The following is a 57,671-nucleotide window of genomic DNA, read 5'->3' as shown; positions in this document are numbered from 1 at the left end:
GAACCGGCGGAGCAGGAAAGCATCAGGATGATGCAGCTTCAGGAAGAAGAAAGGGATGCGCTCAGGCAAGAGCGAAGGATGGCGTCAGGAGATGCCCAGGATGTTTCAGGATAGAAACCAGGGACACCTCCAGGACGGAGATTGAGAGCCGGCACAGGACTGTCGGCGGGTCAGGAAGGCTGAGGAACCGCGTCAGGACGATGCTGCAGGATGATGCAAGGATCGCTTGGTCAGGATGGCCGCAGGAAAAGTTTTCAAGGATTGAGCAGGGAGCACGCTGTGTAGCGGGATAGCTATAAAACGAACCGGGGGCACTGTTAACGCAGTGCCCCCAACTTTTGTTCTATTCCGCCGCGCGTGCGGCCCTGCCTTAATCCCTCTTCAGCGTTAACCAATCGCGCCCAGCGTATCGCCTGCGCCCTGTTTTTTCGGCAGCAGGAACAGCGTGGCGTAGATATCCAGCAGGTAAATTGCCGCCAGCAGGCTGATGGCCGCGGTAAACGACACCTGCGTCACCAGCGCACCGATTACCAATGGCCCCAGGCCGCCGACGCCGCGCCCCAGATTGAACAGGATGTTCTGCGCGGTGGCGCGTGCCTGCACCGGGTAGGTATCGGAAATTAACGCGCCGTAGCCGCCGATCATGCCGTTGACGAACATGCCCATCACGGCACCGGCGAACAGCATCAGCGTCGGGTCGCTCAACTGGGCGTAACCGATCACCATCACCACGGCGCCGACCTGATACAGCACGAAGATCTTCCAGCGGGGAAAGCGGTCGGCCAGTACGCCAAACAGCCAGATGCCGAACGTCATGCCGACCACCGTCACCGCCGTCCACAGGCCGGACTTGGTGAGCGAGAAGCCAAAGTTTTTCGCCAGGTAAGTCGGCATCCAGATCATCAGGCCGTAGTAACCGAAGTTCTGCACCGAACAGAGAATGAAGATGCCGATGCTGGCCCTGCTGGTGGCGCGATCCTTGAACAGCAGGCGCAAACGCTGCAGGAAGGAGAGCGATTGCCCAGCGTCTTTCTGCCGTACGAATTCCTCCGGTTCGCCCAGAGTGCGGCGGATCAGGAATGACGCCAGCGCCGGCAGCAGGCCGACCAAAAACATGCCGCGCCAGCCGATGTGTTCCAGCAGCAGCGGCGTCAGGAAGGCGGCCGCCAGCACGCCCAGTTGCCAGCCCATGCCGACGTAAGCCGAAGCGCGGTTGCGCTTCTCCGCCGGCCAGGCTTCGGCGATCAGCGCCATGCCGATGCCGAACTCGCCGCCCAGCCCGATGCCCGCCAGGGTGCGATAGGCCAGCAGATCCCAATATCCTTGCGCCACGGCGCACAGGCCGGTGAACAGGGAAAACATCAGGATGGTGATCGTGAGCACCCGGATTCGGCCGAAGCGATCGCTGAGGTGGCCGAAGATCACGCCGCCCAGCACCGCGCCGATCAGCGTCCAGGTGACCAGCGAACCGGCGGCCGATGAGGTTAATCCTAATTCGCTGCTGATGGCCGGCAGCATAAAGCCGAGGATCAGCAGGTCAAACCCGTCCATGGCGTAACCGGTGACCGAAGCCAGCATGGCCTTACCGGGCGTCGCGTGGTTTTTTCTCTCTGTTATTACGGACATGAATCTTTATCTGTGTGGTGAACTCGGTGGGCCTATTGTGCCGCGCGGCGGCGGACGCCACCAGATAAAAACGGCGGGCTGTCTCAGACGCGCCGAATTTGGGCTATAAAAATGCTATGCTTTGCCGCCTTTCAGCCAGCGCGCTGAATACCATAATGAAAAGAGATCGGGAATGCAGATGAGTATACATAACCAGGTGCGCTGCAGTTTGCAGGCGATTGAACAATCCATGCGCGATCTGGCGCTGTGGCAGGCCGCGCCGCCTGATCATGAGGCTTTCTCCAGCACCGAGCCGTTCTGCATCGACAGCATGTCGGCCGAAGCCTGGCTGCAGTGGGTGTTCTTGCCGCGCATGTATGCGTTGCTGGACGCCGAAGCGCCGCTGCCGACGCGCTTCGCCATCACGCCTTATTTCGAAGAGGCGTTGAAAGATCGTGAACCGAGCAGCCTGCCGCTGCTGGTGCTGCTGCAACAGCTGGATTTGATGTTGAATAAAGCGCCGTAATTCGCCGGCGGCGCGCAGATTTTTGCCGCCCGGCAGTGTAGAGTACTCGCGCGGATGCCGGGCAGGAGAGCCGAAGGCGTCTTTCGGCTCGGTTGAACCGCGGCGGTTGACCGGGGGCTGCATTAGGATGATGAGGTGCTGCAATAATGGATTTATTAAGGTTTATCCTGCGTTTGCCTTTTACCCTGGTTAAGGGCGTTTGCCGCCTGCTGGGCGGGATTTTGTCGCTGTTGGGGCGGTTGCTGAGACCGCTGGTCGGCAACCTCAGCTGGCGTGCGCCGGCCTGGTGGGCTGCGCTGCCGCGCGGTTTTTTGCGGCTCGAAAGCGGCGTAGATAAACACCCGAAAGCGATCGGTTTGGGCTTGCTGCTGCTGGCGGGCGCCACAGGCGGCGCGTTTTACGGCTGGCACTGGTGGCAAAACCGCCCCCAGCCCATCGAACCGGCGCCAATGGCGGTTCAGGAGATCAGCGCCGAGTTGGCCAACCCCGAGCCGATAGACTACGCCGCCGCCCGGCAGGCGCCGCAAACGGTGAGCCTGACCTTCAGCGGCTCGGCCGCGGCAATAAGCGCGGTGGGTAAAACCGTGAGCGCCGGCATCATCCTCAAACCGGCTGCAGAAGGGCAGTGGGCGTGGCGCAATGAGTCGACGCTGGTGTTCACGCCGAAAAAACCGCTGCCGATGGGCGCGAAATATGACGTAACCCTCGAGCCCGCCACCTTGCTGGCGCCGCAGGTCAAGCTCGCCAAAACCCGCTATGCCTTCACCGTGCCCGCGTTCGATTACCGCCTGGGGCAGGCCGAGTATTACCGCGATCCGCAAGATGCGCAGAAACGCAGCGCGATTTTCAATTTGCAGTTCAATGCGCCGGTCGACGTCGCCAGCTTTGAAAAACAGATTTCGCTGGGATTGAAGGAGGGCAGCGCTTCCTCCGAGAAAAAGCTGAACTTCTCCCTGGTCTATGACGAGAAAAAACTGAACGCCTGGGTGCATTCCGAGCCGCTGCAGGCGCTGGATCAGGGCGGTGCTGTGCATCTGACCGTCGGCAAAGGCGTTAAATCGACGGCGGCCGGCAATGCGGTCGCTGAGGCGAAAAGCAACTGGGTCAAAGTACCGACGCTGTACAGCCTGGCGCTGAGCGACGCCAGCGCCCAGGTGGTGGATACCGACGGCGGCCAAGGGCAGCGTGCGCTGGTGGTCGGCTTCAGCGATGCGGTGAAGGATAAAGAGCTGGCGCGGGCCACCAAAGCCTGGCTGCTGCCGCAGCACGATCCGAGCGATGCCGAGACCGCCAACGATGCTGAAGATTTCTATCAATGGACGGTCGACAGCGTCGGTAAAAACGTGCTGGCGCAGGCGACGGCATTGCCATTGACGCTTAACGAGGCGGAAGAGGCCTACCAGCCGCAGTTCAGCTTCCGCTTTGAAGCTCCGGCGCACCGCTTCGTGCTGATCGAGATAGACAACCAGCTGGTCTCCGTCGGCGGTTACAAAATGCCGAAGAAGGTTTATCGAGTGGTCGAAGTGCCGGAGTTCCCGAAATCGCTGCAGTTCATGTCCGCAGGCTCGCTGCTGTCGGTCAACGGCGACAAACAGATCAGCGTGGCGGCGCGCAACGTGGCGGGCCTGCGGCTGGACATCAAGCGGGTGATCCCGAGTCAGCTGCAGCACATCGTCTCCTTCAAAAGCCGGGAATACTCGTCAACGGAATTCAACCGGCTCAACGACGAATATTTCACCGAGCATTTCAAATACCAGACGGCGCTCAACAACGAGCGGCCGGGGGAAGTGAACTATCAGGGCATCGATCTCTCCCGCTATCTCTCCACCAACGCCAGTTCCCATCGCGGAGTATTCCTGCTGACGCTGTCCGAATGGCAGCCGAACCGGAAACCGGCGGCGGAAGAGGCGGGCGCCGAGCCAGAACAGGAACCGGACGAGAGCACCGGGGAAGATCAGCCCGACGTCGGCGATTCGCGCTTTGTGGTGGTGACCGATCTGGGCATCGTCGCCAAGAGCTCGCAGGATAAGACGCGCGACGTCTTTGTGCAGTCGATTCAAAGCGGCGCGCCGGTCAGTGGCGCCAACGTGTCGGTGGTGGCCAAAAATGGCGTGACGCTGCTCAGCCAAACCACCGGGGCCGACGGCCACGTGCGTTTCCCGGCGCTCGACGTGTACACCAACGAGCGCCAGCCGGTGATGTTCCTGGTGGAAAAGGAGGGGGATGTCTCCTTCCTGCCGACCGGCAGCTATAACGATCGCGGGCTGGACTTCTCGCGCTTCGACGTCGCCGGTGAACAAACGCCGACCGATCCGCGCACGCTCAGCAGTTACCTGTTCTCCGATCGCGGCGTTTATCGGCCGGGGGATACCTTTAACATCGGCCTCATCACCCGCGCCGCCGACTGGGGCGTTGGCCTGGCCGGCGTGCCGGTGCGCGCCGAAATCCGCGATCCGCGCGACAAGCTGATGACCACCGTGCCGCTGACGCTGGGCGCCAGCGGTTTCAATGAGCTGAGCTATACCACCGATGAAAACTCGCCTACCGGCGAGTGGAACGTCTATCTGTATCTGATCGGCAAAAACAACGATACCTCCACGCTGCTCGGCCATACCGCGGTCAATGTGAAGGAGTTCGAACCGGATCAGCTGAAAGTGAAGCTGGCGCTGACGCCGAACCGCCAGCAAGGCTGGGTCAAACCGTCCGAGCTGAAGGCCAGCATCGATGTGCAGAACCTGTTCGGCACCCCGGCGCAGGATCGCCGCGTGAGCACCAGGCTGACGCTGCGGCCGATGTATCCGAGCTTCGATCGCTTCCCGGATTATGCGTTCTATGAAAATCGGCAAAACAGCGACGGGTTCGAAACCGAGCTGGAAGATCGCACCACCGATGAGCACGGCGCGGCCGATATCCCGCTCGATCTGAAATCCTACGCCGACGCCACTTATCAGCTGCAGCTGCTGTCGGAGGCGTTCGTCGCCGGCGGCGGGCGCTCGGTGGCGGCGACCGCCCGCACGCTGGTTTCGCCTTACGATTACCTGATCGGGGTGAAGGCGGACGGCGATCTGGGCTACATCAACCGCGACGCGGAGCGGCATCTGAACGTGATCGCCATCGATCCGAATCTGCAACAGATCGCCCTGCCGAATCTGAAGCAGGTATTGATCGAGCAGAAATACATTTCGGTGCTGACCAAACAGGATTCGGGCGTTTACAAATACCAGTCGAAGATGAAGGAAGTGCAGCTGTCGGAACAGCCGCTGGCGCTGAGCGGGCAGGGCGCGGATCTGCGGCTGGCGACCGATAAGCCGGGCGACTTCGTGCTGGTGATTGAAGATGCGCAGGGCAAAACGCTCAACCGCGTCGCCTACAGCGTGGCCGGCAACGCCAACCTGAGCCGTTCGCTGGATCGCAACGCCGAACTGAAGCTGAAACTGAACCAGGCGGAATACCAGCCGGGCGAAGGGATCGAGGTGGCGATCAACGCGCCATATACCGGCAGCGGCTTGATCACCATCGAGAAGGACAGGGTTTACGCCTGGCAGTGGTTCCACACCGACACCACCAGCTCGGTGCAGAAGATCCGCGTGCCGGCCGGCATGGAGGGCAACGGCTACATCAACGTGCAGTTCGTGCGCGATATCAACTCCAGCGAGATCTTCATGAGCCCGCTGAGCTATGGCGTGATGCCGTTCAAGATCAGCACCAAGGCGCGGCAAAACAGCCTCAAGGTGACGGCGCCGGAGGTCATCAAGCCGGGTGAAAACCTGACGATGACCGTCAAGACCGACGCGCCGCAGCAGGTGGCGCTGTTCGCCGTCGATGAGGGCATTCTGCAGGTGGCGCGCTACCGCCTGAAGGATCCGCTGGAGTTCTTCTTCAGCAAGCGCGAACTGAACGTGAGCAGCTCGCAGATCCTCGATCTGATCCTGCCGGAGTTCAGCAAGCTGATGGCGCTGACCGCGGCGCCGGGCGGCGATGCGGGCGAGGGGCTGGATCTCAACCTCAACCCGTTCAAGCGTAAGCGCGATAAGCCGGTGGCCTATTGGTCCGGCATTACCGAGGTCAGCGGCGAGAAGCAGTTCGTTTACCCGGTGCCGGACTACTTCAACGGCAAGATCCGCGTGATGGCGATTTCGGTGACCCCGGAGAAAATCGGCAAGGCGCAAACCGCCGCCACGGTGCGCGACAATTTCATCATGACGCCGAACGTGCCGGCGATGGTGGCGCCGGGTGACGAGTTCGACGTCAGCGTGGGCGTCAGCAACAACCTCGACGGGCTGAACGGTCAGTCGGTGGCTATCAATGTCCTACTGACGCCGCCGCAGCAGTTGGAGGTGGTGGGCAACGCGACGCAAAGCCTGACGCTGGCGGAAAAACGCGAAGGCGTGATCGCTTTCCGCCTGCGCGCCAAAGCCGTGCTGGGCGATGCGCCGCTGGTGTTCGACGCCCGTTACGGCGACCAGGCCAGCCGCCGCACTGTCAGCACCTCGGTGCGGCCGGCGGCGCCGTACCGTACCCAGTCGGTGATGGGGCGCATGAGCGGCGGCAGTCAGAACGTCGATGGCCTGCGCCAGATGTTTGACGCTTTCGCGCAGCGCCGGGCGGCGGTGTCGAATTCGCCGCTGGTGCTGACCAGCGGGCTGGCGCAATACCTGGCGGATTACCCGTATTACTGTTCCGAGCAGATCGTCAGCCGCTCAATTCCGCTGATGCTGCAGAGCCGCCACCCCGAGATGAAAAGCAGCCTGAGCCAGGCGGAAGTCAGCAAGCAGCTGCGCAACCTGCTTGGCGTGCTGCGCGCACGCCAGAACGACAGCGGAGCGATCGGCGCCTGGCGTTCGTCGCCGGATGCCGATCCTTTCGTCACGCCTTATGTGGTGCAGTATTTGCTCGAAGCCAAAGCGGCGGGCTACGCCCTGCCGGAAGGCATGCTGGACGAGGCCAACGGCGCATTGCGCGAGCTGGCGGCCAGCGGATTCGACGATCTGTATCTGCTGCGCCTGCGCAGCTGGGCGGTTTACCTGCTGACGCTGCAGGGTGAAGTGACCACCAACTCGCTGGCGGCGGTGCAGGATACGCTGCAAAAACGCTATGGCGAAGGGTGGAAAACCGATCTGAGCGCGCTGTATCTGGCTTCTTCCTATCGGTTGTTGAAGATGGACGACGAAGCCGCCGCGCTGTTGCAACCGAGCTGGCAGCAGCTGAGCAAGGCGTATGACAGCGCCTGGTGGACGCAGAACTATTTCGATCCGCTGGTGCAGGATGCGACGCGGCTGTATCTGATTACCCGTCACTTCCCGGAGAAGGTGGCGTCGATCCCGCCGCAGGTGCTGGAGAATATGGTCAAGGCGCTGAAAGAAGAGCGTTATACCACCTACTCCTCCGCGATGAGCATTCTGGCGCTGGAAAGCTATTCGGCCCAGGTGGCGGCGCAATCCGCCAATGCGGATGCATTGGGCATCGTGCAGGTAGGCAAAAGCGGCGGCGAGCCGCAGCGCATCAGTGAGCTGCAGGGGTTGTTCGTTCAGGGGCAGTTCAACGCCGATGCCACCGCGGTGCGCTTCACCAACGGCGGCAATGCGCCGGCCTGGTATGTGGTGACGCAGGCCGGTTACGACCTGAATGCGCCGCAAAAAGCGCTGTCGCGCGGCATTGAGATCGTCCGCGATTACACCGACGAACAGGGCAAGCCGGTGACGCAGGTGACGCTGGGGCAGAAGATCAACGTCCATCTGAAGGTGCGCGCCAACTCGAAAGAGGGGCAGAGCAACCTGGCGATCGTCGATCTGCTGCCGGGCGGGTTCGAAGTGGTGCAGCAAACGCCGCCGGAACCGGCCGACGCCGGCGAGGAGAGCGAAGACCGCGGCGGTTGGCAGTCGCCACTGGCCGCCTCTGGCTCCACCTGGGCGCCGGATTACAGCGATATCCGTGAAGATCGGGTGATTATCTACGGCAGCGCCGGCACCGAGGTACAGGAGTTCGTCTATCAGATCAAGGCCACCAATACCGGCAGCTTTATTGTTCCACCGGCCTACGGCGAAGCCATGTACGATCGTGAAGTACAGGCGATGTCGGCCGGCGGCGGCAAGCTGGTGGTGGTGCCGGCGGGCAACGACTAGGCCGGCTCCGGCGCCAGGCCAGCGTCTGGCGCCGGGGTGGTGAGAACGTATGAAGGTCCTGACCGGGCGCGTGCTGCAAAACGGCTTGATGGCGGTGTTTTTACTGGCGCTGCTGCTGGCCGCGATTCGGCTGTGGCCGCATCCGCCCCTGTGGCAGGGGCTGCCGCAGTCTTCCGTCTATTACGACAGGCACGGCGCGCTGCTGCGCATCACCCTGGCCAACGACGACCGCTACCGGCTGTGGACGCCGCTGGAGCAGGTGTCGCCGTTGGCGGTGCGCGGGCTGCTGCTGCACGAAGACCGCTGGTTCTACTACAACCCCGGTTTTAACCCCGTCAGCCTGATGCGCGGCTTCTGGCGCAGCTATGTCGCCGGCGGCAAAATGCAGGGCGGATCGACCATCAGCATGCAGCTGGCGCGCATGCGCTGGCATCTCAACACCCGCACGCCGGGCGGCAAGCTGCTGCAGGTGCTGCGTGCGGTGCAGCTGGAACTGAGCTACTCCAAGCGCGATATCCTGGAAGCCTACCTGAATTACGCCCCTTACGGCCGCAACATCGAAAGCATCGGCGCCGCCAGCCTGATCTATTTCGCCAAGTCGCCGAAGGATTTGACCCTGCCGGAGGCGCTGACGCTGGCGGTGCTGCCGCAGTCGCCCAGCTACCGTCTGGAGCCGAAAACCGGCGTGCTCGGCGCCGCGTTGACCCAGGCGCGCAACCGTCTGTTCCAGCGCTGGCAGCGGGTTTACCCCACCGACGCCAGCCAGCAAACGCTGTTCCGCCTGCCGCTGGCGCTGCGCCAGCCCGAACAAGTGCCCTATATCGCGCCGCACTTTATCGAACAGCTGCGCCAGCAGACGCAGCAACTGGTGCAGCGCGATACCCGCGTCGACACCACGCTGGACGCCGGGTTGCAGCGGCTGGTTGAGCGGCAGGTCAATGCCTTTATCGCCCGCAACCGCAGCCGCGGCATCCAAAACGCCGCGGTGCTGCTGGTGGACAGCCGCGATATGGGGGTGCGCGCGCTGGTGGGATCGGCGGATTATTACAATCGGCCGATCCAGGGGCAGGTGAACGGCACCAACGCCAAACGCTCGCCGGGTTCGACGCTCAAACCGTTCATCTACGCGCTGGGCATGGAGCAGGGCGTGCTGCATCCGATGACCATCCTGAAGGACGTGCCTTCGTCGTTCGGCGCCTATGCGCCGGAAAATTTCGACCGGCGCTTTCTCGGCCCGGTGACCGCCACCGACGCGCTGAATTTCAGCCGCAACATCCCGGCGGTGTATGTTGCCTCGCAGCTGCGCCAGCCGACCTTTTATCAGTTTTTGCGCCTGACCGGCGTCGCCAATATGGCCAACGAAAGCCACTACGGGCTGTCGCTGGTACTGGGCGGCGGCGAGGTGACGGCGCAGGAATTGGCGAAGCTGTATGCGTTGCTGGCGAACCGCGGCGAGCTGCGGCCGCTTCGTATGCAACTGAACGAGGCCGAATCGACGCCGGTGCGGCTGCTGAGCGAGGAGGCCAGTTTCATCACGCTGGATATGCTGCGCCAGCACCGGCGGCCGGGCGATACGCTGGCGCAGCGTTCTTCTTCGCTGCCGGTGTACTGGAAGACCGGCACTTCCTGGGGCTTTCGCGACGCCTGGAGCGTCGGGATTTTCGGCCCTTACGTGCTGGTGGTGTGGGAAGGCAACTTCGATGGGCGCGGCAACAATGCGTTGGTCGGCGCCGAGGCGGCCGCGCCGCTGTTCTTCAACATCATCGACAGCGTCAATGCCAGCTACCCCGGCCTGCGGGAACCGAAGCACCCGTTCCCCCAACGGCTGCGGCGGGTGGATATTTGCCTCGCCAGCGGCGATCTGCCGACGCCGTGGTGCCAGCAGAAGGGCAAGACCTGGTTCATTCCCGGCAAGTCGCCGATCAAGGTCGACAGCGTCTATCGGCCGGTGGTGCTGGATATTCACAGCGGCGAGGTCGTTTGCCCGCCGTATGACGCGGCGCAGACCCGTACCGAAATTTTTGAGTTCTGGCCTTCCGATCTGGCCAACGTGTTCGCCCAGGCCGGGCTGCCGAAGCGGGCGCCGCCGGTCAACCGCTGCAAGGACAACGGCATCGCCGTCGGCGGCAACGCGCCGCGCATCACTTCGCCGCTGAAAAACACCACCTATACCCTGCGCCAGTCGCAGCAGGGGCGAGATAAAATCGCCTTCAACGCGGTGACGGACGCCGACAGCAAGACGGTGTACTGGTTCGTTGACGATATCTATCTCGGCAGCAGCGCCAGCAAAAAGCCGATCGACTGGCGGCCGATCGACAACGGGCGCTACCGCATTCGGGCGGTGGACGATCGCGGCCGCGCCGATATGCGGCTGGTGACCATCGAATGGGTGAACTAGCGCTGAGCCGCACGCCTGTTATACTCGCGCCCGAAACGGCTATTGACCTGGGAAAGCGATGTGATTGAGATTTTGTATCAGGATGAACACCTGGTGGCGGTGAACAAGCCGTCGGGTTGGTTGGTACACCGCAGTTGGCTGGATCGTCATGAGACCCGCTTTATGATGCAGACGGTGCGCGATCAGCTCGGGCAGCACGTCTTTACCGTGCACCGTCTCGATCGCCCGACTTCCGGCGTGCTGCTGATGGCGCTCTCCAGCGAGGTGGCGCGTCTGCTGTCGCTGCAGTTCGAGCAGCATCAGGTGCAGAAAACCTACCATGCGGTGGTGCGCGGCTACGTGCAGGAGGGGGCGACCCTCGACTACCCGCTGACGGCGGAGCTGGACAAAATCGCCGATAAACATGCCGATGCCGATAAAGGGCCGCAGCCGGCGGTGACGCACTACCGGCCGCTGGCGCAGGTAGAGATGCCGGTGGCCGTCGGCCGCTACGACAGCGCGCGCTACAGCCTGGTGGAGCTGCAGCCGGAAACCGGCCGCAAGCACCAGCTGCGGCGCCACATGGCGCATCTTCGCCATCCGATCATCGGCGACAGCAAGCACGGCGATCTGCGGCAGAACCGTGGCATGGCGCAGCATTTCGGCTGCCCGCGCCTGATGTTGCACGCCAGCCATCTGCAGCTGACGCACCCGGTGACCGGTGAGGCGCTGCGGGTGACGGCGCGCTGGGACGAAGACTGGCAAGGGGTGATGACGCAGTTCGGCTGGGCGGGAGTATTCCCTGAACTTGCCGGGGTTGAGTTTAGCGCGGCTAACGGTCAGGATAGCTGACAATTTTTAAAGGTAATGAAGGGAGTAGGAGCCATGGCTCAGGTTGGTATCTTCGTGGGAACGGTCTACGGCAATTCGCTGCTGGTGGCGGAAGAGGCGCAAAACATCCTCAGCGAACAGGGCCATGAGGTCAAACTGTTCGAAGAGGGCACGCTGGAGGCCTGGCAGTATTACCGTCAGCACTACGCGCTGGTGATTACCTCCACCACCGGGCAGGGCGATCTGCCGGACAGCATCGCGCCGCTGTTCCACGCCATTCGCGATCAGGTCGGCTACCAGCCGGAGCTGCGCTATGGGCTGATCGCCCTCGGCGACAGCAGCTATGACAACTTCTGCGGCGCCGGGCGCGCGTTCGACGCGCTGCTGCAGGAGCAGGGCGCCACCCGCGTTGGCGAAGTGCTGGAGATCGATGCGATGGAACAGCCGGAGCCGGAAGTGGCCGCCTGCCCGTGGGTCGAGCAGTGGGGCACGCTGCTGCAATCGTAAAGTAAAAAGGCGCCGCGAAAGGGCGCCTTGGCGATGATGCGGATCAACCGATCCGCATTACTTGCCGCGGGTGAGTTTTTCCAGATCGGCTTCGATCTCGGCAATCTTGTGCGACACCACGCCTTCGAGATGGCGCAGGTCGTCGAGGATTTTACGCTTCAGATCCACTTCCACCTGATCGCGTTGGCACAGCTGATCCAGTTCGTCGATCACGTAACGCAGGTTCGGGTTGATCTCGTGAATTTCCTTGTAGCCCTGGCCGGCGTTGTCCGCCACCACGGTTTTACGCTGGCGCGGGTACTTGAACTTCACGCTTTTAGCGAAGAACTCGCCCTTGTCCTTGCGGAAATAGATCTTGAGGATGTCGTTGTTGGCCTCTTGACGCAGGCTATAGCGATCGACGTCTTCCGGTTGATTGATGCCCAAACTCTTCAAGTTATCGTACATACTGCGCCCTCTTTAGATGTGATCGTTATATTCCACGACTGCGATTATGGCGGAAAGCGAGGTCTGCGACTGTGACTGCCAGCGAAACGCAGACAAAAAAATAGCGGGTGAATCACCCGCTATTTCAATTTAGTCGATAGTGCGCAATAACTCATTAATGCCGACTTTACCGCGCGTTTTGGCGTCGACCTTCTTGACGATCACCGCGCAGTACAGGCTGTAGGAACCGTCTTTCGACGGCAGGTTGCCGGAAACCACCACCGAACCCGCCGGCACGCGGCCGTAATGGATTTCGCCGGTCTCGCGGTCATAAATGCGGGTGCTCTGGCCGAGGTATACGCCCATCGAAATCACCGAGCCTTCTTCCACGATCACGCCTTCCACCACTTCGGAGCGCGCGCCGATGAAGCAGTTGTCTTCGATGATGGTCGGGTTGGCCTGCAGCGGCTCCAGCACGCCGCCGATGCCGACGCCGCCGGACAGGTGAACGTTTTTGCCGATCTGCGCGCAAGAACCGACGGTGGCCCAGGTGTCGACCATGGTGCCTTCGTCGACGTAGGCGCCGATGTTAACGTAAGACGGCATCAGCACGGTGTTGCGCGCGATGAACGCGCCCTGGCGCACGGTGGCCGGCGGCACGACGCGGAAACCTTCCTTCTGGAAGCGCGCTTCGTCGTAGTCGGCGAATTTCATCGGCACCTTGTCGTAGTAGCGGGTTTCCGCGCCGTCCATCACCTTGTTGTCGTTGATGCGGAAAGAGAGCAGCACGGCTTTCTTCAGCCACTGATGGGTGACCCATTGACCGTCGATCTTCTCGGCGACGCGCAGGGCGCCACTGTCCAGCAGGCCGATCACCTGGTTTACCGCTTCGCGCGTTACGGTGTCTACGTTCGCCGGGGTGATGTCCGCACGGCGCTCGAAGGCGCTTTCAATAACGTTCTGTAATTGCTGCATGCTGTTCTCTTTCCTGATGTTGTCGGTAAAAAGTTACTTGTATCACATTTTATCGTTTGGGGTGAGGGCCTCTGTCAACCGTTGCTCCAACTTTCTGCGCGTTTCCTGGTCGAGCGCGCGCCGCTCGCCGTCGGCCAGGATAAACAAATCCTCGACCCGCTCGCCGATGGTGGAAATGCGCGCGCCGTGCAGCGACAGCCCCAGGTCAGCGAACACTTCGCCCACCCGCGCCAGCAGGCCGGGCTGGTCGAGTGCGGTCAGCTCCAGGTAGCTGCGGCGATCGGTATGGGTCGGCAGGAAAGTGGCCTCGGTCGGCACGCTGAAGTGACGCAGCTTGGAAGAGGGCCGGCGCACGCGCGGCGGCTGATACTCCCGCTGGGTGATGGCCTGCAGCAGCGCCTGGCGGATCGCCGCGTGGCGATCCTGCGCCAGCGGGCTGCCGTCCGGCTCCAGCACGATAAAGGTGTCCATTGCCATGCCGTCGCGGTTGGTGAAGATCTGGGCGTCGTGCACGCTCAGATTGCGGCGATCCATCTCGCCTGCGACGGCGGCGAACAGATAAGGGCGGTCCGGGCTCCAGATGAAGATCTCGGTGCCGCCGCGCGTCGCCTGGCGGCTGACCAGCACCAGCGGCTGGGTGGAATCGTGGGCCAGCAGGTGGCGGGCGTGCCAGGCCAGCTGATTCGGCGAGTGGCGCAGGAAATAGTCGGCTCGGCAGCGGCTCCAGATGCGGTGCAGCGCCTCTTCGTCGATGTTGTCCATGCGTAGCAGCGCCAGCGCCTGCAGGCGGTGATGGCGCACGCGTTCGCGCAGATCCGGGCTGTTTTGCATGCCGCGGCGCAGCTGCTTCTCGGTGGCGAAATACAGCTCGCGCAGCAGGCTCTGTTTCCAGCTGTTCCACAGGGTTTCGTTGGTGGCGCAGATGTCGGCCACCGTCAGGCATACCAGATAGCGCAGGCGGGTTTCGCTCTGCACTTCGCTGCTGAACTGCTGGATCACCGTCGGATCCTGGATATCGCGGCGCTGCGCGGTGACCGACATCAGCAGGTGGCAGCGCACCAGCCAGGCCACCAGCTGGGTTTCACGCGAGTTGAGGCCGTGAAGTTCGGCGAACTCCACCACGTCTTCCGCGCCGAGGATCGAGTGGTCGCCGCCGCGCCCTTTGGCGATATCGTGGAACAACGCCGCCAGCAGCAGCAGTTCCGGGTGCGGCAGGCGCGGATACAACTCCACGCACAGCGGATGGCGCGGCCGGGTCTGGTCGTCGGCGAAACTCTCCAGCTTCTGCAGCACGCGGATGGTGTGTTCATCGACGGTATAGGCGTGGAACAGGTCGAACTGCATCTGCCCGACGATCTTGCCCCACTGCGGCATATAGGCCCACAGCACGCTGTGACGGTGCATCGGCACCAGCGCGCGCGACACCGCGCCGGGATGGCGCAGGATGGCCATAAACAGATCGCGCGCTTCCGGAATGGTGCACAGCGGCTGTTTCAGGTGGCGGCGCGCGTGACGCAGTTGGCGCACGGTGGTGGAATAAATGCCCTTGATCTCGCGGTTGCGCACCATCAGGTAGAACATGCGCATGATGGCCTGCGGCTCGCGGATAAACAGCGTTTCGTCGCGCAGGTCGATCAGATCGCCGCGCAGCTGGAAATCGTCGTTCAGCGGGCGCGGCTTCTCGGTGGCGTCCAGCGCCAGAATGGCCTCGTCGAACAGCTGCAGCAGCATGTGGTTCAGTTCGCTGACGCGCCGCGTCATGCGGTAGAAGTCTTTCATCATGCGCTCGACCGGCTCGTTGCCTTCGCCTTCATAGCGCAGCAGCTGCGCCACGCTGAGCTGGCGATCGAACAGCAGGCGGTTGTCGTAACGCGGCAGCACCAGGTGCAGCGCGAAGCGGATGCGCCACAGGAAGCTCTGGCACTCGTTCAGCTCGTTGCGCTCGGCCTGGGTGAGGAAACCGAAGCCGACCATTTCGTCCAGCGAAGTGGCGCCGAAGTGGCGCCGCGCCACCCACAGCAGCGTGTGAATATCGCGCAGGCCGCCGGGGCTGCTTTTGATATCCGGCTCCAGGTTATAGCTGGTGCCGTGGTAGCGCTGATGGCGCTCCTGCTGCTCGTTGATCTTGGCGTGGAAAAACTGCGGCGAAGGCCAGAAGCCGTCGCTGAAGATATGTTTTTGCATCTGCAGGAACAGCGCGACGTCGCCGCAGATCATACGCGATTCGATCAGGTTGGTGGCCACGGTCAGATCCGCCAGCCCTTCCAGCAGGCACTCTTCCAGAGTGCGCACGCTGTGGCCCACTTCCAGCTTGAGATCCCACAGCAGGGTGATGAATTCGCCGACCCGCTGCGACTGCTGTTCCGTCAGCCGGCGCTGGCTGAGCACCAGCACGTCGATGTCCGACAGCGGGTGCAGTTCGCCGCGGCCGTAGCCGCCGACCGCCACCAGCGCCGTTTCCGGGATATCTTCGAAGCCGTAGAACGTCCACAGCCGGCGCAGCAGGCGATCGATAAAGTCGCTGCGCGCCGCCACCAGGCTTTCGGCGCTGGAGCCGGCGTCGAACGCCGCCGCTAGCCACAGCTGGAACTGCTCCAGCCGCTGTTTCAGCATCGGGCAGGTGAGCTCTTCGTCGCCGTAGGTGCTGGGGGAAGCGGGCGGCATCGGCACGGCCGGGGCCGCCTGTTGAAGGAGATTGTCAGACATAGTGCGCAGCCCATAAAAAAGGCCGGCAAAAGCCGGCCTGGTGATATTCTGCACGCGGCGTGCGCCGCGGTGCTTACATCTCGTGCGTAATGATGTTGGGGATGGTGTCATCCTTGCGCAACGTCATTATCTCGCAGCCGTTATCAGTGACCACAATAGTATGCTCATACTGCGCCGACAAGCTGCGATCTTTGGTTTTTACCGTCCAGCCGTCTTTCATGGTGCGGATGCGGTAGTCGCCGGCGTTGACCATCGGTTCGATGGTGAAGGCCATGCCCGCCTGCAGCACCACGCCGCCATCGTCGGCATCATAGTGCAGCACCTGCGGCTCTTCGTGGAACACTTCGCCGATGCCGTGGCCGCAATACTCGCGCACCACGGAGAACTTCTCGGCCTCGACGAATTGCTGGATAGCCTTGCCCAGGGTGCGCAGGCGGATGCCCGGCTTGACCATCTTCAGCGCCAGATACAGGCTTTCCTGAGTGACGCGGCACAGGCGCTCGCCCAGAATGGTTGGTTTGCCGACGATGAACATCTTCGAGGTGTCGCCGTGGAAGCCGTCTTTAATCACGGTCACGTCGATATTGACGATGTCGCCGTCTTTCAGCGTTTTGTCGTCGCTCGGGATGCCGTGGCACACCACTTCGTTCACCGAGATGCACACGGATTTCGGGAAGCCGTGATAGCCGAGGCAGGCGGAAATAGCCTGCTGCTCGTTGGTGATGTACTCGTGACAGATACGGTCCAGCTCGCCGGTGGTCACGCCAGGTTTGACGTGCGGCTCGATGATTTCCAGCACTTCGGCGGCCAGGCGGCCGGCCACGCGCATTTTTTGGATGTCATCAGGTGTTTTAATTGAGATTGCCATGAAATTCGTCCGCAGGTGTCGTTATCGTCGACAATAAGAAGCAGTGACTTATGGTATCAGCCCGGCCGGGGGCTGCCAAATTTCATTTCCCGATGCCCGGCGCAAAGCAACAAAAGTTGGTGTCGGCGGCGGGTTTATGGTATAAAGCGCGCCGGCGATCCGCGACTTGGTTCTTGTGACCTGGCAGGAATTGGCCGAAAATACTTTAACTGCACTCATTTTGTGTAAATAACACACACGTATCGGCACATCCGCCGGGGTGCCCTGAGGTGACTTGTCGCCGCCAGGGTCGGCGTTATGGGATACGTGGAGGCATAACCCCAATTAATCTATAGAGGTTTAATCATGGCAACTGTTTCCATGCGCGACATGCTCAAGGCTGGTGTTCACTTCGGTCACCAGACCCGTTACTGGAACCCGAAAATGAAGCCTTTCATCTTCGGCGCTCGTAACAAGGTTCACATCATCAACCTGGAGCAGACCGTACCAATGTTCAACGCCGCTCTGGCTGAACTGAGCAAGATCTCTTCCCGTAAAGGCAAGATCCTGTTCGTAGGTACCAAGCGCGCAGCAAGCGAAGCGGTAAAAGACGCTGCTAACAGCTGTGACCAGTTCTTCGTGAACCACCGCTGGTTGGGCGGCATGCTGACTAACTGGAAAACCGTTCGTCAGTCCATCAAGCGTTTGAAAGATCTGGAAATCCAGTCTCAAGACGGCACCCTGGACAAGCTGACCAAGAAAGAAGCGCTGATGCGCACTCGTGAACTGGCCAAGCTGGAAAACTCCCTGGGCGGTATCAAAGATATGGGCGGTCTGCCAGACGCACTGTTCGTTATCGATGCCGATCACGAGCACATCGCGATCAAAGAAGCCAACAACCTGGGTATCCCGGTATTCTCTATCGTTGATACCAACTCCAACCCAGACGGCGTTGACTTCATCATCCCTGGTAACGACGACGCAATCCGTGCAGTAAACCTGTACCTGACTGCCGTTGCTGCCGCTGTGCGTGAAGGTCGTTCTCAAGATCTGGCCGTTCAGGCGGAAGAAGGCTTCGTAGAAGCTGAATAATAAGGCAAGCTCGTCACTGAGCCCTTATTAACCAGGTATTGACATATGTTGGTTAGGGGGGCCTGTTAAGGCCCCCTTTGCTTATCTGAATGAGAACTGTCTCCACGCGAGATAACCGAGGAAAAATAAATGGCTGATATTACCGCTGCCCTGGTAAAAGAACTGCGCGAGCGTACCGGCGCTGGCATGATGGATTGCAAGAAGGCGCTGGTTGAATCCAACGGCGACATCGAACTGGCAATCGAAAACATGCGTAAGTCCGGTGCGATCAAAGCCGCTAAAAAAGCAGGCAACGTAGCTGCTGACGGCGTGATCAAAACCAAGATCGAAGGCAACTACGGCATCATTCTGGAAGTTAACTGCCAGACTGACTTCGTAGCGAAAGACGCCGGTTTCCAGGCGTTCGCCGACAAAGTGCTGGATGCGGCCATGGCCGGCAAAATCACTGACGTTGACGTGCTGAAAGCACAGTTCGAAGAAGAGCGCGTAGCGCTGGTGGCAAAAATCGGCGAAAACATCAACATTCGTCGCGTTGCTTCCCTGGAAGGCGAAGTGCTGGGCAGCTACCTGCACGGCGCGCGTATCGGCGTTCTGGTTGCGGCTAAAGGCGCTGACGAAGAGCTGGTTAAGCAAATCGCAATGCACATTGCGGCAAGCAAGCCAGAGTTCGTGAAGCCGGAAGACGTGTCTGCTGAAGTGGTAGAAAAAGAGTACCAGGTTCAGTTGGACATCGCCATGCAGTCCGGCAAGCCGAAAGAAATCGCAGAGAAAATGGTTGAAGGCCGCATGAAGAAATTCACCGGCGAAGTTTCTCTGACCGGTCAGCCTTTCGTTATTGATCCGAGCAAATCCGTTGCTCAGGTGCTGAAAGAGCACAACGCTGACGTGACCAACTTCATTCGCTTCGAAGTGGGCGAAGGCATCGAGAAAGTCGAGACCGACTTCGCTGCTGAAGTTGCCGCGATGAGCAAACAGTCTTAATGACTGTCGATGGAACCGCCGTCTGGCGGTTCCATACTATCCAGCCAGAATTACACCGGTGGCAGGCCCTGCAGCGTGATGCTCACCTCAGGCGCGTTTCATCGGCTGAAATCCCCAATACTAATACTGCTTCTTAGGACAGAACACCATGGCAACCAATGCAAAACCCGTATATCAGCGTATTCTGCTTAAACTGAGTGGCGAAGCCCTGCAAGGTGCAGAAGGTTTTGGTATCGACGCCAGCGTTTTGGATCGCATGGCTCAGGAAGTGAAAGAGCTGGTCGAACTGGGAATTCAGGTCGGTGTAGTTATTGGCGGCGGGAACCTGTTCCGCGGCGCGGGCCTGGCGCAAGCCGGCATGAACCGCGTAGTGGGCGACCACATGGGAATGCTGGCTACCGTGATGAACGGCCTGGCTATGCGTGATGCACTGCACCGTGCCTATGTGAACGCCCGCCTGATGTCGGCGATCCCGCTGAACGGCGTGTGTGACAATTACAGCTGGGCAGAGGCTATCAGCCTGCTGCGCAACAACCGCGTGGTGATCTTCTCCGCCGGTACCGGCAACCCGTTCTTCACCACCGATTCCGCCGCTTGCCTGCGCGGCATCGAGATCGAAGCGGACGTGGTGCTGAAAGCCACCAAAGTGGATGGCGTATACTCCGCCGATCCGGTGAAAAACCCGGATGCGACGCTGTATGAACAATTAACCTATCAGGACGTGCTGGAGCGCGAGCTGAAAGTGATGGATCTGGCGGCGTTTACGCTGGCCCGCGATCACGGTCTGCCGATCCGCGTGTTCAACATGAACAAGCCTGGCGCGCTGCGCCGCGTGGTGATGGGTGAGAACGAAGGTACGCTGATCAGCAAATAAGGCTGTTCACACCCCTTTTTCGGTGCGCGTGACGCCATGCGCCGCGCGCTCTCCGAGTACGATTACGGGCTATACTTGAGTATCGCCTGCCAAGTAACCAGCTTCCAAGGGTTTGCAACGTGACTAATGAAATCAGAAAAGATGCTGATTCACGCATGGAAAAAAGCGTAGAAGCATTCAAAAACCAAATCAGCAAGATCCGCACCGGCCGCGCTTCTCCAAGCATTCTGGACGGCATCATGGTGGAATACTACGGCGCCGCTACGCCGCTGCGCCAGCTGGCCAACGTGACCGTGGAAGACTCCCGCACGCTGAAAATCAACGTGTTCGACCGCAGCCTGAGCCAGGCCGTTGAGAAAGCGATCATGAGCTCCGATCTGGGCCTCAACCCGTCTTCCGCCGGTTCTGACATTCGCGTTCCGCTGCCTCCGCTGACCGAAGAACGTCGTAAGGATCTGATCAAGATCGTGCGCGGCGAAGCTGAGCAGGGCCGCGTAGCGGTGCGTAACGTGCGTCGCGACGCCAACGACAAGGTCAAGGCGCTGCTGAAAGACAAAGAGATCAGCGAAGACGAAGAACGTCGTTCACAAGACGAGATTCAGAAAATGACCGACGCTTATATCAAGCTGGTCGACGCCGCGCTGGCGGAGAAAGAAAAAGAGCTGATGGATTTCTAATCAGCATCGCGCAGAAAAAAAGCGTCGCCTGGGCGGCGCTTTGTTTTTTGTGGCGCAGATCCCGTTTCATCGTACTGAAAGATCATGGACAAGCGGTGTCCAAGGTTCCACACTGGAACACCTCCGATCTCATCAGACAGTTATTCAGAGTGAACTCATGAAGCAACTGACCATTCTTGGCTCGACCGGCTCGGTAGGGACCAGCACCCTGGCCGTGGTCAGGGCGAATCCCGACCTTTTTGCGATCAAAGCGCTGGTGGCCGGCCGCAACGTCGCGGTCATGGCGCAGCAATGCATGGAATTTCGGCCCGCCTTCGCCGCGATGGCGGATGAAAGCGCCGCGCGCGAGCTGCGCGCCATTCTGGCGGAAAACGGCGTCGCTACCGAGGTATTGGCCGGGGAGCAAGCGGCCTGCGAACTGGCGGCGTTGGACGACGTCGATCAAGTGACGGCGGCCATCGTCGGCGCCGCGGGGCTGTTGCCGACGCTGGCGGCGATCCGCGCAGGCAAGCAGGTGCTGCTGGCCAACAAAGAGTCGCTGGTCACCTGCGGCCGTCTGTTTATGGATGCGGTGCGCCAAAGCCAGGCGCAGTTGCTGCCGCTCGACAGCGAGCACAACGCGATTTTTCAGAGTTTGCCTGAGAGCATTCAGCGTCAGTTGGGATACTCTTCCCTGGACAGTCATGGTGTTTCGCGCATCGTGCTTACCGGCTCCGGCGGCCCGTTCCGCACCACGCCGCTGGAGCAGTTCGCCGCGATGACCCCGGATCAAGCCTGCGCCCACCCGAACTGGTCGATGGGGCGCAAGATCTCGGTGGATTCCGCCACCATGATGAACAAAGGTCTGGAATACATTGAGGCCCGTTGGCTGTTTAACGCCTCGGCCGAGCAAATGGAAGTGATCCTGCATCCGCAGTCGGTGATTCACTCGATGGTGCGCTATGCCGACGGCAGCGTGCTGGCGCAGCTGGGTACGCCGGATATGCGCACGCCGATCGCCCACGCGATGGCGTATCCGCAGCGCGTGAACTCCGGCGTGGAGGCGCTGGACTTCTGTCGCATCGGTTCGTTGACCTTCGCCGAACCGGAGCGCGAGCGTTATCCTTGCCTGTATTTGGCGATTGAAGCGTTCGATGCCGGCCAGGCGGCGACCACTGCGCTGAACGCGGCCAACGAAATCGCCGTGGCGGCATTTTTGCAGCAGCAGATTCGCTTCACCGACATTGCGGCGGTCAACCGCCAGGTGGTGGAGCGCCTTGCGCTGCAGGAACCGACCAGCATCGAAGCGGTCTTAGACATTGACCGCCAGGCGCGCGCCGCCGCCGAGGAGCGCGTTCGCGCGTTGCGCGGTTGAGGACGGCGATTATCCGATTTTGCTCGTAATTCACGCGTGCCGCAGCGGGGCCGTTTGTTCATGCCCCGCTGAGGTGGTATAGTCTGCGCCACCTGTCAGCGGTTATACCGTTGAATTATGGCCTGATTGGCGCCTTGTGCGCCAATGGCGGCCCGGCTGCGCCGGGCATCGCGAGGGCTGGCTGAAAGCCGTGTCGGGCACACGGCTTTTTTTGCGCGTAAGGGCCTGATGTTCCGGAAAGGCAGTTATATTTCTATTGAGGAAATAAGTACGAGTTATGTCGTCCGCAAACCAACAAGAGGCTAATCCATCTTCCCCGGGGCCGCGCCATGTCGCCATTATCATGGACGGTAACGGACGCTGGGCCAAACGTCAGGGCAAGTTACGTGTCTTCGGTCATAAAGCAGGGGTGAAATCGGTTCGCCGTGCGGTCAGTTTTGCCGCCAGCCACCATTTAGATGCGCTCACGCTTTATGCCTTCAGCAGCGAAAACTGGAACCGTCCGGTGCAGGAAGTCTCCGCCCTGATGGAGCTTTTTGTCCGTGCTCTGGATAGTGAAGTAAAAAGCCTGCATAAACATAACGTCAGGCTGCGGGTGATCGGCGATATCAGCCGCTTCAGCTCGCGTTTGCAGGAGCGGATCCGCCGCTCTGAAGCACTGACGGAAAATAACGATGGCCTGACGCTCAATATCGCTGCCAACTACGGTGGCCGTTGGGATATCATTCAGGGAGTAAGGGAACTGGCCGAACGGGTACGGGTGGGGGAGTTGCACCCGGATCAGATCAGCGAGGAATTATTGAACGAGCGGGTTTGCATGAGCGACCTGGCGCCGGTGGATCTGGTTATCCGCACCGGTGGCGAGCATCGCATCAGTAACTTCCTGCTGTGGCAAATCGCCTATGCTGAACTTTACTTTACTGATGTGCTCTGGCCTGATTTCGATGAACTTGTCTTTGAAGGTGCGCTGAATGCATTTGCACAACGTGAGCGCCGCTTCGGGGGAACAACACCTATCGGCGCCGATGCGTCCTAGGGAGAACTTTTGCTGAAGTATCGCCTCATAACTGCTCTGATTTTAATCCCGATCGTTATCGCGGCGCTGTTCCTGTTGCCGCCGCTGGCCTTTGCTCTGGTAACGCTCGTCGTGTGCATGTTAGCAGCCTGGGAGTGGGGCCAACTGGCCGGTTTTACCTCCCGTTCGCAGCGCATCTGGCTGGCGATACTGTGCGGTTTTCTGCTGGCGCTGATGATGCTCAGCGTTCCCGCGTACCATCAATCCGTGCCGCAGATAAGCGGCTCGCTGTGGCTGTCGCTGGCCTGGTGGCTGGCGGCGCTGCTGCTGGTGCTGTTCTACCCCGGCTCGGCCGCCATCTGGCGCAACTCGCGCCCGCTGCGCCTGCTGTTCGGCCTGCTGACCATCGTGCCGTTCTTCTGGGGCATGCTGGCGCTGCGCCAGTTCGGCTACGAGCAAAACCCGTTTACCGGCGCCTGGTGGCTGCTGTACGTGATGCTGCTGGTGTGGGGCGCGGATTCCGGCGCCTATATGTTCGGCAAGCTGTTCGGCAAGCATAAGCTGGCGCCGAAGGTCTCTCCGGGTAAAACCTGGGAAGGGCTGATTGGCGGGCTGCTGACGTCGGCGGTCATTTCCTGGCTGTTCGGCCGCTACGCGCCGCTGAACGTGGTGCCGACCACGCTGTTGGCCTGTTCGGTGATCGCCGCGCTGGCTTCGGTGCTGGGCGATTTGACCGAAAGCATGTTCAAACGCGAAGCGGGCATCAAGGACAGCGGTCACTTGATCCCCGGTCACGGCGGCATACTGGATCGTATCGACAGCCTGACCGCGGCGGTGCCGGTGTTTGCCTGCCTGATGCTGTTGGTGTTTTAATCCGTCGATGACGGAAAGTGAGGGATGATGGTCAGCGTGCTTTGGAACCTGGTGGCGTTTCTGATTGCGCTCGGTATTTTGATCACCGTGCACGAGTTCGGACACTTTTGGGTTGCCCGCCGTTGCGGCGTGCGCGTTGAACGCTTCTCCATCGGCTTCGGCCGGGCGCTGTGGCGCCGCACCGATCGCCAGGGCACCGAGTACGTCATCGCCTTGATTCCGCTCGGCGGCTACGTGAAGATGCTGGACGAGCGCGTGGAGTCGGTGGCGCCGGAAATGCGCCATCAGGCCTTCAACAACAAAACCGTCTGGCAGCGCGCGGCCATCATCAGCGCCGGCCCCATCGCCAACTTCCTGTTTGCTATCCTTGCCTATTGGCTGGTGTTCATCATCGGCGTGCCGAGTTTCCGTCCGGTGATCGGCGAAATCGCGCCGCAATCCATCGCCGCCAAGGCTGAAATTTCGTCTGGCATGGAACTAAAGTCGGTTGACGGCATCGAAACGCCTGATTGGGAATCAGTTCGTCTGGCGCTGGTGGCGAAGATTGGCGATGCGCAAACCGAAGTCGGCGTCGCGCCGTTCGGCTCTTCGCAGGTGGTGACCAAAACCCTGGATTTGCGCCAGTGGAACTTTGAACCGGACAAGCAGGATCCCGTTGTCGCGTTGGGCATTATGCCGCGCGGCCCGCAGATAGAATCCGTGTTGGCGGAAGTGCAGCCTAACTCGGCGGCGCAAAAGGCGGGTTTACAAGCGGGGGACAGGATCGTTAAAGTCGATGGTCAGCCGTTGGGTCGTTGGCAGACGCTGGTGAAGCGTATCCACGATGGCCCGGGGCAACCGCTGGCTTTGGAGATTGAAAGAAACGGCGCCCCCTTGTCTTTGACGCTGATACCGGATACAAAGCCGGTGGGAAAAGACAAATCGGTGGGGTTTGCAGGCATCATTCCAAAGGTGCTGCCGCTGCCGGACGAGTATAAAACGATTCGCCAGTATGGACCGTTCCCGGCGCTGTATCAGGCCGGCGACAAGACCTGGCAGCTGATGCGGCTGACGGTCAACATGCTGGGCAAATTAATAACCGGTGATGTAAAGCTGAACAACCTGAGTGGCCCGATCTCGATTGCACAGGGAGCAGGGGCGTCAGCCGGAGTCGGGTTCGTGTATTATCTGATGTTCCTGGCGTTGATTAGCGTCAACCTGGGTATCATCAACCTGTTCCCATTACCGGTGTTAGATGGTGGGCATCTCCTCTTCCTGGCGATAGAAAAGCTGAAGGGTGGGCCGGTTTCCGAGCGAGTACAGGACTACAGCTACCGCATAGGTTCGATCGTGCTGGTGTTGTTGATGGGTCTTGCACTTTTCAATGATTTTTCCCGCCTCTAGGGGCGGGGATAGGTTAGGAAGAACGCATAACAACGATGGCGATGAAAAAGTTGCTCATAGCGTCGCTGCTGTTTGGCAGCGCCACCGTATACGGTGCAGACGGGTTCGTAGTGAAAGATATTCATTTCGAAGGCCTGCAGCGAGTCGCCGTCGGTGCGGCGTTACTCAACATGCCGGTTCGCGTCGGCGATACCGTCACTGACGATGACATCAGTAATACCATCCGTGCCTTGTTTGCCACCGGCAACTTCGAGGACGTGCGCGTACTGCGCGATGGTAATACCTTGATCGTGCAGGTGAAGGAACGTCCTACCATCGCCAGCATCACTTTCTCCGGCAACAAGTCGGTGAAGGATGACATGCTCAAGCAGAACCTGGAAGCCTCCGGCGTCCGGGTGGGCGAGGCGCTCGACCGCACCACGATCTCCAGCATTGAAAAAGGGCTGGAAGACTTCTACTACAGCGTCGGTAAATACAGCGCCTCGGTGAAAGCCGTAGTCACGCCGCTGCCGCGCAACCGTGTCGACCTGAAACTGGTGTTCACGGAAGGGGTCTCCGCCAAGATTCAACAAATCAATATCGTCGGCAACCATGCCTTCACCAACGACGAACTGATCTCGCGCTTCCAGCTGCGTGACGAAGTGCCGTGGTGGAACCTGGTCGGCGATCGCAAATACCAGAAGCAGAAACTGGCGGGCGATCTCGAAACCCTGCGCAGCTTCTATCTGGATCGCGGCTATGCCCGCTTCAACATCGATTCTACCCAGGTGAGCCTGACGCCGGATAAAAAAGGCATCTACATCACCATCAACATCACCGAAGGCGATCAGTACAAGCTTTCCGATGTTGTCGTGAACGGCAACCTGGCCGGCCACTCGGCGGAAGTCGCTCAGATCACCAAAATCGAACCGGGCGAGCTGTACAACGGCAGCAAGGTGACCAAAATGGAAGACAACATCAAAACGATGTTGGGCCGTTATGGTTACGCTTACCCGCGCGTCGGCACTCAGCCTGAGATCAACGACGCGGATAAAACCGTCAAACTGCACGTCAACGTCGACGCGGGCAACCGCTTCTACGTGCGTCGCATCAAGTTCGAAGGCAACGACACCAGCAAGGATTCCGTACTGCGTCGCGAAATGCGCCAGATGGAAGGCGCCTGGCTCGGCAACGAGCAGGTCGAGCAGGGCAAAGAGCGTCTGAACCGTTTGGGCTACTTCGAAACGGTTGACGTGGAAACCCAGCGCGTGCCGGGCACCGCCGATCAGGTCGACGTCACCTACAAGGTGAAAGAGCGCAACACCGGTACCTTCAACTTCGGCGTCGGTTACGGCACCGAGAGCGGCGTCAGCTTCCAGGCGGGCGTGCAGCAGGATAACTGGTTGGGTACCGGCTACTCGGTGGGCATCAGCGGCACCAAGAACGACTACCAGACCTATACCGAACTGTCTGTCACCAACCCGTACTTCACCGTTGACGGTGTGAGCCTGGGCGGCCGCATCTTCTACAACGACTTTAAGGCGGATGACGCGGATCTGTCGGACTATACCAACAAGAGTTACGGTATTGACGGCACGCTGGGCTTCCCGATCAACGAAAACAACTCGTTGCGTACCGGCCTGGGTTACGTCCACAACGGCCTGTCGAACATGCAGCCGCAGATCGCGATGTGGCGTTACCTCGACTCGATGGGCGTGGATGCGAACAAGACCGACCGCGCCAGCTACTCGACGGACGACTTTACGTTGAACCTGGGTTGGACCTACAACAACCTGGACCGCGGCTACTTCCCGACGTCGGGTAACCGTACCACGTTGAACGGCAAGGTCACCATTCCGGGCTCGGACAACGAATACTACAAGGTGACGCTGGACAGCGTACAGTACGTGCCGATCAACGACGATCGCACCTGGGTGCTGTTGGGCCGTGGCCGTCTGGGTTACGCGGATGGCTTGGGCGGCAAGGAAATGCCGTTCTACGAGAACTTCTACGCCGGTGGTTCTAGCACCGTGCGTGGCTTCCAGTCCAACACCATTGGTCCGAAGGCGGTGTACTACAACTCCAACTCGTACCAGTGTCAGTTCAACGCCGGCAGCACGACCACGCGTCAGAACATCTGTAGCTCGGATGACGCGGTGGGCGGTAACGCCATGGCGGTCGCCAGCCTGGAGCTGATCACCCCGACGCCGTTCATCAGCGAGAAATACGCCAACTCAGTGCGGACGTCGCTGTTCATCGATGCCGGTACCGTGTGGGATACCAAGTGGAAGAATACCGACGAAACGCTGATGTACGGCGTGCCGGACTACAGCAAGGCCAGCAATATTCGTTCTTCCGCCGGTATCGCGCTGCAGTGGATGTCGCCGCTGGGGCCATTGGTGTTCTCTTACGCCAACCCGATCAAGAAATACGAAGGCGACAAGTCCGAACAGTTCCAGTTTAACATCGGTAAGACCTGGTAACGGGTCTCGCCTCTGGGCATAACAGTTATTAAGAATCGCAATGGCCAGGCGCCCGCCGGCAGAGGGAGATGATTCTCATTGTTTGGTGGGATAAGTCTGGCAAATTGTGTACTTCAGTGTCATATGACACAAATGGGTGATGGTAAGGAGTTTATAGTGAAAAAGTGGTTGTGTGCCGCAGGCCTCGGTTTAGCAATGGCTGCTTCAGCTGGCGTTCAGGCAGCAGATAAGATCGCTGTCGTTAACGTCTCCAGCATTTTCCAACAGCTGCCGGCCCGCGAAGCGGTCGCTAAACAGCTGGAAAACGAGTTTAAAGGCCGTGCAAGCGAACTCCAGAACATGGAACGTAGCCTGCAGACCAAAATGCAACGTCTGCAGCGTGACGGCGCTACCATGAAAGCCAGCGATCGCAGCAAGTTGGAAAAAGACGTGATGGCGCAGCGCGAGCAGTTCTCTCAGAAAGCCCAGGCTTTCGAGCAGGACAACCGTCGTCGCCAGATGGAAGAGCGTAACAAGATCCTGAGCCGTATTCAGGACGCGGTGAAATCTGTCGCCAGCAAAGGCGGTTATGACGTGGTGATCGACGCCAACGCCGTTGCCTATGCAGACTCTTCCAAAGATATCACTGCTGACGTGCTGAAACAGGTTAAATAACACATGCTTTCAATTCGACTGGCTGATTTAGCGCAGCAGTTGGATGCACAATTGCACGGTGATGGCGATCTCGTCATCACCGGCATTGCTTCTATGCATTCGGCACAGCCTGGCCAAATCACGTTTTTGTCAAACAGCCGCTATCAAGAGCAGCTGTCTTCCTGCCAGGCAAGCGCCGTGGTGCTTACCGAAGCGGATTTACCACACTGCCGTGCTGCGGCGCTGGTGGTTAAGAACCCTTACCTGACCTACGCGCGCATGGCGCAGCTGATGGACACCACGCCGTCGCCGGCCCAGGATATCGCGCCAAGCGCGGTTGTCTCGCCTGAAGCGCAGCTGGGGCAGAATGTCGCCATTGGGGCGAACGCGGTGATCGAGTCGGGTGCGGTGCTGGGCGATAACGTGGTTATCGGCCCGGGCTGCTTCATCGGCAAACACGCACGCATCGGCGCGGGAACGCGTCTGTGGGCGAACGTCACGATTTATCATGCGGTTGAAATCGGCCAGCGCTGCCTGATCCAGTCCGGCACCGTGATCGGCGCGGATGGTTTCGGCTATGCGAACGAGCGCGGCGAGTGGATCAAAATCCCTCAGTTGGGCACGGTGATTATCGGCGATCGCGTCGAAATCGGCGCCTGCACCACCATCGACCGCGGCGCTTTGGATAACACCCAAATCGGGAATGGTGTTATCATCGACAACCAATGCCAGATTGCACATAACGTCGTGATTGGCGACAATACCGCCGTCGCCGGCGGTGTGATCATGGCCGGCAGCCTGAAAATCGGCCGCTACTGCCAGATTGGCGGTGCCAGCGTGATCAACGGTCACATGGAAATTGCCGACAAGGTTGTTGTTACCGGAATGGGAATGGTTATGCGACCAATCACCGAACCTGGGGTATACTCTTCGGGCATTCCGTTGCAGCCTAACAAGGTTTGGCGTAAAACCGCTGCGTTGGTGATGAATATCGATGAGATCAGCAAACGCTTGAAAGCTGTCGAACGTAAAGTCGGAAAAGACTAATCATTGCCGCCCGCCCTGGCGGGTACAAAACGAAACGCGTTGGTCGTGAGACCAAAAGCGCAAAGAGATGTTAATTTGCGGCCTGCATGATGATCTCCTTTTGGGGTCAGCGCAGGCCGTGTTGTTGATGCCATCAGTTTTTAGAGACAGGAAGAGTATTTTGACTACTGACACTCATACTCTGGATATTGCAGAAATTTTGGATCTGCTTCCTCACCGTTACCCGTTCTTGCTGGTCGACCGCGTCCTCGAGTTTGAAGAGCACAAATATCTGCGTGCGGTGAAGAACGTATCGGTGAACGAACCGTTTTTCCAGGGCCACTTCCCTGGCAAACCGATTTTCCCAGGCGTATTGATTCTGGAAGCCATGGCGCAGGCCACCGGTATCCTGGCGTTTAAAAGCGTCGGCAAACTGGAGCCGGGCGAGCTGTATTACTTCGCCGGTATCGACGAAGCACGCTTCAAACGCCCTGTGGTGCCAGGCGATCAGATGGTCATGGAAGTCACCTTCGAGAAAACTCGCCGCGGCCTGACTCGCTTCAAAGGCGTGGCGACCGTTGACGGTAAAATTGTCTGCGAAGCAACCATGATGTGTGCCCGCAGCCGGGAGGCTTAATCCGTGATTGACCAAACCGCCTTTATCCATCCTAGCGCGATAGTCGAAGAAGGCGCCGTGATCGGCGCCAACGTGCATATCGGCCCTTTCTGCTACGTCGGCTCCCAGGTGGAAATCGGCGCCGGCACGGTGCTGAAATCCCACGTGGTGGTGAACGGCATTACCAAGATTGGCTGCGATAACCAGATTTATCAGTTCGCTTCCATCGGTGAAGTGAACCAGGATCTGAAATACGCGGGCGAACCGACGCGCGTTGAAGTGGGCGATCGCAACCGCATCCGCGAAAGCGTGACCATTCACCGCGGCACCGCGCAGGGCACCGGCCTGACCAAAGTGGGTAATGACAACCTGCTGATGGTCAACGTGCACGTCGCCCACGACTGCGTGGTCGGCAACGCTTGCGTGCTGGCCAACAACGCCACGCTGGCGGGGCATGTGGAAATCGACGATCACGCCATCATCGGCGGCATGACGGCGATCCACCAGTTCTGCATTATCGGCGCGCATGTGATGGTAGGCGGTTGTTCCGGCGTCGCTCAGGACGTGCCTCCATTCGTCATCGCTCAGGGTAACCACGCGACGCCGTTCGGCGTCAACGCGGTCGGCCTGAAGCGTCGCGGTTTTGACAAGGATGAAATGCAGGCGATCCGCAACGCCTACAAGATCCTGTATCGCAGCGAGAAAACGCTGGATGAAGCGAAAGCGGAAATCGAAGCCCTGGCCAAAGAACAGCCGGTGGTGCAGCAATACCTCGATTTCTTTACCCGTTCCACCCGCGGTATTATTCGCTGAGTTATGTCGAATCGTCCATTGACTATCGGATTGGTCGCCGGAGAAACCTCCGGTGACATTCTCGGCGCCGGTTTGATCCGCGCGCTCAAGGCGCAGATCCCCGACGCGCGTTTTGTTGGCGTCGCCGGCCCGCTGATGCAGGCCGAAGGCTGCGAAGCCTGGTACGAAATGGAAGAGCTGGCGGTCATGGGCGTGGTGGAAGTGCTCGAGCGCTTGCCACGCCTGTTGAAGATCCGCAAGGATCTCACTCGCCGCTTCGGCGAGCTGCGGCCGGACGTGTTTGTCGGCATCGATGCGCCGGACTTCAACATCACGCTGGAAGGCCGCCTCAAGCAGCGCGGTATCCGTACCATTCACTACGTCAGCCCTTCCGTGTGGGCCTGGCGGCAAAAGCGCGTTTTCAAAATTGGCAAAGCCACCGATCTGGTGCTGGCCTTTCTCCCTTTCGAAAAAGCGTTTTACGATCGTTTCAACGTGCCCTGCCGGTTTATCGGCCACACCATGGCGGACGCCATGCCGTTGCAGCCCGATCGGCTGGCGGCGCGCGCTCAGCTTGGCATCGATCCGCAGGCGCGCTGCCTGGCGTTGCTGCCGGGCAGCCGCGGCGCCGAAGTCGAGATGCTGAGCGCCGACTTCCTCAAGACCGCGCAGCTGCTGCGCACCCGTTATCCCGAGCTGGAAGTGGTGGTGCCGCTGGTCAACGCCAAACGGCGCGAGCAGTTTGAGCGCATCAAGGCGGAAGTGGCGCCGGATCTGACCGTACACCTGCTGAACGGCCAGGGGCGCGAGGCGATGATCGCCAGCGACGCGGCGCTGCTGGCATCCGGCACGGCGGCGCTGGAGTGCATGCTGGCCAAGTGCCCGATGGTGGTGGGCTATCGCATGAAGCCGTTCACTTTCTGGCTGGCGCAGAAACTGGTGAAAACGCCTTACGTTTCGCTGCCGAATCTGCTGGCGGGGCGGGAGATCGTTACCGAGCTGCTGCAGCATGACTGCGTGCCGGACAAACTGGCCGCCGCCGTGATGCCGCTGCTGGAAGAGAGCCCGCAAACCGAAGCGCTGAAACAGACTTTCCTTACCTTGCACCAAAGCATCCGTTGCGGTGCGGACGAACAGGCCGCTCAGGCTGTGTTGGAGCTGGCGAAAGCATGATTGAACCCTTTATCTATCCCGCTGCCACGCTGATTGCCGGCGTGGACGAAGTGGGCCGCGGGCCGTTGGTCGGTGCGGTGGTCACCGCCGCCGTGATCCTCGATCCGGCGCAGCCGATCGTCGGGCTGGCGGATTCCAAGAAACTCAGTGAAAAACGCCGCCTGGCGCTGTATGACGAAATCGTCGCCAAGGCGCTCTCCTGGAGCCTGGGGCGCGCCGAGCCGGCAGAAATCGACCAACTGAACATTTTGCACGCCACCATGCTGGCGATGCAGCGCGCGGTGGCCGGGTTGCATATCGCGCCGGACATGGTTTTAATCGACGGTAACCGTTGCCCGAACCTGCCGATGCGTTCGCAGGCGGTGGTGAAGGGCGACAGCCGCGTGGCGGAGATCAGCGCGGCGTCCATTCTGGCGAAGGTCACGCGCGATCGTGAAATGGCCGCGCTGGACAGCGAGTTCCCGGACTACGGTTTCGCGCAGCATAAGGGTTACCCGACCGCCTTCCACCTGGAGCGGCTGGCCGCGCTGGGCGCCACCGAGCATCACCGCCGCAGCTTCGCGCCGGTGAAAAGGGCGCTGGCGCTGTAGCCTGCGGGCCTGGTTGACCAGGCCCGACGATAGCATTAACCCGGGTTCAGCCTGCTGAGCCCCTTCAATCAGGTATCTGGAGATGGCCGAACCTCGTTTTATTCACCTGCGCGTCCACAGTGACTATTCCATGATTGATGGATTGGCCAAGACGGCGCCGCTGGTGAAAAGAGCCGCCGCGTTAGCCATGCCTGCTCTGGCAATCACCGATTTCACCAACCTGTGCGGATTGGTGAAATTCTACGGCAGCGCGCACGGCGCCGGGATCAAACCGATCATCGGCGCGGATTTCCATGTGCAAAGCGAAGAGCTGGGCGACGAGCTGGCTCAGCTGACGGTGCTGGCCAGCAACAACGAAGGCTACCAGAACCTGACGCTGCTGATTTCCCGCGCCTATCAGCGCGGCTACGGCGCCGCCGGCCCGATCATCGATCGCGACTGGCTGATTGAACATCGCGAAGGGCTGATTCTGCTCTCCGGCGCGCGTCAGGGCGACGTCGGCAAGTTTCTGCTGCGCGGCAACCAGGCGCAGGTGGATCAGTGTCTGGACTTCTACCAGCAGCACTTCCCGGACTGTTACTACCTGGAACTGATTCGCACCGGCCGCCCGGACGAAGAGAACTACCTGCATGCGGCGGTGGCGCTGGCCACCGAGCGCGGTTTGCCGGTGGTGGCCACCAACGACGTGCGCTTCCTGGTGGAAGATGACTTCGACGCCCATGAAATTCGCGTCGCCATCCACGACGGCTTTACGCTGGACGATCCCAAGCGGCCGCGCAACTACAGCCCGCAGCAATACATGCGCAGCGAAGACGAGATGTGCGAGCTGTTCGCCGACATTCCGGAAGCGCTGCTGAACAGCGTCGAAATCGCCAAGCGCTGCAACGTCACCATTCGCCTCGGCGAATACTTCCTGCCGCAGTTCCCGACCGGCGACATGAGCACCGAGGACTTCCTGGTACTCAAATCGAAAGAGGGGCTGGAAGAGCGTCTCGAGTTCCTGTTCCCCGATCCTGAAGTGCGCGCGCAGCGCCGCCCGGAATACGACGAGCGTCTGGACGTCGAGCTGAAGGTGATCAACCAGATGGGGTTCCCCGGCTACTTCCTGATCGTGATGGAGTTTATCCAGTGGTCGAAGGACAACAACGTGCCGGTGGGCCCGGGGCGCGGTTCTGGCGCCGGTTCACTGGTGGCCTATGCGTTGAAAATCACCGACCTCGATCCGCTGGAGTTCGACCTGCTGTTCGAACGTTTCCTGAACCCGGAACGTGTCTCAATGCCCGACTTCGACGTCGACTTCTGCATGGAGAAGCGCGACCAGGTAATTGAGCACGTGGCGGAGATGTACGGCCGCGAAGCGGTATCGCAGATCATCACCTTCGGCACCATGGCGGCGAAAGCGGTTATCCGCGACGTGGGCCGCGTGCTGGGGCACCCGTACGGCTTCGTCGATCGCATCTCCAAGCTGGTGCCGCCGGATCCGGGCATGACGCTGGAAAAAGCCTTCGCTGCCGAACCGCAGCTGCCGGAAATTTACGAGGCAGACGAAGAGGTCAAGGCGCTGATCGACATGGCGCGCAAGCTGGAAGGGGTGACGCGTAACGCCGGTAAACACGCCGGGGGCGTGGTGATAGCGCCGACCAAAATCACCGACTTCGCGCCGCTGTACTGCGACGCCGAAGGGCAGCACCCGGTGACCCAGTTCGATAAGAACGACGTGGAATACGCCGGGCTGGTGAAGTTCGACTTCCTCGGTCTGCGCACCCTGACCATCATCGACTGGGCGCTGGAGATGATCAACGCCCGGCGCGCCAAGACCGGGCTGGAGCCGATCGACATCGCCGCCATTCCGCTCGACGACAAGAAAAGCTTCGACATGCTGCAGCGCTCGGAAACCACGGCGGTGTTCCAGCTTGAATCGCGCGGCATGAAAGACCTGATCAAACGTCTGAAGCCCGACTGCTTCGAAGACATGATCGCACTGGTGGCGCTGTTCCGTCCGGGGCCGCTGCAGTCGGGGATGGTGGATAACTTCATCGACCGCAAGCACGGCCGCGAAGAGATCTCCTACCCGGACATCCAGTGGCAGCACGAGTCGCTCAAGCCGGTGCTGGAACCCACCTATGGCATCATCCTGTATCAGGAACAGGTGATGCAGATTGCCCAGGTGCTGGCGGGCTATACGCTGGGCGGCGCGGACATGCTGCGCCGTGCGATGGGTAAAAAGAACCCGGTCGAGATGGCCAAGCAGCGCGGCGGCTTTGAAGATGGCGCCAAAGCGCGCGGCATCGACGGCGAACTGTCGGTGAAAATCTTCGACCTGGTGGAGAAATTCGCCGGATACGGCTTCAACAAATCGCACTCCGCCGCCTATGCGCTGGTGTCGTATCAGACGCTGTGGCTGAAAGCGCACTACCCGGCCGAGTTTATGGCGGCGGTGATGACCGCCGATATGGACAACACCGATAAGGTGGTGGGGCTGGTGGACGAATGCTGGCGCATGGGGCTGAAGATCCTGCCGCCGGACATCAACAGCGGCCTGTATCACTTCCACGTCAACGACGACGGCGAGATCGTTTACGGCATCGGCGCCATCAAGGGCGTGGGGGAAGGGCCGATCGAAGCCATCATCGAGGCGCGCAACAGCGGCGAGCAGGGTTACTTCAAAGACCTGTTCGATCTCTGCGCGCGCTCAGACATCAAGAAACTGAACCGCCGCATTCTGGAAAAACTGATCATGTCCGGCGCGTTCGATCGCCTCGGGCCGCACCGCGCCGCGCTGATGAATTCGCTCGGCGACGCGTTGAAAGCGGCGGATCAGCATGCGAAAGCCGAAGCGATCGGCCAGGTGGATATGTTTGGCGTGCTGGCGGAAGCGCCGGAGCAGGTGGAGCAATCCTACGCCAATATCGCGCCCTGGCCGGAGCAGGTGGTGCTGGACGGTGAACGGGAGACGCTGGGGCTGTACCTGACCGGCCACCCGATCACCCAGTACCTGAAGGAGATCGAACGTTACGCCGGTGGCCAGCGTTTGAAAGACATGCACCCGACGGATCGGGGCAAAATGACCACCGCCGTCGGGCTGGTGGTCGCCGCGCGGGTGATGGTGACCAAGCGCGGCAACCGCATCGGCATCTGTACATTGGATGACCGTTCGGGCCGCCTGGAAGTGATGTTATTCACCGAAGCGTTAGAAAAATACCAGCATTTGTTGGAAAAAGACCGTATCCTTATCGCCAGTGGACAGGTCAGCTTTGATGACTTTAGCGGCGGGCTTAAAATGATGGCCCGCGAGGTAATGGACATCAGTGAAGCCCGGGAAAAATACGCTCGCGGGCTTGCTATCTCGCTGACTGACAGGCAAATTGATGACCAGCTTTTGAACCGTCTCCGCCAGTCGTTGGAACCCCATCGATCGGGGACGATTCCAGTGCATCTCTACTATCAACGGGAAGATGCGCGAGCCAAGCTGCGTTTTGGCGCAACCTGGCGCGTGACGCCCACCGACCGCTTGTTGATCGACTTGCGGACGTTGGTAGGCAATGAGCAGGTGGACTTGGAATTTGACTAAAATAGGAATGCTATGAGTCTGAATTTTCTTGATTTTGAACAGCCGATTGCAGAGCTGGAAGCGAAAATTGACTCGCTGACTGCAGTCAGCCGTCAAGACGAAAAATTAGATATTAATCTGGACGAAGAGGTTCAGCGCCTGCGTGAAAAGAGCGTTGAGCTGACGCGCAAGATTTTTGCCGATCTTGGGGCCTGGCAGATTGCCCAATTGGCACGCCACCCGCGCCGTCCTTATACCCTGGATTATATCAAACACATCTTTACCGACTTCGAAGAGTTGGCGGGCGATCGCGCTTACGCCGACGACAAAGCGATCGTCGGCGGTATTGCGCGCCTGGATGGCCGCCCGGTGATGATCATCGGGCACCAGAAAGGCCGTGAAACCAAAGAGAAGATCCGCCGCAACTTCGGCATGCCGGCGCCGGAAGGCTACCGCAAGGCGCTGCGCCTGATGGAAATGGCCGCGCGCTTCAAGATGCCGATCATCACCTTTATCGATACCCCGGGCGCTTATCCGGGCGTGGGCGCGGAAGAGCGCGGCCAGTCCGAAGCCATCGCGCGCAACCTGCGTGAGATGTCGCGCCTGAACGTGCCGGTCATCTGCACCGTCATCGGCGAAGGCGGCTCCGGCGGCGCGCTGGCGATCGGCGTGGGCGATAAGGTGAACATGCTGCAGTACAGCACCTACTCGGTGATTTCGCCGGAAGGCTGTGCCTCCATTCTGTGGAAGAGCGCCGATAAGGCGCCGCTGGCCGCAGAAGCGATGGGCATCACCGCGCCGCGCCTGAAAGAGCTGAAGCTGATCGACTCGGTGATCCCGGAGCCGCTGGGTTCCGCGCACCGCGACGTGCCGGCGATGGCCGCCGCGCTGAAAGCGCAGCTGCTGGCCGATCTGAAAGATCTGGACGGTCTGAACGACGAAGAGTTGCTCAACCGTCGCTACCAGCGTCTGATGAACTACGGCTACTGCTGAGTTCTGCGCTTCGCTGCAAGAAACCGCCTCCGGGCGGTTTTTTTTTGGCTACACACCGCCGGATTTTCGTGGTGTTATAGAAACTTGGCCGTTAACTGACAGGAGCTGCCGATGAATATCATCGCCATCATGGGCCCGACGGGCGTCTACTACAAAGATGAGCCGATCCGCGAGCTCCACGCGGCGTTGGCCGCCATGGGATTCCAGCTGGTGTACCCCAAAAACAGCGGCGACCTGCTGAAGCTGATCGAAGCCAACGCCCGCATCTGCGGGGTGATCTTCGACTGGGACGACTACAGCCTGGAGCTGTGCAGCGAGATCAACGAGCTGAACGAATACCTGCCGCTGTATGCCTTTATCAATACCCACTCTACCTTCGACGTCAGCCTGCATGAAATGCGCATGGTGCTCTATTTCTTCGAGTATGGCCTGAATGCGGCGGACGATATCGCGCAGCGCATCCAGCAGTACACCGCGGAATACATCGACACCATTACACCGCCGCTCACCAAGGCGTTATTCAACTATGTGCGCGAAGGGAAGTACACCTTCTGCACGCCGGGCCACATGGCCGGCACCGCGTTTCAAAAAAGCCCGGTGGGCTGCCTGTTCTACGATTTCTTCGGCGCCAATACCCTGAAGGCCGACATCTCGATTTCGGTTACCGAGCTTGGTTCGCTGCTGGATCACACCGGGCCGCACCTGGAGGCCGAAGAGTATATCGCGCGCACCTTCAACGCCGAGCAGAGCTATCTGGTCACCAACGGCACCTCCACCGCCAACAAGATCGTCGGCATGTATTCGGCGCCGGCCGGCAGCACGGTGCTGATCGACCGCAACTGCCACAAATCGCTGTGTCACCTGCTGATGATGAGCGATATCGTGCCGATCTATCTGCGCCCGCTGCGCAACGCCTACGGCATCCTCGGCGGCATTCCGCAGCGCGAGTTTACCCGCGAAAGCATCGCCGCCCGGGTGCAGGAGACCGAGAACGCCACCTGGCCGGTGCATGCGGTGATCACCAATTCCACCTATGACGGCCTGCTGTATAACACCGACTACATCAAGCAGATGCTGGAGGTGCCATCGATCCACTTCGACTCCGCCTGGGTGCCTTACACCAACTTCCATCCGATTTACGACGGCAAAAGCGGCATGAGCGGCGAGCGGGTGCCCGGTAAGGTTTTCTACGAAACCCAGTCGACGCACAAGCTGCTGGCGGCCTTCTCGCAGGCTTCGATGATTCATATCAAGGGAGACTACGACGAGAGCACCTTCAACGAAGCCTACATGATGCATACCACCACCTCGCCGCACTATGGCATCGTGGCATCGATGGAGACCGCCGCCGCCATGCTGCGCGGCAACCCGGGGCGCCGCTTGATCAACCGTTCGGTGGAGCGTGCGCTGCATTTTCGCCGTGAAGTGCAGCGGCTGCGCGAGGAGAGCGACAGTTGGTTCTTCGACATTTGGCAGCCGGAAGAGATCGATGAGGCGCAATGCTGGCCATTGGATCCGGACGACAACTGGCACGGTTTTGGCCAGACCGATCGCGATCACATGTACCTCGATCCGATCAAGGTGACGATCCTGACGCCGGGCATGAACGAGCTGGGTACGCTGGAGGAGGAGGGGATCCCGGCGGCGCTGGTGGCGAAATACCTCGACGAGCGCGGCATTGTGGTGGAGAAGACCGGGCCGTACAATCTGCTGTTCCTGTTTAGCATCGGCATCGACAAAACCAAGGCGATGAGCCTGCTGCGCGGCCTGACCGATTTCAAGCGCGCCTACGATCTCAACCTGCGGGTGAAGAACATGCTGCCGGATCTGTACGCCGAGGATCCGGATTTCTACCGCAACATGCGCATTCAGGATCTGGCCGCCGGCATTCACCGCCTGATCTGCCAGCACGATCTGCCGCGCCTGATGCAGCGGGCGTTCGACGTGCTGCCGGAAATGAAGCTGACGCCGCACCAGATGTTCCAGGAGCAGGTGCGCGGCAACGTGGAAACCTGTGAGTTGGATCAGCTGGTGGGCAAGGTGGCGGCCAATATGATCCTGCCGTATCCGCCGGGCGTGCCGCTGGTGATGCCGGGGGAAATGATCACCGAAGAGAGCCGGGCGGTGCTCGATTTCCTGCTGATGCTGTGCTCGATCGGCGAACGTTACCCTGGTTTTGAAACCGACATCCACGGCGCCAAACTGACGGAGGACGGACGCTATCTGGTCAAGGTGTTGAAAGCCCCGCTGCCGTAATGCATTACACGCCCGGCGGTTTGGAAAGATATGCCGGGCGTTCTCATTGACGGCATCGCCGCCGCCGGATACCTTGCCTCATCAGACCGAACAGGAGAGGCCGCCATGCTGGCGTTACGTCAGGTACACCATATCGCGATCATTGGCGCGGACTACGCCGCCAGTAAGCATTTTTACTGCGACATTCTCGGATTTACCCTGCTGAGCGAAGTCTACCGCGAGGAGCGCGGCTCCTGGAAAGCCGATCTGGCGCTCAACGGGCAATACACTATCGAGCTGTTTTCTTTCCCTTCGCCGCCGGCCCGCGTCAGCCGCCCGGAGGCCTGCGGCCTGCGCCATCTGGCGTTCAGCGTTGACGACATTGGCCAGGCCATCGCCCATCTGCAGGCGGCCGGCGTCGCCTGCGAACCGGTACGCGTCGATCCTTATACCCAATCCCGTTTTACCTTTTTCAGCGATCCCGATGGTTTACCGTTAGAATTATACGAGAGTTAACGGCTTAATCGCCTCCCGGCGGCCACAGCCGGGGGCGGTTATGCTATGATCGCGCCCTTGCCCTACATGCCTACAGAGTTATTTCCGCCATGCAAGAGCCTGCTTTTCGCGTCGGGGAGTGGCTGGTTACCCCTGCCGACAACACCATCAGCCGCGACGGACGCCAAAAAACGCTGGAACCGCGCCTGATCGACATGCTGTGCTATTTCGCCCGGCATCCCGACGTGGTGCTGAGCCGCGACGAGCTGATCGACAACGTCTGGAAGCGCAATATCGTCACCAACCATGTGGTGACCCAATGTATTTCAGAGCTGCGCAAATACCTGAAAGACGGTGACAGCGACAGCCCGGAATACATTATCACCGTGCCCAAGCGCGGGTATAAGCTGGCGACGTCGGTGATCTGGTGTGAAGAAGGGGAGACGCAACCCGCTCCCGCACAGGCGCCGCAGATCGCGGTGATCATGCATGAGCCGGAAGACGGCAGCGAGGAAGACGAGACGCCGTATGTGCCGCCGCGCCGGACAAGCGCACCGCCTGCCGCGCCCGGCGAAAAGAAGCCGCGTTTTTATCGTCGCTCGACCTTCTGGGTGTGGCTGGCGTTTCTGGCGGCGCTCAGCGTCTGCGTGGCGTTTGTCGGCATCGCCACGCTGTCGCAGCGCGTGCCGGTATCCACCATGCCGGTGCTGCTCAACCCGCGCGATATCGATATTCGCATCCAGGGCGGCGAGAGCTGCAGTAACTGGATGCCGCAGCTCTCTTATGTGGTGGGCGTCAGCGAGCTGATCACCGATTCGCTGAACACCTACTCGACCTTCCTGGTACACGACCAGACCAACTACAACTATTCCGGCCCCAGCAACTCGGGCAAGTCGCTGTATATCGAGTTCGTCAATCAGCGCCACTACCGCGCCCAGCAGTGTTTCCTGTCCGTGCGGCTGGTGGATAACGCCGACAGCTCAGTCATGCTGGACAAGCGTTACTTTATTACCGCCGATAACCAGCTGAAGATCCAGACCGACTTCCTCTCCAGCCTGTCCGCTGCGCTGAAGCAGCCCTGGCCGCCACAGCTGGAGCAGCGCCTGGCGCAGCTGCTGCCCGACAACGGGCCGTTGCTGCAGCGTTTCTACCAGGCGCACCAGTTGCTGATCCACGGCGACGCCGATTCGTTGACCCGCGCCAGCGCCCAGCTGAGCGAGCTGATTAAAAGCGCGCCGAACTTCCATTACCTGCTGGCCGAAAAGGCGCTGGTGGATCTGCTGCGTAATTCTTATCAACCGTTCGACAGCCAGGCCCTGGCGCAATTGCGCGCCGATATCAGCCATCTGGCGACGATCCCCGAATTGAAAAACACGCCAATCATGCAGCAAGTTCTGGCGGTAGATGCATTGACGCAGGGGCGCATTGACGAGGCGCACCGGGCGATCGATCTGGGGATTGAATTGCAAATGTCGTGGCTGAATTATGTGCTGCTGGGCAAGGTGTATGAAATGCAGGGGCAGAACCATTTGGCGGCGGATTCTTATATTACCGCATTCAATCTTCGCCCCGGCGAAGACACATTGCATTGGATCACCAACGGCGTATTCCAGACGTCATTGACCAACGTGGTGCCTTATTTAAATAACTATCAGCGCCAATAATTAACCGATATCACGCCGCCATTATTCTCCGGGAATCATGGCGGCGTTATTTATTGGTGAAGGCATGTTGCGTGAATGTATTATTTTGCCGCGCGATATTATTTCTTTTTTGCCGTTTGTTATGCGTCATTAACCTTGTCATATTGTTGTTTTTAAATGATGTTTATCTTTTCTTTAGCTTATCTTTTTATCTTGATGTGTTAATGAAAAACCTCAGGTTATCATTTGTATGATCATGAGCGTAATCTCACTTTATCTTTAGGACTTTATTCCCCCCGATGGTTAGCATCCTGACTATCAAGCCGGCTCATTAAAATCTTTTATTTATGGGTGTGGCTTATAAGAAACGTAAATCAGGAGAAACTGACCATGGCTTCACCCAAGAAAATAGGGCTTATTGCCTGCACCGGCGTCGTCGCCGGTAATATGATGGGGAGCGGGATTGCCTTATTGCCCGCCAACCTGGCGAGTCTCGGATCTATCGCCATCTGGGGATGGGTGATCTCGATTATCGGGGCGATGTCGCTGGCCTATGTGTATGCCCGCCTCGCCACCAAAAACCCGCAGCAGGGCGGCCCTATCGCCTACGCGGGTGAAATTTCCCCGGCCTTCGGTTTCCAGACCGGCGTGCTTTATTACCATGCCAACTGGATCGGTAACCTGGCCATCGGCATTACCGCCGTTTCTTATCTCTCCACCTTCTTCCCGGCGCTGAACAACCCGGTACCTGCCGGCATCGCCTGTATCGCTATCGTGTGGATCTTCACCTTCGTCAACATGCTGGGCGGAACCTGGGTCAGTCGTTTGACCACCCTGGGCCTGGTGCTGGTGCTGATCCCGGTGATCGTGACTGCCACCGTCGGCTGGCACTGGTTTGACGCCGCCACCTATCAGGCTAACTGGAATACCTCCGGCACCACCGACAGCCATGCGGTCATCAAAAGTATCCTGCTGTGCCTGTGGGCGTTTATCGGCGTGGAATCCGCAGCGGTCAGCACCGGCATGGTGAAAAACCCGAAACGCACCGTGCCGCTGGCAACCATGCTCGGCACCGGCCTGGCGGGCATTATCTACATCGCTGCCACCCAGGTGATCAGCGGTATGTTCCCGGCGTCTGAAATGGCCGCCAGCGGCGCGCCGTTCGCCATCAGCGCCTCGGCGATTATGGGCAACTGGGCCGCACCGATGGTTTCCGCCTTCACCGCCTTCGCCTGCCTGACGTCACTGGGTTCGTGGATGATGCTGGTTGGCCAGGCCGGGGTCCGTGCCGCCAACGACGGCAACTTCCCGAAAGTGTACGGCGAGCTGGATAAAAACGGCATTCCGAAGAAAGGCCTGCTGCTGGCCGGTTGCAAAATGACCGCGCTGATGGTGCTGATCACCCTGATGAGCTCCGCCGGCGGTAAAGCGTCCGACCTGTTCGGCGAGCTGACCGGCATCGCGGTGCTGCTGACCATGCTGCCTTACTTCTACTCCTGCGTAGACCTGATCCGCTTCGAAGGGGTCAACGTGCGCAACCTGCTGAGCCTGATCGCTTCGGTGTGCGGTTGCGGCTTCTGCTTCATCGCGCTGATGGGCGCCAACTCATTCGAACTGTCCGGCACCTTTATCATCAGCCTGATTATCCTGATGTTCTACGCCCGGAAAATGAATACCCGCCAGGCTGCCAACGCAGCGGCGGTCGATGAAAACACCACGGCCAAAGCGCACTGATTCGCGTCCGCTGACCGACTGAATTTACCCAGCCCCTTTCTTTCCGACCTGTCAGCCGCGACGGGAAGGGGCTTGCTTTGCCAGGAGAAATGCATATGAACGTTATCGCCATCATGAATCACATGGGTGTCTACTTCAAAGAAGAGCCTATCCGTGAACTGCATCAGGCGCTGGAAAGTCTGGATTTCCGCATCGTTTACCCTAACGATCGCGAAGACCTGCTGAAACTGATCGAGAACAACGCCCGTCTGTGCGGGGTGATCTTCGACTGGGACAAATACAACCTGGAGCTGTGCGAAGAGATCAGCCAGCTGAACGAGTACATGCCGCTGTATGCGTTCGCCAACACCTATTCGACGCTGGACGTCAGCCTGAACGATCTGCGCATGCAGGTGCGCTTCTTCGAATATGCGCTCGGCGCGGCAACCGACATCGCCGCCAAGATCAAACAGAACACCGACGAGTATATCGACACCATCCTGCCGCCGTTGACCAAGGCGCTGTTCAAATACGTGCGCGAAGGCAAATACACCTTCTGTACGCCGGGCCACATGGGCGGCACCGCATTCCAGAAAAGCCCGGTGGGCAGTATCTTCTACGATTTCTTTGGCCCGAACACCATGAAGTCGGATATCTCGATTTCGGTGTCCGAACTGGGATCGTTGCTGGATCACTCCGGCCCGCACAAAGAGGCGGAAGAGTACATTTCCCGCGTATTCAACGCCGAACGCAGCTATATGGTGACCAACGGCACCTCCACCGCCAACAAGATCGTCGGCATGTACTCGGCGCCAGCGGGCAGCACGGTGCTGATTGACCGTAACTGCCACAAGTCGCTGACTCACCTGATGATGATGAGCGACATCACGCCGATCTACTTCCGTCCGACCCGCAACGCCTATGGCATCCTCGGCGGTATTCCGCAGAGCGAGTTCCAGCGCGCCACCATCGCCAAACGCGTGAAGGAGACCCCGAACGCCACCTGGCCGGTGCACGCGGTGATCACCAACTCCACCTATGACGGCTTGCTGTACAACACCGACTTTATCAAGAACACCCTGGACGTGAAATCTATCCACTTCGATTCCGCCTGGGTGCCTTACACCAACTTCCACCCGATCTATAAAGGCAAGTGCGGCATGAGCGGCGGCCGCGTGGAGGGCAAGGTGATCTATGAAACCCAGTCCACCCACAAACTGCTGGCGGCCTTCTCGCAGGCTTCGATGATTCACGTGAAGGGCGACATCAACGAAGAGACCTTCAACGAAGCCTACATGATGCACACCACCACCTCGCCGCACTATGGCATCGTGGCGTCGACCGAAACCGCTGCGGCGATGATGAAAGGCAACGCCGGCAAGCGCCTGATCAACGGCTCTATCGAGCGCGCGATCAAGTTCCGCAAAGAGATCAAACGCCTGAAAGTCGAATCCGACGGCTGGTTCTTCGACGTCTGGCAGCCGGAGCATATCGATGAGCCGGAATGCTGGCCGCTGCGTTCCGACAGCGCCTGGCACGGCTTCAAGAACATCGATAACGAACACATGTATCTCGACCCGATCAAGGTCACCATTCTGACGCCGGGGATGAGCAAGGAAGGCGAGATGCAGCCGTTCGGTATCCCGGCCAGCATCGTGGCGAAATACCTCGACGAACGCGGCATCATCGTCGAGAAAACCGGGCCGTACAACCTGCTGTTCCTGTTCAGCATCGGCATCGACAAAACCAAGGCGCTCAGCCTGCTGCGCGCGATGACCGACTTCAAACGCTCGTTCGATCTGAACCTGCGGGTGAAAAACATGCTGCCTTCGCTGTATCAGGAAGCGCCTGATTTCTATGAAAACATGCGCATTCAGGATCTGGCGCAGAACATTCACCGCCTGGTGGAGCAACACAACCTGCCGGACCTGATGTATCGCGCGTTCGAAGTGCTGCCAACCATGGTGATGAACCCGTACCAGGCGTTCCAGAAAGAGCTGCACGGCGAAGTGGAAGAAGTCTATCTGGAAGAGATGGTCGGCAAGGTCAACGCCAATATGATCCTCCCATACCCACCGGGCGTGCCGCTGGTGATGCCGGGCGAAATGCTGACCGAGGAGAGCCGGCCGGTGCTGGAGTTCCTGCAGATGCTGTGCGAAATCGGCGCGCATTATCCGGGCTTTGAAACCGACATTCACGGCGCCTATCGTCAGGCGGACGGACGTTATCGGGTGAAAGTGCTGAAGGCGAAATAACCGCAGCCAATAACAGGGGAGGCGCTCGCGCTTCCCCTTTGTCGTTCACCGACTGATGGGAGACCTCCATGAAAACACCCTCACAGCCGCGCGCAATCTACTATGTCGTAGCCATACAAATTTGGGAATATTTCAGCTTTTACGGCATGCGTGCGTTACTGATTCTCTATCTGACCCACCAACTCGGCTATACCGACAGCCACGCCATCGATCTCTACAGCGCTTACGCTTCGTTAGTTTACGTCACTCCTATTTTGGGCGGCTGGCTCGCCGACCGCCTGCTGGGCAATCGCGTCGCGGTGATTGCCGGTGCGGCGCTGATGACGCTGGGGCATATCGTGCTCGGCCTGAGTGCGGTCTCCGCCCAGTCGCTCTATCTGGCTCTGGCCATCATCATCTGCGGCTACGGCCTGTTCAAATCTAATATCAGCTGCCTGCTGGGCGAGCTGTATCCGGCGCAGGACTCGCGCCGCGAAGGGGGCTTCTCGCTGCTGTACGCCGCCGGCAACGTCGGTTCCATTTTGGCGCCGATCGCCTGCGGGTTGGCGGCCGAGCGCTATGGCTGGCACGTCGGCTTTGCGTTGGCCGGGATCGGCATGTTCGCCGGCCTGGCGATCTTCCTGCTCGGCGGGCGCCACTTCCGCCATACCCGCGGCGTGAATGCACCGCTGATGCGCGCCAAAAGCCTGGGTTTGCCGCACTGGGGTTGGCTGTTGGCGGCGCTGCTGGCATCGCCGCTGTTCTTCACGCTGCTGTTTGTGCACGACTGGGCCGGCTATTTGCTCGGGCTGGTATGCGTGGCGGCGGTGGTGCTGGTGGCGCGCATTATGCTGCGTGCGGACGCCGGCCAGCGCCGGGGGCTGTGGCAGATCGTTGTGCTGATGCTGCTGGGCACGTTGTTCTGGGCTTTCGCCCAGCAGGGCGGCAGCTCCATCAGCCTGTTTATCGATCACTTCGTCGATCGGCGCTGGTTCGGCTGGACGGTGCCGACCGCGCTGTTCCAGTCGGTTAACGCCTGTGCGGTGATGCTGGGCGGCGTGGCGCTGGCATGGCTGGCGAGCGGCGACGGTACGGGCGATCGCACGTTGCGCATCTGGTGCAAGTTCGCCTTCGGTCTGCTGTTGATCGGCGTCGGCTTTACGCTGATGGCGCTCAATACGCGGCTGCACGGGCCGGGATCGATGGGGCTGATGATCGCCGGCCTGGCTGTGATGGGCTTCGCCGAACTGTTTATCGATCCGGTGGCGATGGCGCAGATCACCCGGCTGAATATCCCCGGCGCCACCGGCGTGCTGACCGGTATCTATATGCTGGCGACCGGCTCGATCGCCAACTACCTGGCGGGCATTATTGCCAATCAGACCGCCGAGGATCACATCGAGGGTGCGGCGATGCAGGCGTATGGCCGCATTTTCGCTCAGATCGGCTGGGGAGCGGCCGGATGCGCGCTGGCGGTGATCGCGGTGCTGGGCGGCTGGTGGTTGCTGGCGCGGCGCCAGGCCCGGACGGTTAATGCTTGATTGATGACGGTAGGCGGGGTTAACGTGCAGCTATGTAGAAGTGACAAAGCCTACCGATGAATACTGATCAATTAACGACGCGGGTGGCAGACCAGTTGGGCGCGCAGCAGCGGCTGCTGGTGGCGTTCAGCGGCGGCCTGGATTCCAGCGTACTGCTGCATGTGCTGGCGGCCTTGCGCCGCCAGCGTCCGGCGCTGCAGCTGCGTGCGCTGCACGTGCATCACGGCCTGAGCGCCTTTGCCGACCGCTGGGTTGAGCATTGCCGCAGCCGCTGTGCCGACTGGCAGATCCCGCTGACGGTGACGCACGTGCAGGTGGACGCCCGCCAGGGCGGTATCGAAGCGGCGGCGCGTGCAGCGCGCTATGCCGCCTTCAGCGCCGCGCTGACGGAGGGCGAAGCGCTGCTCACCGCTCAACACCTTGACGATCAAAGCGAAACCTTCCTGTTGGCGCTCAAGCGCGGCAGCGGGCCGGCGGGGCTGTCGGCGATGGCGGCGCGCGCGGCGTTGGGCGAGCACCTGCTGTTGCGGCCGCTGTTGGGCTGTTCGCGTCAGACGCTGGAAAGCTACGCGCAACGCCACGCCTTAACCTGGATCGATGACGACAGCAATCAGGACACGCGCTTCGATCGCAATTTCCTGCGGTTGCAGGTGCTGCCGCAGCTCAATCAACGCTGGCCGCACTTCGCCTCGGCGGTGTCGCGCAGCGCCGGCCTGTGCGCCGAGCAGGAGCAACTGCTGGACGAACTGCTGGCGGAACCGCTGCAAAGCCTGTTGGCGGCGGATCGCTCATTGGCGATTGACGGCCTGACAGACTGTTCGCCGGTGCGGCGCTTCGCCTTGCTGCGGCGCTGGATCGCATTGTTTAACGTCACTATGCCGGCGCGTGAGCAGCTTCAGCGCCTGTGGGAAGAGGTGGCGCTCAGCCGGGAGGATGCCGAACCGCAGCTGCAGCTCGGCGCCTATCAGATTCGCCGTTTCCGCGGCCGGTTGCACCTGTTGCCGCCGCTGGCGGCGCTGCGCGATGTGCATCTGCCCTGGCAGCCTGACCAGCCGCTGACGTTGCCGGACGGGCTGGGGCAGTTGATTCCCGGTGAGGGCGAGCTGGTGCTGCGCGCACCGCAGCCATCGCAACAGGTCAGCGTTCGGTTCGGCGGCGTGCAGGGTGTGGTGCGCATCGTGGGGCGCGCCCATTCGCGGCCGATAAAAAAACTGTGGCAGGAGCTGGGTATTCCGCCCTGGCAGCGTGAACGCATCCCGTTGATTTATTATGATGAGCAGCTGATCGCCGCGCTGGGCGTATTCGTCTGTGAAGCGGGGCAGGTGCCGGAAGGCGAACGCCCGTGGCGGCTGCGCTGGGAAAAAAATCATAATAGCGAGGAGCAATGATGAAGTTTGTGGGGATCACGCTGTTGGCCACCGGCCTGTTCAGCCTGCCGGCGTTGGCGGCGGGGGATGCGGCCGCCGGCCAGGCGAAAGCCGCCGCCTGCGCGGCGTGCCACGGCGCGCAGGGCAAGGTGACGGTGCCGATGTACCCGAATCTGGCCGGGCAGAACGCCATGTACCTGCAGCACGCGCTGCAGGCGTATAAGAAAGGGGAGCGCAACGGCGGCCAGGCTGAGGTGATGAAGGCCTATGTGTCGGGGCTGTCGGATGACGATATCGCCGATCTGGCGGCCTTTTACGCCAGCCTGAAGCCTTAAATGACGAGGGCAGCCGTTGGGCTGCCCTGTTGGGATGGGGTTACCGCTGCTCAGTCCGACAGACTGACGACCACGGTACCGATTTCCGGATGACTGAAACTGCTGATATGGTCAAGGCGCAGGTCGCGCTGTTGGCCGTTCTGTTCGATGGTCAGATACTCAACGCGTTTCTTTTGCAGCAGGTCGATCGCCTTGGCCTCGATCACTTCTCCGTCGCGTAACTCCAGCTTCAGAATAAGTTTATGCTGACAGGCGAGTTCCAGGTTGTCGTAGTCATCGCAATTGATGGGTTGGTACTCATCATTCATCAACATAGTCGCTCACCAATAAGTTAGCGGCGGCAAAGGCCGCCTGTTCCCTAACGGAGGACGGTAGCGCGTCGTTCGCTGCGACATCGTCCAATGCCTTTAACGCACAAGCCAGCGCATCAGGCACGTAGCCAAGATCTCCACTGCCAATCTCGGCGTAAGTACGGCGTACTAACTCACAGTATTGTTGCACAGTTTCCTCCCTTAAGAACCTCTGCATCATCAAGACCGCTCTCGCGATGAGGCGCAGGCTCTCGGAGTTTTATCCTATCCTAGACGACTATAGCACAGCTGTTATGGAGTTATCAGCACCCTGGCACGCCTTTCGCACTGCCGCGGCCTGGCCGCGCTGGCGGGGTTTGGCCCTGATCAAGTACACTGTCGCCGGATAATAACGAGGTCACCCATGGCGCTGAAAGCAACCATTTATAAAGCCGCGGTCAATATTGCTGATATGGATCGTCACTTCTACCACGACGCCACGCTGACGCTGGCGCAACACCCGTCCGAAAACGAGCAGCGCATGATGCTGCGCTTGCTGGCCTGGATCTGCCATGCGGACGAACGGCTGGTGTTCACCAAAGGGCTGAGCGCCGACGACGAGCCGGAGATCTGGCAGCGCAACGACCACAATGGGCTGGAAATGTGGATCGAGATGGGATTGCCCGACGAGAAGCGCATTCGCAAGGCCTGCAACCAGTCGCCGCGCGTGGTGCTGTACGCTTACGGCGAGCGCGCCGCGCACGTATGGTGGCAGGGAATGCAGGGCAAGGTGGCCGGCCACAAGAACCTGAGCGTGCGTTTCCTCGACGACGAACAGCTGGCGCGCCTGACGGCATTGGCCAGCCGCACCATGACGCTGCAGGCGACGTTGCAAGAGGGAACTATTTGGCTGTCCGATGCTCAGAATAGTCTGGAAATCCAGTTTGCCGAGTGGCAGCAGGCACAGGTGTGACCGGTGCTTGAACTGTCAAGAAACGTAGCCATACCGGATAATGAGCTGGAATTGACGGCGATCCGCGCGCAGGGCGCGGGCGGCCAGCACGTGAACAAAACCTCAACGGCGATCCATTTGCGCTTTGACATCCGGGCATCCAGCCTGCCAGAGTATTATAAGGAACGGCTGCTGGCGCTGAATCATCATCTTATTACCGCTGATGGCGTGGTGATTATCAAGGCGCAAGAGTATCGCAGCCAGGAATTGAATCGCGAAGCGGCGTTGGCCAGGCTGGCCGCGCTGATTCGGCAGGCGATGGTGGTGGAAAAAACGCGCAAGGCGACCAAGCCCACGAAAGGGGCCAAACTGCGTCGCCTGGAAGGCAAGGCGCGTAAAGGCGCCACCAAGGCGCTGCGTGGCAAGGTTCGCACTTAGGAATACATGAACACAGTAGGAGAATAACTGTGAAAAAAATTACGGTAGCCCTGTTCCTCGCGGCAGGCGCACTCTCGTTGTTGGGATGCAACAATCATTATCAACCGAAGGAACAACCGCTGCAGCCGATGCCGCAGAGCTATCAAGGGGTGTTGCCTTGCGCCGATTGCGGCGGTCTGGATACGGCGCTGTTCCTGGATGAGGACGGCACCTTCGTGCTGCAGGAAACCTATCGCGGCACCAAAGACGGCGATCAGACCTTTGCCGATTACGGTAAATGGGCGCGCACGGCGGATAAACTGGTGCTGACCGACAGCAACGGCGAAAAACGCTACTTCCGCCCGGTGGGCAAGAGCCTGGAAATGCTGGATCGCAGCGGCGTGCCGATCGAGTCCAAGCTGAATTACCGCCTGGATCCGGTTGAGAAGCCGTTGCCTAAAACGCCGATGACGTTGAAAGGCAGCTACACCTATATGGCGGACGCGGCCGTCTTCAAGGACTGCGCGACCGGCAAAACCTTCCCGGTGGACAACAACATCGCGCTGGAGCAAGGTTACGCCAAAGCATACAAGACCGCCGGTGAGCCGGTATTCCTGACGTTCAGTGCGCACTTCAGCGTGCAGCCGTCGATGGAGGAAGGTCTGACCGAAAAGGCGCTGGTGCCGGACGGTAAAATCGCGTTCGACCGCAGCAAGAACTGCAGCAGCAAATAAGCAATTTCGGATATAAAAAAACCCGCCTGAGCGGGTTTTTTATTTTCTGACGTTCGTCGCTTAGCGTTTGATCTGGCCCAGCAGGAAATCAACGATTTCGCCGGTTTTGATCATTTGCTTCTCGCCGACGCGGCGGTTCTTGTACTCGATCTCTTCGTTGTCGAGGTTGCGATCGCCGATAACGATAGAGTGCGGCACGCCGATCAGCTCCATATCCGCGAACATCACGCCCGGACGCTCTTTGCGGTCATCGAGGATCACGTCGATGCCGTGGGAGCGCAGGGTGTTGTACAGCTCTTCGGCCAGCGCCTGCACGCGGAACGACTTGTGCATGTTCATCGGCAGGATCGCTACCTGGAACGGCGCGATGGCGTCCGGCCAGATGATGCCGCGTTCGTCATGGTTCTGCTCGATGGCGGCGGCCACGACGCGCGTAACCCCGATGCCGTAGCAGCCCATGGTCAGCACCTGGTTACGGCCGTCTTCGCCCTGCACGGTCGCTTTCATCGCTTCCGAGTACTTGGTGCCGAGCTGGAAGATATGGCCCACTTCGATGCCGCGTTTGATCAGCAGCGTGCCCTGACCGTCCGGGCTGGCGTCGCCTTCCACCACGTTACGGATATCGGCCACCTGTGGCAGCGGCAAGTCGCGCTCCCAGTTGATGCCGAAGTAGTGTTTGCCGTCAACGTTGGCACCGGCGCCAAAGTCGCTCATCGCCGCTACGCTGCGGTCAGCAACCACCGGCATCGGCAGGTTGACCGGGCCGAGTGAACCCGGGCCGGCGCCGACGATGGCGCGAATTTCTTCTTCGGTGGCGAAGGTCAGCGGCGCGGCAACCTGCGCCAGCTTCTCGGCCTTGATTTCGTTCAGCTCGTGATCGCCGCGCACCAGCAGGGCAACCAGCTTGTGGCCGCTCTCTTCGGTGGCGCGCACCATCAGCGTCTTCACGGTTTTTTCCACCGGCAGCTGGAACTGCTCGACCAGCTCAACGATGGTTTTGGCGTTTGGCGTATCCACCAGGCGCAGCGCTTCGCTGGCCGCCGAGCGTGGAGCCGCCGGCGCGACCGCTTCCGCCAGCTCGATGTTGGCGGCGAAGTCGGAGCCGGTGGAGAACACGATATCGTCTTCACCGCTGTCTGCCAGCACCTGGAATTCGTGCGAGGCGCTGCCGCCGATCGAGCCGGTATCGGCCTGCACCGGGCGGAAATCCAGACCCATGCGGCTGAAGATTTTGCTGTACGCTTCGTACATCGCGTCGTAAGTCTCTTGCAGAGACTCCTGCGAGGTATGGAAGGAGTAGGCATCCTTCATCAGGAACTCACGGGAACGCATTACGCCGAAACGCGGGCGCACTTCATCACGGAACTTGGTCTGGATCTGGAAGAAGTTCAGCGGCAGCTGTTTGTACGAGCTGATTTCGTTGCGGATCAGATCGGTGATCACTTCTTCATGCGTCGGGCCCAGCACGAACGGACGATCGCCGCGGTCGACGAAGCGCAGCAGCTCGGGGCCGTATTGCTCCCAACGGCCGCTTTCCTGCCACAGATCGGCAGGCTGAACCACCGGCATGGACACTTCGATCGCGTTAGCATTGTTCATTTCTTCGCGAACGATGTTTTCAACCTTTTTCAGAACGCGCAGGCCGGTCGGCAGCCAGGTGTAAAGACCGGAGGCCAGCTTGCGGATCATCCCGGCGCGCAGCATCAGCTGGTGGCTGATCACTTCGGCGTCGGCAGGTGTCTCCTTCAATGTGGAGAGCAGATATTGGCTAGTACGCATGGTGTTTTGGTTCCGTTAGAACTGCAAATTGCATCGGGCTGCCAGAGTGGCGGCCAAAAGTGACAAAAGTGGTTTAGTTTACCAGCGCGAGCGGGTCGCCAAAAGAGAGGCGGCGGAATTTTAACGCGGGTCGAGCGCCAACACTTCGGTATGACCGTCCACGACGCGCCAGCGCACGTTGAAATCCAGCAGCCAGACGGCGTAATCCCGTTCGACGTCCTCTCCTTTACGATAGGCGGGACGGGGATCTTGCGCCAGCACCTGGCTGATAAAACGCCTTAATTGCGGATAACGCGCCTGATGTTGCTGCAGCTGCTGCTCGGCCTGAGGCGCGAAACGCACCGGCATATCGCCGGCGGGCGCGGCCTGGGCAAAACCGGCGCGGGCCTGCGGTTGGCTCTCGGCGAACGGCAGATAAGGCTTGATGTCCACCACCGGGGTGCCGTCGACCAGATCGAGGCTGCCCAGCTCCAGCGCCACTTCGCCGTTTTTCACCCGCACGCCTTTTAGCTCAATGAGGGACATGCCGAGCGGGTTGGGGCGGAAGGTGGAGCGGGTGGCGAACACGCCCATGCGGGCATTGCCGCCTAAACGCGGCGGGCGCACCGTCGGCCGCCAGCCGCCTTCCAGGGTTTGATGGAAAATGAACATCACCCACAGATGGCTGAAATCGCTGAGGCCGCGTACCGCCTCCGCCTGGTTGTAAGGTGGCAGCAGCAGCAGTTCACCGCCACCGTCTTCGACCAGCCCCGGCTGGCGGGGAACGGCGAATTTTTCTTTATATGGCGAGCGGATCACGCCGATCTGCTCGAAAACGAATTCGGTCATTTGGACGAGACGTTAAGCGCCGAGCCCTGGCAGACGGCCTGCTGGTAACAACCGGCGACACCGCTGACAATCTGGCAGTCGTGCAGCAGCACGGCGTTGGCCTTCATGTAAGACGCGCGGATCTGCATGCGTTTACGGGCGGTGGCCAGATTCGGTGGGGAGTCTTGTACGGTGGTTTGGCACGATTCGCCGGACACTTCACCCAGATCGCGGAATGGCTTGCCCACGAGCTCTTCTGCACTTTTGTACAGTTTTACCGGAGCGGGGCGGGCGGCCGGCGTGGTTTTGGCCGGGGCGGTAGTGGTCGGCTTGCTGGTGCTGTTTGTTGAGGACGGCGCGATACGTTGCGATGAACATCCGGCCAGCGCGAGCGCTAACAAACAGAGAGGTAAAACACGCATTGAGATTCCTCTGCCTTAATGAAAGTGGCGCTATTGAAGCAATCTATGGCGGAAATAACAAGACGGGCCTTGGCCCGTCTTGCAATTATAGGAATAAAATTGGCGAATAAGCGCTTACCAGCCTTTCACCGCACCGCCGTTGAAGATTTTGTTGGCGGCGGCGTCCACTTCGTCAGACTGATAGGCCTGTACGAATTTCTTCACGTTTTCCGCATCTTTGTTATCTTCGCGCGCAACCAGCAGGTTGACGTAAGGCGAGTCTTTATCTTCCACGAACAGGCCGTCTTTCGCCGGCGTCAGACCGATCTGGCTGGCGTAGGTGGTGTTGATCACCGCCAGCGCGATCTGCTGATCGTCCAGAGAACGCGGCAGCTGAGGCGCTTCCAGCTCAACCAGCTTCAGGTTTTTCGGGTTCTCGGTCACGTCCAGCACGGTCGGCAGCAGGCCAACGCCGTCTTTCAGTTTTATCAGGCCGACTTTCTGCAGCAGCAGCAGCGAACGGCCCAGGTTGGTCGGATCGTTAGGCAGTGCGATCTGAGAACCCTCTTTCAGCTCGTCCAGCGATTTGATTTTCTTGGAGTAACCGGCGATCGGGTAAACAAAGGTGTTGCCGACCGGCACCAGCTTGTAGCCGCGATCTTTGATCTGCTGATCCAGATATGGCTTGTGCTGGAAGGCGTTCAGGTCGATATCGCCTTTGCTCAACGCTTCGTTAGGCAGCACGTAGTCGTTGAAAGTGACCAGCTCAACGTCCAGACCGTATTTCTCTTTCGCCACTTTCTGAGCCACTTCGGCCACTTGCTGCTCAGCGCCGACGATCACGCCGACCTTGATGTGGTTCGGATTCTTTTCATCCTGGCCGCAGCCCACCAGAGCCAGAGAGCCGATCAGTGCGCCAATTGCCGCGATGGATTTAAATTTTAACGACATATCCCTTCCTCATTAGACTCGCATTAACATGCTGTGAAACTATTTATGGGTAACGGCTTTGACGATGCGATCGCCGCAGAATTGGATCAGATAAACCAAAACTACCAGTAATACTAATACGGTATTCATCACTGTGGCGTTATAACCGATATAACCGTATTGGTAACCGATTTGGCCCAGACCGCCGGCGCCGACCGCGCCGCCCATGGCGGAGTAGCCCACTAGGGTGATCAGCGTGATGGTCGCGGCGTTGACCAGGCCCGGCAGGGCTTCCGGCAGCAACACTTTCTTGATGATCTGCATCGGCGTGGCGCCCATGGCGCGCGCCGCTTCCACCAGACCGGACGGGATCTCCAGCAGGGCGTTTTCCACCATGCGCGCGATGAACGGCGCGGCGCCCACGGTCAACGGCACGATGGCCGCCTGCAGACCGATAGAGGTGCCGACGATCATGCGGGTAAACGGAATCATCCAAACCAGCAGGATAATGAACGGGATAGAACGGAAGATGTTCACCAGCCCGGACAGGATTTTATACAGCGAGTTGTTGGCGATGATCTGCCCCGGGCGGGTGACATACAACAGCACACCTACCGGCAGGCCGAGCACGAAACCGAAGAAGCCGGAGACAAAGGTCATCATGACGGTTTCCCACACGCCACGCGCCATCAACCACATCATTGCCTCAGACATAACCCAGAACCTCTACTTTTACCTGATTTTCCTGCAGGAACTTAATCGTCGCCAGCGCGTTTTCGTCGCTGCCGTGCAGCTCCGCCAGCATCACGCCGAATTTCACGCCGCCGGCATAATCCATCTGGGCGCTGATAATGTTGTTGTTCACGTTGAAGCGGCGAGCGGCTTCAGACAGCAGCGGCGCATCGACCGACTGGCCGGTGAACTCCAGGCGCAGCAGCGGTTGGCGGTCGCCCTGACGCTCCGGCGACAGGCGCGCGGCGTAGTCGTCCGGAATATCCAGATGCAGCGTGGACTGAATGAACTGCTGGGCCAGCGGGGTTTTTGGGTGCGAGAACACTTCGCTGACGCTGTCTTTTTCGATCAGTTGCCCCTGGCTGATGACCGCGACCTGGTCGCAGATGCGTTTCACCACGTCCATTTCATGGGTGATCAGCAGAATGGTCAGGCCCAGCCGGCGGTTGATGTCTTTCAGCAGTTCCAGGATGGAACGGGTGGTGGCCGGATCCAACGCGCTGGTGGCTTCATCGCACAGCAGCACTTTAGGATTGCTGGCCAGCGCGCGGGCGATCGCCACGCGCTGTTTCTGGCCGCCGGACAGATTGGCCGGGTAGGCGTCGTGCTTGTCCGCCAGGCCGACCAGCTCCAGCAGTTCGGTCACGCGCTTTTTGATCTCGGCGCGCGGCGTATTGTCCAGCTCCAGCGGCAGCGCCACGTTGCCGAACACCGTGCGGGAAGAGAGCAGGTTGAAGTGCTGGAAGATCATGCCGATTTGGCGACGGGCGCGCGTCAGTTCACTTTCCGACAGCGAGGTCAGATCCTGACCATCGACCAGCACCTGGCCGGACGTTGGGCGCTCCAGCATGTTGGCGCAGCGAATCAGCGTGCTTTTACCGGCGCCGGAGGAACCGATGACGCCATAGATTTGCCCGGCAGGGACGTGAAGGGTCACGTCAGAGAGCGCGGTAATGGTGCGCGAACCCTGCTGGAACACTTTAGTGATGTTAGAAAGTTTAATCATATTCTTCTTATTTTAGCGTGGTTGCCCGTGGCTAGATAAAAGTAAACCTCGGCGTGGAACCAAGGTATGAGTCAGATGTTAAGGCGTCTAGACGTCCAAGTCAACGGCCTGCGACGTTCTCCGGCGTTCTCAGTGCGGGGTAAAACATGCGATACTGTCAGCGTATACAGGCCCTCAGGAGCAAAGCGGTGACACAAAGCGTTCCAGCAATTTTTCTCGATCGTGACGGTACGATTAACGTTGACCATGGCTATGTCCATGAAATCGACAACTTCCACTTTATTGACGGCGTGATTGACGCCTGTCGCGAACTCAAAAAGATGGGCTTCGCGCTGGTAATGGTGACCAACCAGTCCGGCATTGCGCGCGGCAAGTTCAGCGAAGACCAATTCATGTACCTGACCGAGTGGATGGACTGGTCGCTGGCCGATCGCGACGTCGACTTCGACGGCATCTATTTCTGCCCGCACCATCCGGAGGCGGTAGTAGAAGAGTATCGTCAGGTGTGTGACTGCCGTAAACCGCAGCCGGGCATGCTGCTGCAAGCACAGCAGGAATTGAACATCGATATGGCCGCTTCTTATATGGTGGGCGATAAACCGGAAGATATGCAGGCGGCGATCGCGGCCGGCGTCGGCACCAAGGTGCTGGTGCGTACCGGCAAGCCGGTGACGGAGCAGGGCGAAAAGCTGGCCGATTGGGTGCTAAATAGCCTGGCGGACCTGCCTGAAGCCATCAAAAAGCGGGTTTAATAGGCGTTACGAATGAATAGTGAGCGGTCAGATAAAAAATGCATATTATCGCTTGTCATTCTGAACCGGCTCCCTATAATGCGCCTCCATCGACACGGCGCAAGTGATTCACTTCACACAGCGGCCGGGAAGAAAGAGAAAAAATCCTGAAAATTAGGGTTGACTCTGAAAGAGGAAAGCGTAATATACGCCACCTCGAGTTAGCAAGCGAAAGCGCCTAACTCACTGCTCTTTAACAATTTATCAGACAATCTGTGTGGGCACTCCACAAGACGATATCCAGCATCTTCGGATGCAAAAAA

General features: G+C 59.8%; 47 protein-coding genes. 34 read left to right on the top strand and 13 right to left on the bottom strand.

Annotated features, from left to right (window positions below):
• Nucleotides 1-387: 387 nt before the first annotated feature.
• Nucleotides 388-1,626: an MFS transporter gene (locus ACSBQQ_RS22055; RefSeq protein WP_033649802.1), complete on the bottom strand. Its 1,239-nt coding sequence runs from the start codon at nucleotides 1,624-1,626 to the stop codon at nucleotides 388-390.
• A gap of 178 nt (nucleotides 1,627-1,804) precedes the next feature.
• On the opposite strand from ACSBQQ_RS22055, the gene ACSBQQ_RS22050 reads away from it, so the two are divergent.
• The 5 genes from ACSBQQ_RS22050 (at nucleotide 1,805) to ACSBQQ_RS22030 (ending at nucleotide 11,968) form a co-directional block, all read left to right on the top strand.
• Nucleotides 1,805-2,131 (top strand): YqcC family protein, encoded by a 327-nt coding sequence (locus ACSBQQ_RS22050; RefSeq protein ID WP_033649825.1) that lies wholly within the window; start codon nucleotides 1,805-1,807, stop codon nucleotides 2,129-2,131.
• Between the two features lie 146 nt (nucleotides 2,132-2,277).
• Complete coding sequence (locus ACSBQQ_RS22045; protein WP_060429305.1) at nucleotides 2,278-8,253, top strand: alpha-2-macroglobulin family protein; 5,976 nt, start codon at nucleotides 2,278-2,280, stop codon at nucleotides 8,251-8,253.
• A gap of 49 nt (nucleotides 8,254-8,302) precedes the next feature.
• Complete coding sequence (gene pbpC, locus ACSBQQ_RS22040) at nucleotides 8,303-10,651, top strand: penicillin-binding protein 1C (RefSeq protein ID WP_060435836.1); 2,349 nt, start codon at nucleotides 8,303-8,305, stop codon at nucleotides 10,649-10,651.
• Between the two features lie 60 nt (nucleotides 10,652-10,711).
• Nucleotides 10,712-11,482: a tRNA pseudouridine(65) synthase TruC gene (truC, locus tag ACSBQQ_RS22035; protein WP_033635741.1), complete on the top strand. Its 771-nt coding sequence runs from the start codon at nucleotides 10,712-10,714 to the stop codon at nucleotides 11,480-11,482.
• 33 nt (nucleotides 11,483-11,515) lie between these two features.
• Nucleotides 11,516-11,968 (top strand): flavodoxin, encoded by a 453-nt coding sequence (locus ACSBQQ_RS22030; protein ID WP_016929894.1) that lies wholly within the window; start codon nucleotides 11,516-11,518, stop codon nucleotides 11,966-11,968.
• Between the two features lie 57 nt (nucleotides 11,969-12,025).
• On the opposite strand, the gene ACSBQQ_RS22025 is transcribed toward ACSBQQ_RS22030, so the two are convergent.
• The 4 genes from ACSBQQ_RS22025 to map form a co-directional block, all read right to left on the bottom strand.
• Entirely contained in the window at nucleotides 12,026-12,415 is a 390-nt protein-coding gene (locus tag ACSBQQ_RS22025; RefSeq protein WP_004931929.1) for a DUF3461 family protein, read from the bottom strand.
• A gap of 129 nt (nucleotides 12,416-12,544) precedes the next feature.
• Nucleotides 12,545-13,369 (bottom strand): 2,3,4,5-tetrahydropyridine-2,6-dicarboxylate N-succinyltransferase, encoded by an 825-nt coding sequence (gene dapD / locus ACSBQQ_RS22020; RefSeq protein ID WP_004931932.1) that lies wholly within the window; start codon nucleotides 13,367-13,369, stop codon nucleotides 12,545-12,547.
• Between the two features lie 42 nt (nucleotides 13,370-13,411).
• Complete coding sequence (gene glnD, locus ACSBQQ_RS22015; protein WP_039567408.1) at nucleotides 13,412-16,075, bottom strand: bifunctional uridylyltransferase/uridylyl-removing protein GlnD; 2,664 nt, start codon at nucleotides 16,073-16,075, stop codon at nucleotides 13,412-13,414.
• Nucleotides 16,076-16,148: 73 nt separating this feature from the next.
• Nucleotides 16,149-16,943, bottom strand: coding sequence for a type I methionyl aminopeptidase (gene map, locus ACSBQQ_RS22010; protein WP_004931936.1), 795 nt, complete (start codon nucleotides 16,941-16,943; stop codon nucleotides 16,149-16,151).
• Nucleotides 16,944-17,288: 345 nt separating this feature from the next.
• Here map and rpsB point away from each other — a divergent pair, with 345 nt between their 5' ends.
• The 25 genes from rpsB to ACSBQQ_RS21885 all read left to right on the top strand — a co-directional run bounded on the left by rpsB (nucleotide 17,289) and on the right by ACSBQQ_RS21885 (nucleotide 48,569).
• Nucleotides 17,289-18,014, top strand: coding sequence for a 30S ribosomal protein S2 (rpsB, locus tag ACSBQQ_RS22005; protein WP_016929891.1), 726 nt, complete (start codon nucleotides 17,289-17,291; stop codon nucleotides 18,012-18,014).
• 129 nt (nucleotides 18,015-18,143) lie between these two features.
• Nucleotides 18,144-18,995 carry a translation elongation factor Ts gene (gene tsf, locus ACSBQQ_RS22000; protein ID WP_033654122.1) on the top strand — a complete coding sequence of 284 codons (852 nt, stop codon included), beginning with the start codon at nucleotides 18,144-18,146 and terminating at the stop codon, nucleotides 18,993-18,995.
• Nucleotides 18,996-19,143: 148 nt separating this feature from the next.
• Entirely contained in the window at nucleotides 19,144-19,869 is a 726-nt protein-coding gene (gene pyrH, locus ACSBQQ_RS21995) for a UMP kinase (RefSeq protein WP_004931940.1), read from the top strand.
• Nucleotides 19,870-19,988: 119 nt separating this feature from the next.
• The gene (frr, locus tag ACSBQQ_RS21990; RefSeq protein WP_004931943.1) at nucleotides 19,989-20,546 is read left to right on the top strand and encodes a ribosome recycling factor; all 558 of its coding nucleotides are present in this window, start codon (nucleotides 19,989-19,991) and stop codon (nucleotides 20,544-20,546) included.
• A gap of 157 nt (nucleotides 20,547-20,703) precedes the next feature.
• Nucleotides 20,704-21,900, top strand: a complete 1,197-nt coding sequence (ispC, locus tag ACSBQQ_RS21985) for a 1-deoxy-D-xylulose-5-phosphate reductoisomerase (protein WP_033654123.1) — start codon at nucleotides 20,704-20,706, stop codon at nucleotides 21,898-21,900.
• Nucleotides 21,901-22,177: 277 nt separating this feature from the next.
• On the top strand, nucleotides 22,178-22,936 hold the full coding sequence (gene ispU, locus ACSBQQ_RS21980; RefSeq protein ID WP_033635737.1) for a (2E,6E)-farnesyl-diphosphate-specific ditrans,polycis-undecaprenyl-diphosphate synthase: 759 nt from the start codon (nucleotides 22,178-22,180) through the stop codon (nucleotides 22,934-22,936).
• 9 nt (nucleotides 22,937-22,945) lie between these two features.
• Nucleotides 22,946-23,788 carry a phosphatidate cytidylyltransferase gene (gene cdsA / locus ACSBQQ_RS21975; RefSeq protein WP_033644875.1) on the top strand — a complete coding sequence of 281 codons (843 nt, stop codon included), beginning with the start codon at nucleotides 22,946-22,948 and terminating at the stop codon, nucleotides 23,786-23,788.
• 27 nt (nucleotides 23,789-23,815) lie between these two features.
• Nucleotides 23,816-25,171 carry a sigma E protease regulator RseP gene (rseP, locus tag ACSBQQ_RS21970; RefSeq protein WP_004931952.1) on the top strand — a complete coding sequence of 452 codons (1,356 nt, stop codon included), beginning with the start codon at nucleotides 23,816-23,818 and terminating at the stop codon, nucleotides 25,169-25,171.
• A gap of 35 nt (nucleotides 25,172-25,206) precedes the next feature.
• Entirely contained in the window at nucleotides 25,207-27,633 is a 2,427-nt protein-coding gene (bamA, locus tag ACSBQQ_RS21965) for an outer membrane protein assembly factor BamA (protein WP_033649807.1), read from the top strand.
• Nucleotides 27,634-27,789: 156 nt separating this feature from the next.
• Nucleotides 27,790-28,287: a molecular chaperone Skp gene (gene skp / locus ACSBQQ_RS21960; RefSeq protein WP_004931958.1), complete on the top strand. Its 498-nt coding sequence runs from the start codon at nucleotides 27,790-27,792 to the stop codon at nucleotides 28,285-28,287.
• A 3-nt stretch (nucleotides 28,288-28,290) separates the two neighbouring features.
• Nucleotides 28,291-29,313, top strand: a complete 1,023-nt coding sequence (gene lpxD, locus ACSBQQ_RS21955; protein WP_033649808.1) for a UDP-3-O-(3-hydroxymyristoyl)glucosamine N-acyltransferase — start codon at nucleotides 28,291-28,293, stop codon at nucleotides 29,311-29,313.
• Nucleotides 29,314-29,473: 160 nt separating this feature from the next.
• Nucleotides 29,474-29,929, top strand: coding sequence for a 3-hydroxyacyl-ACP dehydratase FabZ (gene fabZ, locus ACSBQQ_RS21950; protein ID WP_004931962.1), 456 nt, complete (start codon nucleotides 29,474-29,476; stop codon nucleotides 29,927-29,929).
• Nucleotides 29,930-29,932: 3 nt separating this feature from the next.
• Nucleotides 29,933-30,721 carry an acyl-ACP--UDP-N-acetylglucosamine O-acyltransferase gene (lpxA, locus tag ACSBQQ_RS21945; protein WP_004931964.1) on the top strand — a complete coding sequence of 263 codons (789 nt, stop codon included), beginning with the start codon at nucleotides 29,933-29,935 and terminating at the stop codon, nucleotides 30,719-30,721.
• Between the two features lie 3 nt (nucleotides 30,722-30,724).
• Nucleotides 30,725-31,873: a lipid-A-disaccharide synthase gene (lpxB, locus tag ACSBQQ_RS21940; protein ID WP_033635734.1), complete on the top strand. Its 1,149-nt coding sequence runs from the start codon at nucleotides 30,725-30,727 to the stop codon at nucleotides 31,871-31,873.
• Nucleotides 31,870-32,463 (top strand): ribonuclease HII, encoded by a 594-nt coding sequence (gene rnhB / locus ACSBQQ_RS21935; protein ID WP_033635733.1) that lies wholly within the window; start codon nucleotides 31,870-31,872, stop codon nucleotides 32,461-32,463. The genes lpxB and rnhB overlap by 4 nt, the downstream gene beginning before the upstream one ends.
• An 82-nt stretch (nucleotides 32,464-32,545) precedes the next feature.
• Nucleotides 32,546-36,034: a DNA polymerase III subunit alpha gene (gene dnaE / locus ACSBQQ_RS21930; RefSeq protein WP_048321892.1), complete on the top strand. Its 3,489-nt coding sequence runs from the start codon at nucleotides 32,546-32,548 to the stop codon at nucleotides 36,032-36,034.
• Nucleotides 36,035-36,046: 12 nt separating this feature from the next.
• On the top strand, nucleotides 36,047-37,006 hold the full coding sequence (gene accA, locus ACSBQQ_RS21925) for an acetyl-CoA carboxylase carboxyl transferase subunit alpha (RefSeq protein ID WP_004931972.1): 960 nt from the start codon (nucleotides 36,047-36,049) through the stop codon (nucleotides 37,004-37,006).
• A gap of 111 nt (nucleotides 37,007-37,117) precedes the next feature.
• A complete protein-coding gene (locus ACSBQQ_RS21920; RefSeq protein ID WP_060426857.1) occupies nucleotides 37,118-39,262 on the top strand; it encodes a lysine decarboxylase LdcC in 2,145 nt (714 codons plus the stop codon).
• 105 nt (nucleotides 39,263-39,367) lie between these two features.
• On the top strand, nucleotides 39,368-39,757 hold the full coding sequence (locus ACSBQQ_RS21915) for a VOC family protein (protein ID WP_060388405.1): 390 nt from the start codon (nucleotides 39,368-39,370) through the stop codon (nucleotides 39,755-39,757).
• An 89-nt stretch (nucleotides 39,758-39,846) separates the two neighbouring features.
• Nucleotides 39,847-41,400: a lysine decarboxylation/transport transcriptional activator CadC gene (gene cadC / locus ACSBQQ_RS21910; RefSeq protein ID WP_060429307.1), complete on the top strand. Its 1,554-nt coding sequence runs from the start codon at nucleotides 39,847-39,849 to the stop codon at nucleotides 41,398-41,400.
• A 369-nt stretch (nucleotides 41,401-41,769) separates the two neighbouring features.
• Complete coding sequence (gene cadB / locus ACSBQQ_RS21905) at nucleotides 41,770-43,113, top strand: cadaverine/lysine antiporter (RefSeq protein WP_033649814.1); 1,344 nt, start codon at nucleotides 41,770-41,772, stop codon at nucleotides 43,111-43,113.
• Between the two features lie 95 nt (nucleotides 43,114-43,208).
• A complete protein-coding gene (gene cadA / locus ACSBQQ_RS21900; protein ID WP_033649815.1) occupies nucleotides 43,209-45,347 on the top strand; it encodes a lysine decarboxylase CadA in 2,139 nt (712 codons plus the stop codon).
• Nucleotides 45,348-45,415: 68 nt separating this feature from the next.
• A complete protein-coding gene (gene dtpD, locus ACSBQQ_RS21895) occupies nucleotides 45,416-46,867 on the top strand; it encodes a dipeptide permease DtpD (RefSeq protein WP_033649816.1) in 1,452 nt (483 codons plus the stop codon).
• Nucleotides 46,868-46,923: 56 nt separating this feature from the next.
• Nucleotides 46,924-48,255, top strand: coding sequence for a tRNA lysidine(34) synthetase TilS (gene tilS / locus ACSBQQ_RS21890; protein WP_033649817.1), 1,332 nt, complete (start codon nucleotides 46,924-46,926; stop codon nucleotides 48,253-48,255).
• Nucleotides 48,255-48,569 (top strand): c-type cytochrome, encoded by a 315-nt coding sequence (locus tag ACSBQQ_RS21885; protein ID WP_033649818.1) that lies wholly within the window; start codon nucleotides 48,255-48,257, stop codon nucleotides 48,567-48,569. Before tilS ends, ACSBQQ_RS21885 begins: the two co-directional genes overlap by 1 nt.
• Before the next feature lie 50 nt (nucleotides 48,570-48,619).
• On the opposite strand, the gene rof is transcribed toward ACSBQQ_RS21885, so the two are convergent.
• Nucleotides 48,620-48,883: a Rho-binding antiterminator gene (rof, locus tag ACSBQQ_RS21880; protein WP_004931991.1), complete on the bottom strand. Its 264-nt coding sequence runs from the start codon at nucleotides 48,881-48,883 to the stop codon at nucleotides 48,620-48,622.
• Nucleotides 48,870-49,070: a YaeP family protein gene (locus ACSBQQ_RS21875; protein WP_004931993.1), complete on the bottom strand. Its 201-nt coding sequence runs from the start codon at nucleotides 49,068-49,070 to the stop codon at nucleotides 48,870-48,872. The genes rof and ACSBQQ_RS21875 overlap by 14 nt, the downstream gene beginning before the upstream one ends.
• Nucleotides 49,071-49,283: 213 nt before the next feature.
• Between ACSBQQ_RS21875 and ACSBQQ_RS21870 the strand changes: the two genes are divergently transcribed.
• From ACSBQQ_RS21870 to nlpE, 3 genes are read left to right on the top strand one after another with little or no spacing between them, the layout of a single operon-like run.
• Nucleotides 49,284-49,832, top strand: a complete 549-nt coding sequence (locus tag ACSBQQ_RS21870; protein WP_033649819.1) for a YaeQ family protein — start codon at nucleotides 49,284-49,286, stop codon at nucleotides 49,830-49,832.
• A 3-nt stretch (nucleotides 49,833-49,835) separates the two neighbouring features.
• Nucleotides 49,836-50,249: an alternative ribosome rescue aminoacyl-tRNA hydrolase ArfB gene (arfB, locus tag ACSBQQ_RS21865; RefSeq protein WP_028127523.1), complete on the top strand. Its 414-nt coding sequence runs from the start codon at nucleotides 49,836-49,838 to the stop codon at nucleotides 50,247-50,249.
• A 29-nt stretch (nucleotides 50,250-50,278) separates the two neighbouring features.
• A complete protein-coding gene (gene nlpE, locus ACSBQQ_RS21860; RefSeq protein ID WP_033649820.1) occupies nucleotides 50,279-50,962 on the top strand; it encodes an envelope stress response activation lipoprotein NlpE in 684 nt (227 codons plus the stop codon).
• A 60-nt stretch (nucleotides 50,963-51,022) separates the two neighbouring features.
• Here nlpE and proS read toward each other — a convergent pair whose 3' ends face one another.
• From proS to metN, 6 genes are all read right to left on the bottom strand, one after another.
• Nucleotides 51,023-52,741 (bottom strand): proline--tRNA ligase, encoded by a 1,719-nt coding sequence (gene proS, locus ACSBQQ_RS21855; RefSeq protein WP_033649821.1) that lies wholly within the window; start codon nucleotides 52,739-52,741, stop codon nucleotides 51,023-51,025.
• Nucleotides 52,742-52,861: 120 nt separating this feature from the next.
• A complete protein-coding gene (gene tsaA, locus ACSBQQ_RS21850; RefSeq protein ID WP_039569840.1) occupies nucleotides 52,862-53,569 on the bottom strand; it encodes a tRNA (N6-threonylcarbamoyladenosine(37)-N6)-methyltransferase TrmO in 708 nt (235 codons plus the stop codon).
• Nucleotides 53,566-53,970, bottom strand: a complete 405-nt coding sequence (gene rcsF, locus ACSBQQ_RS21845) for an Rcs stress response system protein RcsF (RefSeq protein WP_025304011.1) — start codon at nucleotides 53,968-53,970, stop codon at nucleotides 53,566-53,568. Before rcsF ends, tsaA begins: the two co-directional genes overlap by 4 nt.
• A 114-nt stretch (nucleotides 53,971-54,084) precedes the next feature.
• Nucleotides 54,085-54,900: a MetQ/NlpA family lipoprotein gene (locus ACSBQQ_RS21840; RefSeq protein ID WP_049213629.1), complete on the bottom strand. Its 816-nt coding sequence runs from the start codon at nucleotides 54,898-54,900 to the stop codon at nucleotides 54,085-54,087.
• Nucleotides 54,901-54,939: 39 nt separating this feature from the next.
• On the bottom strand, nucleotides 54,940-55,593 hold the full coding sequence (locus ACSBQQ_RS21835) for a methionine ABC transporter permease MetI (protein WP_004932010.1): 654 nt from the start codon (nucleotides 55,591-55,593) through the stop codon (nucleotides 54,940-54,942).
• Nucleotides 55,586-56,617 (bottom strand): methionine ABC transporter ATP-binding protein MetN, encoded by a 1,032-nt coding sequence (gene metN / locus ACSBQQ_RS21830; RefSeq protein WP_060429308.1) that lies wholly within the window; start codon nucleotides 56,615-56,617, stop codon nucleotides 55,586-55,588. The genes ACSBQQ_RS21835 and metN overlap by 8 nt, the downstream gene beginning before the upstream one ends.
• Before the next feature lie 188 nt (nucleotides 56,618-56,805).
• Between metN and gmhB the strand changes: the two genes are divergently transcribed.
• On the top strand, nucleotides 56,806-57,369 hold the full coding sequence (gmhB, locus tag ACSBQQ_RS21825; RefSeq protein WP_033635715.1) for a D-glycero-beta-D-manno-heptose 1,7-bisphosphate 7-phosphatase: 564 nt from the start codon (nucleotides 56,806-56,808) through the stop codon (nucleotides 57,367-57,369).
• Nucleotides 57,370-57,671 lie beyond the last annotated feature (302 nt).

The organism is Serratia sp. G204Y, assembly GCF_051172435.1.
Lineage (GTDB): Bacteria > Pseudomonadota > Gammaproteobacteria > Enterobacterales > Enterobacteriaceae > Serratia > Serratia sarumanii.
Note: the sequence above shows the minus strand (reverse complement) of the source record. Positions and strands in the feature narration are given on the sequence as shown.

Excerpts from the sequence above, each read along its gene's own strand:
- ACSBQQ_RS22055 (WP_033649802.1), bottom strand. The coding sequence starts at position 1,626 with ATGTCCGTAATAACAGAGAGAAAAAACCACGCGACGCCCGGTAAGGCC.
- ACSBQQ_RS22050 (WP_033649825.1), top strand. The coding sequence starts at position 1,805 with ATGAGTATACATAACCAGGTGCGCTGCAGTTTGCAGGCGATTGAACAA.
- ACSBQQ_RS22045 (WP_060429305.1), top strand. The coding sequence starts at position 2,278 with ATGGATTTATTAAGGTTTATCCTGCGTTTGCCTTTTACCCTGGTTAAG.
- pbpC (WP_060435836.1), top strand. The coding sequence starts at position 8,303 with ATGAAGGTCCTGACCGGGCGCGTGCTGCAAAACGGCTTGATGGCGGTG.
- ACSBQQ_RS22030 (WP_016929894.1), top strand. The coding sequence starts at position 11,516 with ATGGCTCAGGTTGGTATCTTCGTGGGAACGGTCTACGGCAATTCGCTG.
- ACSBQQ_RS22025 (WP_004931929.1), bottom strand. The coding sequence starts at position 12,415 with ATGTACGATAACTTGAAGAGTTTGGGCATCAATCAACCGGAAGACGTC.
- dapD (WP_004931932.1), bottom strand. The coding sequence starts at position 13,369 with ATGCAGCAATTACAGAACGTTATTGAAAGCGCCTTCGAGCGCCGTGCG.
- glnD (WP_039567408.1), bottom strand. The coding sequence starts at position 16,075 with ATGTCTGACAATCTCCTTCAACAGGCGGCCCCGGCCGTGCCGATGCCG.
- map (WP_004931936.1), bottom strand. The coding sequence starts at position 16,943 with ATGGCAATCTCAATTAAAACACCTGATGACATCCAAAAAATGCGCGTG.
- rpsB (WP_016929891.1), top strand. The coding sequence starts at position 17,289 with ATGGCAACTGTTTCCATGCGCGACATGCTCAAGGCTGGTGTTCACTTC.
- tsf (WP_033654122.1), top strand. The coding sequence starts at position 18,144 with ATGGCTGATATTACCGCTGCCCTGGTAAAAGAACTGCGCGAGCGTACC.
- pyrH (WP_004931940.1), top strand. The coding sequence starts at position 19,144 with ATGGCAACCAATGCAAAACCCGTATATCAGCGTATTCTGCTTAAACTG.
- ispC (WP_033654123.1), top strand. The coding sequence starts at position 20,704 with ATGAAGCAACTGACCATTCTTGGCTCGACCGGCTCGGTAGGGACCAGC.
- ispU (WP_033635737.1), top strand. The coding sequence starts at position 22,178 with ATGTCGTCCGCAAACCAACAAGAGGCTAATCCATCTTCCCCGGGGCCG.
- rseP (WP_004931952.1), top strand. The coding sequence starts at position 23,816 with ATGGTCAGCGTGCTTTGGAACCTGGTGGCGTTTCTGATTGCGCTCGGT.
- bamA (WP_033649807.1), top strand. The coding sequence starts at position 25,207 with ATGGCGATGAAAAAGTTGCTCATAGCGTCGCTGCTGTTTGGCAGCGCC.
- lpxD (WP_033649808.1), top strand. The coding sequence starts at position 28,291 with ATGCTTTCAATTCGACTGGCTGATTTAGCGCAGCAGTTGGATGCACAA.
- lpxB (WP_033635734.1), top strand. The coding sequence starts at position 30,725 with ATGTCGAATCGTCCATTGACTATCGGATTGGTCGCCGGAGAAACCTCC.
- rnhB (WP_033635733.1), top strand. The coding sequence starts at position 31,870 with ATGATTGAACCCTTTATCTATCCCGCTGCCACGCTGATTGCCGGCGTG.
- dnaE (WP_048321892.1), top strand. The coding sequence starts at position 32,546 with ATGGCCGAACCTCGTTTTATTCACCTGCGCGTCCACAGTGACTATTCC.
- accA (WP_004931972.1), top strand. The coding sequence starts at position 36,047 with ATGAGTCTGAATTTTCTTGATTTTGAACAGCCGATTGCAGAGCTGGAA.
- ACSBQQ_RS21920 (WP_060426857.1), top strand. The coding sequence starts at position 37,118 with ATGAATATCATCGCCATCATGGGCCCGACGGGCGTCTACTACAAAGAT.
- ACSBQQ_RS21915 (WP_060388405.1), top strand. The coding sequence starts at position 39,368 with ATGCTGGCGTTACGTCAGGTACACCATATCGCGATCATTGGCGCGGAC.
- cadC (WP_060429307.1), top strand. The coding sequence starts at position 39,847 with ATGCAAGAGCCTGCTTTTCGCGTCGGGGAGTGGCTGGTTACCCCTGCC.
- cadB (WP_033649814.1), top strand. The coding sequence starts at position 41,770 with ATGGCTTCACCCAAGAAAATAGGGCTTATTGCCTGCACCGGCGTCGTC.
- cadA (WP_033649815.1), top strand. The coding sequence starts at position 43,209 with ATGAACGTTATCGCCATCATGAATCACATGGGTGTCTACTTCAAAGAA.
- dtpD (WP_033649816.1), top strand. The coding sequence starts at position 45,416 with ATGAAAACACCCTCACAGCCGCGCGCAATCTACTATGTCGTAGCCATA.
- tilS (WP_033649817.1), top strand. The coding sequence starts at position 46,924 with ATGAATACTGATCAATTAACGACGCGGGTGGCAGACCAGTTGGGCGCG.
- ACSBQQ_RS21885 (WP_033649818.1), top strand. The coding sequence starts at position 48,255 with ATGAAGTTTGTGGGGATCACGCTGTTGGCCACCGGCCTGTTCAGCCTG.
- rof (WP_004931991.1), bottom strand. The coding sequence starts at position 48,883 with ATGTTGATGAATGATGAGTACCAACCCATCAATTGCGATGACTACGAC.
- ACSBQQ_RS21870 (WP_033649819.1), top strand. The coding sequence starts at position 49,284 with ATGGCGCTGAAAGCAACCATTTATAAAGCCGCGGTCAATATTGCTGAT.
- proS (WP_033649821.1), bottom strand. The coding sequence starts at position 52,741 with ATGCGTACTAGCCAATATCTGCTCTCCACATTGAAGGAGACACCTGCC.
- tsaA (WP_039569840.1), bottom strand. The coding sequence starts at position 53,569 with ATGACCGAATTCGTTTTCGAGCAGATCGGCGTGATCCGCTCGCCATAT.
- rcsF (WP_025304011.1), bottom strand. The coding sequence starts at position 53,970 with ATGCGTGTTTTACCTCTCTGTTTGTTAGCGCTCGCGCTGGCCGGATGT.
- ACSBQQ_RS21840 (WP_049213629.1), bottom strand. The coding sequence starts at position 54,900 with ATGTCGTTAAAATTTAAATCCATCGCGGCAATTGGCGCACTGATCGGC.
- ACSBQQ_RS21835 (WP_004932010.1), bottom strand. The coding sequence starts at position 55,593 with ATGTCTGAGGCAATGATGTGGTTGATGGCGCGTGGCGTGTGGGAAACC.
- metN (WP_060429308.1), bottom strand. The coding sequence starts at position 56,617 with ATGATTAAACTTTCTAACATCACTAAAGTGTTCCAGCAGGGTTCGCGC.